The sequence below is a fragment of the Aureimonas sp. OT7 genome (assembly GCF_014844055.1).
Taxonomy (GTDB): domain Bacteria; phylum Pseudomonadota; class Alphaproteobacteria; order Rhizobiales; family Rhizobiaceae; genus Aureimonas; species Aureimonas altamirensis_A.
The window spans coordinates 2,137,543-2,194,718 of the sequence record NZ_CP062167.1; the positions used below are offsets into that span (position 1 = coordinate 2,137,543).

Sequence of the window (57,176 nt, forward strand, 5' to 3'; positions counted from 1 at the left end):
CGGAGGTCGCGGGTTCGAGCCCCGTCACTCGCGCCATTTTCTCTTCCAGAATCCTCCTTCTACTCCGTCTTCTTCACCGCGATGCGTTGCGGAACGAAGCCTCTTCTCCGGCTTCCGCGCATCGATCCAAAAGCTTGATGACTCTGTCACTTGCGTCAAGTTTAGGAAGGGTCTAATCGTCCGCCATCGCGCTGCGGTGCGGGATCGACCAGGCGGTTGAACCGGCATCGCATCCGCATATGTCAGACGTCAGCGTCGAAATGCTTGTGTCGTAATGAGCCTTGCGCTCCCTACGGTCGCGGTTCGGAAGGTTGATCCCGTTGAACGAACTTCTCGCCTCTTATCTGCCGATCGTCATCTTCGTGGGCGTGGCGCTGCTGATCGGGCTCGCCCTGCTGGTGTCGCCGTTCCTGCTGGCGTTTAAGGCGCCGGACGACGAGAAGCTGTCCGCCTACGAATGCGGTTTCAACGCTTTCGACGACTCGCGCATGAAGTTCGACGTGCGCTTCTATCTGGTCTCGATCCTGTTCATCATCTTCGACCTGGAAGTGGCTTTCCTGTTCCCGTGGGCGGCCACGTTCGGCGACCTCGGATGGGCCGGGTTCTGGTCCATGATGGTATTCCTCGGCGTGCTGACCGTCGGCTTTGTCTATGAATGGAAGAAAGGCGCCCTCGAATGGGATTGAACGACAGTTCCTCCGGCCTTCTCGAGCGGTCCAACCTGACCGTCGCCCCGGCGTCCGATCCCTTCGTGACGGACGTCAATAACGAGCTTGCGGACAAGGGCTTCCTGGTCACCTCGACCGAAGACCTGATCCAGTGGGCGCGAACCGGGTCCCTGATGTGGATGACGTTCGGCCTGGCCTGCTGCGCGGTCGAGATGATGCAGATGTCGATGCCGCGCTACGACGCCGAGCGTTTCGGCTTTGCGCCGCGCGCCAGTCCGCGCCAGTCGGACGTGATGATCGTGGCCGGCACGCTGACCAACAAGATGGCCCCGGCGCTGCGCAAGGTCTATGATCAGATGCCCGAGCCGCGCTACGTCATCTCGATGGGATCCTGCGCCAACGGCGGCGGGTACTATCACTATTCCTACTCGGTCGTCCGTGGCTGCGACCGGGTGGTGCCGGTGGATATCTACGTGCCCGGCTGCCCGCCGACGGCCGAGGCCCTTCTGTATGGCGTTTTGCTGCTGCAGAAGAAGATCCGCCGTACCGGCACGATCGAGCGCTGAGGGTCTGGACCGATGGAAGAACTGGCCCAATATCTGGCGGAATCGCAGATCGGTGACAGGATCATCGAAAGCAGGGTCGCCTTCGGAGAGCTGACGTTGCGGGTCGGCGCCGCCGACATCGTTCCCGTGCTGACCTTCCTGCGCGACGATCCGTCCTGCTTGTTCAAGAACTTCACCGATATCTGCGGCGTCGATTACCCGCAGCGCGCGGAGCGATTCGAGGTCGTCTATCACCTCCTGTCCCCGCGGCATAACCAGCGTATCCGCGTCAAGCTGCGTGTCGAGGAAGATGAATCCGTCCCCTCCGCTACCGGTGTGTTCCCCGGTGCCGACTGGTACGAGCGCGAAGCCTTCGACATGTACGGCATCCTGTTCGCGGGCCATCCGGACCTGCGCCGCCTGTTGACGGACTACGGGTTCGAGGGGCATCCGCTGCGCAAGGATTTCCCGCTGACCGGCTTCGTCGAGGTGCATTACGACGAAGAGTTGAAACGCGTGGTCTACGAGCCGGTGGAGTTGCGCCAGGAATTCCGCAATTTCGACTTCCTGTCCCCCTGGGAGGGGCCGGAATACGTGCTTCCCGGCGACGAGAAGGCGAACTGAGATGGACGAGACTGCCTCCAGCCCTGTCCAGCTGACCGGCGGCTGCCTGTGCGGCGCGGTGCGCTTTTCCGCGACGCCGCGCAAGCCCGAGATGGATGCTTGCCATTGCAGCATGTGCCGGAAGTGGACGGGCGGCATGTTCATGGCCGTTCCATGCGGCAGCAGCGTCTCGGTGGCGGACGAGTCGTCGCTCAAGGCATTCGCGTCTTCGGAGTGGGGCGAGCGCGTCTTCTGCTCGGATTGCGGCACGAGCCTGTTCTGGCGCCTGCGCGACGGGGGCGAGACGATGGTATCGATGCATGCCTTCGACGACATCACCTCGTTCCACTTCGCGGAAGAGATCTTCATCGACGAGAAGCCGGCGCTCTACGACTTCCGCAACGATACGCGCAAACTCACCGGGGCCGAAGTGATGGCCGCCTTCGCGGCGGGTCAGGGATCGTAACATGGCTGAGATCGACGTCAGAAACTTCAATATCAACTTCGGGCCGCAGCATCCCGCCGCGCACGGCGTGCTGCGCCTCGTGCTGGAGCTCGACGGTGAAGTCGTCGAGCGGGTCGATCCGCATATCGGCCTGCTGCATCGCGGCACCGAAAAGCTGATCGAAGCGAAGACATACCTGCAGGCGATCCCCTATTTCGACCGGCTCGACTATGTCGCGCCTATGAACCAGGAACATGCCTTCTGCCTCGCCGTGGAGCGGCTGGCGGGCGTCGCGGTGCCGACGCGCGGACAGTTGATCCGCGTCCTCTACAGCGAGATCGGGCGCATCCTCTCGCATCTTCTCAACGTGACCACCCAGGCCATGGACGTCGGCGCGCTGACGCCGCCGCTCTGGGGCTTCGAGGAGCGCGAGAAGCTGATGGTCTTCTATGAGAGGGCCTGCGGCGCGCGGCTCCATGCGGCCTATTTCAGGCCGGGCGGCGTCCATCAGGACATTCCGCCCGAACTGGTGGACGACATCGGCGCATGGTGCGACCCGTTCCTCAAGCGCGTCGACGACATCGACGAACTCTTGACCGGCAACCGCATCTTCAAGCAGCGCAATGTCGACATCGGCGTGGTCGATCTGGACGATGCGTGGGCGTTGGGTTTTTCGGGCGTCATGGTGCGCGGCTCGGGCGCGGCGTGGGATCTGCGCAAGAGCCAGCCCTACGAATGCTACGACGAGATGGATTTCGACATACCCATCGGCAAGAACGGTGATTGCTACGACCGCTATCTCATCCGCATGGAAGAGATGCGCCAGTCCACCTACATCATGAAGCAATGCGTCGAGCGCCTCGCCGGCCGCGACCGGGTCGGGCCGGTATCGGCGGTGGACGGCAAGCTGGTGCCACCCAAGCGCGGCGAGATGAAGCGTTCGATGGAAGCGCTCATCCATCACTTCAAGCTCTATACCGAGGGCTTCCACGTACCCGAAGGCGAGGTCTTCGCGGCCGTCGAGGCGCCCAAGGGCGAGTTCGGGGTCTATCTCGTGGCGGACGGAACCAACAAGCCCTATCGCTGCAAGATCAAGGCCCCCGGCTTCTCGCACCTTCAGGCGATGGATTTCCTGTGCCGCAAGCACATGCTGGCCGACGTGTCGGCCATTCTCGGCTCATGCGATATCGTCTTCGGCGAGGTCGATCGCTGAGAGGTTCGCCGACCGCCGCGCGGTCTGCGCGACGGCCTGTTTTCATACCCGGCCATGCGGTTGCGACCGCTGGTATTTTGCGCGTTCTATGATAGAACGCGCCGCAACATGGAACGTTGTAACCGTTCTGAAGTAGAGGTCCGATGTCCGTCAGGCGTCTCGCGGAAGATTCCGTCCAACCCCAGAGTTTCTCCTTCTCCGCCGAGAACGAGGGCTGGGCGGAAAAGACGATCCGCAAGTATCCCGAAGGCCGGCAGCAGTCGGCGGTGATCCCGCTGCTGATGCGCGCGCAGGAGCAGGAAGGCTGGGTCACCAAGGCCGCGATCGAGCATGTCGCCGGCAGGCTGTCGATGCCGTTGATCCGGGTTCTCGAGGTGGCGACCTTCTATACCCAGTTCCAGCTGGCGCCCGTCGGCACGCGGGCCCATATCCAGGTCTGTGGCACCACGCCCTGCATGCTGCGCGGGGCCGACGCACTGATGGATGTCTGCAAGCGCCGCATCCATCCCGACCAGTTCCAGGCCAACGCCGACGGCACCCTGTCCTGGGAAGAAGTCGAGTGCCTGGGCGCCTGCGTCAACGCTCCGATGGTCATGATCTTCAAGGATACCTACGAAGACCTGACGCCCGAGCGGCTGGAAGAGATCATCGACGCCTTCGCGGCCGGCGAGGGGGCTTCGGTTCCGGTCGGCCCGCAGATCGACAGGCATCTTTCTGCCCCGATCGGCGGCGCGACGACGTTGAACAGCTTCGACGACGATGCCGATATCGGCGACGCGCAGCCGTCCGGCCCGGCCTCCGGTTCGGCGGCGACGGGCGAGGGGGCAAGCGTTGCCCCGTCCGAGGCGGCGCGTGTCGACACCCATGCAGAAGAGACGGACCCGACCATCAAGGGCCCGGCGCCGGATGCGGCAAAGACCAGCCCCGCTGCCGAAGAGGCCGCGAGCGCCGATCCGGCAACCAATGGCGGGGGCGGCACGACGGGCGGCACCCGGCAGGGCGAAACCGGTGCCGCCCGCAAGGAAGCCGACGCGGGCAAGGCTGCCGTCGACGGCGGCGATGCCCCGGCGACCGTCGGTGCGGCCGAGGGGCCGGGTGCGCCGGCCGGCCTACTGGCCGACGTGCCGGTGGATGCCGACGACCTGAAGGTGTTGAATGGCGTCGGGCCGAAGATCGAGGCGGCGCTGAACGAGATCGGCGTGTATCGTCTGGGCCAGGTCGCCGGCTGGACGGAAGGCGAGCTTGCCTGGGTCGACAAACGGCTGGGGCTTGGCGGGCGTGCCGTCCGCGGCGGCTGGGTCGAGCAGGCCCGCGCGCGGCTGACCGAGAAGGGTGAGTGAGGGCTGAACGATGCTGCAGGATCAGGACCGGATCTTCACCAATATCTACGGCTTGCGCGACAAGAGCCTGAAAGGCGCCATGGCGCGCGGGCACTTCGACGGCACCAAGGACATCATCGACAAGGGTCGGGACTGGATCATCAACGAAATGAAGGCCTCCGGCCTTCGCGGCCGAGGCGGCGCCGGCTTCCCCACCGGGTTGAAATGGTCGTTCATGCCCAAAGAAGTGGGCGAGCGCCCGCATTACCTGGTCATCAATGCCGATGAGTCGGAGCCGGGAACCTGCAAGGATCGCGAGATCATGCGGAACGATCCGTTCACGCTGATCGAGGGATGCGTCATCGCCGGTTTCGCGATGGGCGCCCACAAGGCCTTCATCTATGTGCGCGGCGAATATATCCGCGAGCGCGAGGCGCTGCAGCTTGCAATCGACGAGTGCTATGATGCCGGGCTCCTGGGCCTTGGCAACAAGTGCGGCTGGGACTTCGACATCGTCGTCCATCATGGCGCCGGCGCCTATATCTGCGGCGAGGAGACCGCTCTCCTGGAGAGTCTCGAGGGCAAGAAGGGCCAGCCGCGGCTGAAGCCGCCTTTCCCCGCCAATATGGGCCTGTACGGCTGCCCGACGACCGTCAACAACGTCGAATCCGTCGCGGTCGCCCCCACGATCCTGCGGCGCGGGGGCGCCTGGTTCGCCGGCATCGGCCGTCCGAACAATGTCGGCACCAAGCTGTTCATGGTGTCGGGCCATGTCGAGCGCCCGTGCACGGTGGAAGAGGCGATGGGGATCACCTTCCGCGAGCTCATCGAAAAGCATGCGGGCGGCGTCCGCGGCGGCTGGGACAATCTTCTGGCGGTCATTCCGGGCGGTGCGTCCTGTCCGGTCGTCAAGGCCGAGGACATCATCGACTGCCCGATGGATTTCGATGGATTGCGCGGTGTCAAATCCTCGTTCGGTACGGCCGCGGTCATCGTGATGGATCGCAGCACCGATATCGTGCGGGCCATTGCGCGGCTGTCCTATTTCTTCAAGCATGAAAGCTGTGGCCAGTGCACGCCGTGCCGCGAGGGCACTGGCTGGATGTGGCGGCTGATGGAGCGGATGGTGGTGGGTAACGCGCAGAAGCGCGAGATCGACATGCTGCTCGACATCACCAAGCAGGTGGAGGGCCACACGATTTGCGCCCTCGGCGACGCGGCGGCATGGCCCATCCAGGGGCTGATCCGCAATTTCCGTCCGGAAATCGAGCGGCGTATCGACGAATTCACCCGTAATGCCGAAAGGGGTCCGAGCCCGATCCTTGAAGCGGCTGAGTAGCATGGCGTTTGGGGGCGGCGATCGCGCGGCCCCGTCGGATTGCCGGCAACGGCTCGGGACTTGAGAAGAAGCAGATGGCAAAGATCAAAGTCGACGGAACGGAAATCGAAGTACCCGACCACTATACGCTGCTGCAGGCGGCGGAAGAGGCGGGTGCGGAAATCCCGCGCTTCTGCTTCCACGAGCGGCTTTCGGTCGCCGGCAACTGTCGCATGTGCCTGGTGGAAGTGAAGGGTGGGCCGCCGAAGCCGGCCGCCTCCTGCGCCATGGGCGTACGCGATCTGCGCCCCGGTCCGAACGGCGAGACGCCGGAGATCTTCACCAACACGCCGATGGTCAAGAAGGCGCGCGAAGGGGTGATGGAGTTCCTCCTCATCAACCATCCGCTGGATTGCCCCATCTGCGACCAGGGCGGCGAATGCGACCTGCAGGACCAGGCCATGGCCTTCGGCGTCGATTCGTCGCGCTACCGCGAAAACAAGCGTGCCGTCGAAGACAAGTATATCGGCCCGCTGGTCAAGACGATCATGACGCGCTGCATCCACTGCACGCGGTGCGTCCGCTTCACGACCGAGGTCGCCGGCATCTCCGAGCTGGGGCTGATCGGCCGCGGCGAGGATGCCGAGATCACCACCTATCTCGAGCATGCGATGACATCGGAGTTGCAGGGCAACGTCATCGATCTCTGCCCGGTTGGCGCGCTCACCTCGCGCCCCTATGCCTTCCAGGCCCGTCCGTGGGAGCTTTCCAAGACCGAGTCGGTCGACGTGATGGATGCCGTCGGTTCCGCCATTCGGGTGGATACGCGCGGCCGCGAGGTGATGCGCATCCTGCCCCGCGCCAATGACGACATCAACGAGGAGTGGATCTCCGACAAGACCCGCTTCATCTGGGATGGCCTGCGCACCCAGCGCCTGGACCGGCCGTATGTGCGCCGCGATGGACGGCTGCAGGCGGTTGGCTGGGCGGAGGCCTTTGCGGCGATCCGCGAAAGGCTCGACGGCGTTCCGGGTGAGCGCATCGGCGCCATCGCGGGCGACCTCGCAGCCGTGGAAGACATGTGGGCCCTCAAGGGCCTGATGGGCGCCCTCGGCAGTGCCAATCTGGACTGCAGGCAGGACGGGGTCGCCCTGGATCCCGCCCATGGCCGCGCCTCTTACGTCTTCAACAGCGGCATCACCGGTATCGAGGAAGCCGACGCGCTCCTGTTGATCGGTACCAATCCCCGGTTCGAAGCGTCCGTCCTCAATGCGCGCATCCGCAAGCGCTGGAGGCAGGGCAATTTCCCGATCGGCATGATCGGCCAGAACGCCGATCTGCGCTACGGAGCGACTTATCTCGGCGCGGGGGTCGAGACGCTGACGGGCCTGAAATCCGACAATGGCGCCTTCTACGACGTCCTCTCCAAGGCCGAGCGGCCGATGATCATCGTCGGCTCCGGCGCGCTTTCGGGCGACAGCGGGGCGGGCGTGCTGGCGGCGGCGGCGGCCCTGGCCCGCGACATCGGCGCCACCGGTGGCGCCTGGGCCGGGTTCAACGTCCTGGCCACGGCGGCATCGCGGGTCGGCGGCCTGGATATCGGCTTCGTGCCGGGTGAAGGCGGCCGCAAGGCCGCCGAGATGGCAGCCGGCGGCGTCGACATCCTCTTCAATCTCGGCGCGGACGAAATCGACGTCGCGGCCGGCCCCTTCGTCGTCTATGTCGGTACGCATGGCGACCGTGGCGCACACCGCGCCGACGTCATTTTGCCGGCGGCCGCCTATACCGAAAAATCGGGCACCTACGTCAATCTCGAAGGGCGCGTCCAGGTGGGGCAGAGGGCGGCTTTCCCGCCCGGCGATGCGCGCGAGGACTGGGCCATCTTCCGCGCCCTGTCCGCCGTGATCGGCCGGACCCTGCCATACGACTCCCTGAATGCGCTGCGGGCCGACCTGCATGCCGCCCATCCGCATCTTTCCCGGGAAGAGAAGATCGTCGCCGACCAGTCCGTCCTGGCGAAGCTTGCCGACTCCGCACCGGCCAATCTCGGAGGGGGCGCCTTCACGGCCGCCGTTTCCGATTTCTACCTGACCAATCCGATCGCACGCGCTTCCAGGACCATGGCGGAATGCTCCCGCCTCGCCCAGGAAGCGCATGTCGAAGCGGCCGAGTAGGACGAGTTAAGTTATGGAATTCTTCGGAACCTATGTCTGGCCGGCCATCGTGATCCTGGCACAGAGCCTCCTCTTCCTGGTGGTTCTGCTTGTCCTGATCGCCTACATCCTCCTGGCCGACCGCAAGATCTGGGCTGCCGTCCAGATGCGGCGCGGGCCGAACGTCGTCGGGCCCTGGGGCCTCTTCCAGTCCTTCGCGGATCTGTTGAAGTTCGTGCTCAAGGAGCCGACGGTTCCGGCGGCATCCGACAAGATCGTCTTCCTGCTTGCGCCGCTCGTCGCGGTGACGCTGGCCCTGGCAACGTTTGCCGTCGTGCCCGTAGCGGAAGGATGGGTGATCGCCGACATCAATATCGGCATCCTCTACATCTTCGCCATCGCTTCGCTCGAGGTCTATGGCGTGATCATGGGCGGCTGGGCGTCCAACTCGAAATACGCGTTCCTGGGTGCCCTGCGCTCGGCCGCGCAGATGGTGTCCTACGAAGTCTCCATCGGCTTCGTCATCGTGACGGTGCTCCTGTGCGTCGGCTCGCTGAACCTGACCGACATCGTCCTGGCGCAGAACACCGGCCTCGGGACCATGCTGGGCCTGCCCGGCAGCTTCCTCGACTGGCATTGGCTGGCGCTGTTCCCGATGTTCGTCATCTTCTTCATCTCGGCGCTGGCCGAGACGAACCGCCCGCCCTTCGACCTTCCGGAAGCGGAATCCGAGCTGGTTGCCGGCTTCATGGTCGAGTACGGCTCCACTCCGTACATGATGTTCATGCTGGGCGAATACGCGGCCATCACCCTGATGTGCTCGCTGATGACCATCCTCTTCCTCGGCGGCTGGCTGCCTCCATTCGACTTCGCGCCCTTCACCTGGGTGCCGGGCGTCATCTGGTTCCTGCTCAAGGTCGCCTTCTGCTTCTTCCTCTTCGCGATGGTGAAGGCCTTCGTGCCGCGTTACCGCTACGACCAGTTGATGCGGCTCGGCTGGAAGGTGTTCCTGCCGATCTCGCTGGCGTCGGTCGTCGTCGTCGCCTTCGTTCTACAGGTCACGGGGTGGGCCGCGTCATGAGCGCACTCGCACACAACATCAAGTCGCTTTTCCTGATCGAGTTCGTGAAGGCTTTCGGCCTGTCGATGCGGTACTTCTTCGCGCCCAAGGCGACGCTGAACTACCCCTACGAGAAGGGCCCGGTCAGCGCGCGCTTCAGGGGCGAACACGCTTTGCGCCGCTATCCCAACGGGGAAGAGCGGTGCATCGCCTGCAAGCTGTGCGAGGCCATCTGCCCGGCACAGGCCATCACCATCGAGGCCGGCCCCCGCCGCAACGACGGCACCCGCCGCACGGTGCGCTACGACATCGACATGGTGAAGTGCATCTATTGCGGCTTCTGCCAGGAGGCGTGCCCCGTCGATGCCATCGTGGAAGGGCCGAATTTCGAGTTCTCGACCGAAACGCGGGAAGAACTCTACTACGACAAGGAAAAGCTGCTGGCGAACGGCGACCGCTGGGAGCGGGAGATCGCCCGCAACATCGCCATCGACGCGCCATACCGCTGAGCGGAGAGGGCGGCCCGCCGCCCCTTTCGCGCCCAAGATTTGAAACTCGATGCCGCGCCGCTTCGGCGTGGTTCCGCCGGACGACCAAAGGAGCCCGAGGATGCTGGGCCTTCAGGCACTCTTCTTCTACATATTCGCGCTGATCACCGTCGGCGCCGCGCTCATGGTTGTGTTTTCCCGCAACCCGGTTCACTCGGTGCTCTTCCTGATCCTCACCTTCGTGAGCGCGGCAGGGCTGTTCCTGCTGACCGGGGCGGAGTTCCTGGCGCTGATCCTCATCGTCGTCTATGTCGGCGCAGTGGCGATCCTGTTCCTGTTCGTCGTCATGATGCTCGATCTCGACATCGGGCAGGTGAAGCGTGGAGCGTTGAAATACGCGCCCATCGGCGCGCTGGTCGGCCTCATCATCCTGGCCCAGCTGGTGATCGCGGTCACGGGCAGCTACTTCAACCCCGAGCTTGCCGGCAACACGGTGATGCCGATCCCGCCGATCGATCAGGTGTCCAACATCGAGGCGCTCGGGCAGGTTCTTTACACCCGCTACATCTTCTTCTTCCAGATGGCCGGCCTGGTGCTGTTCGTCGCCATGATCGGTGCGATCGTGCTGACGCTGCGTCACAAGGAAGGCATCAAGCGGCAGTCGATCCCCGAGCAGGTGCGCCGTACTCCGGAGACATCCATCGAAATCCGCAAGGTCGAGAGCGGCAAGGGAATCTGAGGACAGTACAATGGAAGTCGGTCTCGGACATTATCTCACTGTCGGCGCCATCCTCTTCGTTATCGGGGTGTTCGGCATTTTCATGAACCGGAAGAACATCATCACGATCCTGATGTCGATCGAGTTGATCCTGCTTTCGGTCAACATCAATCTCGTGGCGTTTTCGGCGTTTCTCAACGATCTGGCCGGCCAGGTGTTCGCGCTGTTCATCCTGACGGTCGCGGCCGCGGAGGCCGCGATCGGCCTTGCGATCCTCGTCACCTTCTTCCGTAACCGCGGCTCCATCGCCGTGGACGACGTCAGCACGATGAAAGGCTGAGGCGGGCACCGCACATGTATCAGGCAATCGTCCTACTGCCGCTTCTGGGCTTTCTCATCGCCGGCCTCTTCGGCCGCGCGATCGGGGCCAAGGCATCCGAATACGTCACCAGCGGGCTGCTCATCCTGGCCGCCGTGCTGTCGTGGGTGGGTTTCATCACCTTCGGCATGGGCGACGGCGAGCCCATCCGCATCTCGATGCTGCAATGGGTGCAGTCGGGCTCGCTGAGCTTCGACTGGTCGCTGCGCATCGATCGGCTGACGCTCATCATGCTTGTGGTGATCAACACCGTTTCGGCGCTCGTGCATGTCTATTCCATCGGGTACATGCACCACGATCCGCACCGCCCGCGCTTCTTCGCCTATTTGTCGCTGTTCACCTTCGCCATGCTGATGCTGGTGACGGCCAATAACCTGGTGCAGATGTTCTTCGGCTGGGAGGGCGTCGGTCTCGCCTCGTACCTGCTGATCGGCTTCTGGTACAAGAAGCCCTCGGCCAACAAGGCGGCCATGAAGGCCTTCGTGGTCAACCGCGTCGGTGACTTCGGCTTCCTGCTCGGCATCTTCGGCCTGTTCGTCGTCTTCGGCTCGGTGCAGCTCGACACGATCTTCACCAACGCCATCGGAATGGCCGGGCAGGCCGCCGGGCATGGGGCGGAAGCCGCCGCCACTGCGACGCCGGGCGCCTCCGACATCATGTTCCATTTCGGAAGCTGGGGCTTCACCTATGGCGGGGCCATGACGGTCATCTGCCTGCTTCTGTTCATGGGAGCCATGGGCAAGTCGGCGCAGCTCGGCCTGCACACCTGGCTGCCCGACGCCATGGAAGGCCCGACCCCGGTTTCCGCGCTGATCCACGCCGCCACCATGGTGACGGCAGGCGTCTTCATGCTGGCGCGCATGTCGCCGGTGTTCGAACTGGCGCCGAGCGCGCTGACCTTCGTCACCTTCATCGGCGCGACCACGGCCTTCTTCGCGGCGACGGTCGGCATGGTGCAGAACGATATCAAGCGCGTCATCGCCTACTCCACCTGCTCGCAGCTCGGCTACATGTTCGTCGCGCTGGGTGTCGGCGCCTATGGCGCGGCGGTGTTCCACCTGTTCACGCACGCCTTCTTCAAGGCACTGCTGTTCCTGGGGGCCGGCTCGGTCATCCACGCCGTCTCCGACGAGCAGGACATGCGCCACATGGGCGGCCTGCGCAAGCACATCCCGCTGACCTACTGGATGATGGTCATCGGTACGCTGGCGCTGACGGGCTTTCCCTTCACGGCGGGCTACTATTCCAAGGACGCCATCATCGAAAGCGCCTTTGCGGGGCATAACAGCTTCGCCATGTACGGCTACATCATGCTGGTGGTGGCGGCCCTGATGACGAGCTTCTATTCCTGGCGGCTCATCTTCATGACCTTCCACGGCAAGCCGCGCGCCAGCCACGAGGTGATGCACCACGTGCACGAGTCACCCCCCATCATGACGGTTCCGCTGTTCGTGCTGGCGGCCGGGGCGCTCCTCGCGGGCATCGTGTTCTATCCCTTCTTCCTGGGCGGCAGCTACGATGCCTTCTGGCATGGCGCCATCTTCACCGGTCCGCAGAACCACATCCTGCACGAGATGCACGAGGTGCCCGGACTTGTGATCTGGTCGCCCACCATCGCGATGGTCATCGGCTTCGTGCTGGCCTGGCTGTTCTACATCCGCCAGCCGCAGCGTCCGGCGCAGATCGCGGCGCGCAATCCGGGGCTCTACAAGTTCCTTCTGAACAAGTGGTACTTCGACGAGCTCTATGACTTCCTCTTCGTACGGTCGGCCAAGGCCATCGGCCGCTTCTTCTGGAAGACGGGCGACGGCAAGATCATCGACGGCTATGGCCCCAACGGCATTTCGGCGCGCGTCGTCGATGTAACCAACCGCGTTGTCCGGCTGCAGACCGGCTACCTTTACCACTATGCGTTCATCATGCTGATCGGCGTCGCGGCGCTCGTCACCTTCATGATGTTCGGGGGAATGAACTGATGTCCGGTTGGCCGATCCTCTCGACCGTCACCTTCCTGCCGCTCGTCGGCGCCGCGCTGATCTTCTTCATCCGCGACGACAGCGAGCTGGCGCGGCGCAACATCCGCAACGTCGCGCTTCTGACGACGCTGTTCACCTTCGTCCTGTCTCTCGGCATCTGGATCGGCTTCGACGATACGCAGGCCGGGTTCCAGTTCGTCGAGCGTGCGGACTGGCTCGGCGTCGGGGGAATTTCCTATTATATGGGCGTCGACGGCATCTCGATGCTGTTCGTCATCCTGACCACGTTCCTGATGCCGATCTGCATCCTGGCGAGCTGGGAAAGCGTAACCTCGCGCGTCAAGGATTACATGATCGCCTTCCTGGTGCTGGAAACGCTGGTCATCGGCGTCTTCTGCGCACTGGATATCGTGCTGTTCTATGTCTTCTTCGAAGGCAGCCTCATCCCGATGTTCCTGATCATCGGTGTATGGGGCGGTAAGCGGCGCGTCTATGCCAGCTACAAGTTCTTCCTCTACACCTTCCTCGGCTCGGTGCTGATGTTGGTGGCGCTGATGGCCATGTACTGGACGGCGGGCAGCACGGCGATCCCGGATCTGCTGGCGCATGACTTCCCGGCCGGCATGCAGACATGGCTCTGGCTGGCCTTCTTCGCCTCCTTCGCGGTCAAGATGCCCATGTGGCCGGTGCATACGTGGCTGCCCGACGCGCACGTCGAGGCGCCCACGGCCGGCTCCGTGATCCTGGCCGGCATTCTCCTGAAACTCGGCGGCTACGGCTTCATCCGCTTCTCGCTGCCGATGTTCCCGCTGGCCTCGGCCGATTTCGCGCCGCTCGTCTACACGCTGTCGGTGATCGCCATCATCTATACGTCCCTCGTGGCGCTGATGCAGGACGACATCAAGAAGCTGATCGCCTATTCTTCGGTGGCGCACATGGGCTTCGTGACCATGGGCATCTTTGCCGGCAACGCCCAGGGCGTCGAGGGCGCGATCTTCCAGATGCTGTCGCACGGCCTGATCTCGGGCGCGCTGTTCCTGTGCGTCGGCGTCATCTACGACCGCATGCACACACGCGAGATCGCGGCCTATGGCGGTCTCGTCAACCGCATGCCGGCCTATGCGACGGTGTTCCTGATCCTGACGATGGCCAATGTCGGCCTGCCGGGCACCAGCGGCTTCGTCGGCGAGTTCCTGACGCTGATCGGCGTCTACCAGGCCAATACCTGGGTCGCGATCTTTGCGGCGACAGGCGTGATCCTGTCGGCGGCCTACGCCCTGTGGGTGTACCGCCGGGTGGTTTTCGGCACGCTCGACAAGGAAAACCTGCAGAACATCCTCGACCTCTCGCGGCGCGAAAAGGTGATGTTGTATCCGCTGGTTGCCCTGGTCATCTTCTTCGGCGTCTATCCGATGCCGGTCTTCAACGTCACGGCCGCTTCCGTGGAGCAGCTGCTGAACGGTTATCATTCCGCAATCGAGGCCGTTTCGGCGGTCGCCTCGGTGCAGTAAAGACGGACAGGCGAACATCTCATGTCGATGCACGAATTCATCGCCCAAAGTCTCCCCATCGTCGGGCCGGAGCTGATCCTGTCGGTCGGTGCCATGGTTCTGCTGATGGTCGGCACCTTCGTCGGCGAGCGCAGCGGGCGGCTTGTCATGTCTCTCGCAGTCGCCGTCATCCTCGGTGCGGCGGTCTGGCTCCTGGCCGCCACGCCCGAAGGCGTTGCCTTTGGCGGCTCGCTGATCCTCGATCCCTTCGCCCGCTTCATGAAGGTGCTGGTGCTGCTTGGGTCCGCCGCCGCGGTCCTGATGACCATGAGCTTCGCCAAGAACGAGCGCTTCGACCGTTTCGAGTTTCCGGTGCTCATCATGCTGGCCACCGTCGGCATGATGGTCATGGTGTCGGCGGGCGATCTCATCGCCCTCTATCTCGGCCTGGAACTGCAGTCGCTGGCGCTTTACGTCATTGCCGCGATCAACCGCGACAATGTCCGCTCGTCCGAGGCCGGGCTCAAATACTTCGTGCTGGGCGCCCTGTCGTCCGGCATGCTGCTGTACGGCGCGTCGCTGGTCTACGGCTTTACCGGGCAGATCGGCTTCGTGGAGATTGCCGCCGCCCTGACGGCCGAAGGCCGGTCCTTCGGGCTGCTGGTCGGCCTCGTCTTCGTCATAGCGGGTCTTGCCTTCAAGATCTCGGCAGTGCCCTTCCACATGTGGACGCCGGACGTCTATGAGGGCGCGCCGACACCGGTGACGGCCTTCTTCGCGGCGGCGCCCAAGGTGGCGGCCATGGCGCTGCTGACGCGCTTCACCGTGCAGAGCTTCCTGCCGCTCGCCGCCGACTGGCAGCAGATCCTGGTCTTCGTGTCCATCGCCTCCATGGTGCTTGGCGCCTTCGCCGCCATCGGCCAGCGCAACATCAAGCGCCTGATGGCCTATTCCTCGATCGGCCATATGGGCTACGCGCTGGTTGGGCTTGCCGCGGCCGACGAGGCGGGCGTGACCGGCGTGATGATCTACATGGCCACCTATATGGCGATGACGCTCGGCACGTTCGGCGTCATCCTCTCGATGCGCCGCAAGGACGGCATGGTGGAGAATGTCGACGATCTTGCCGGCCTGTCGCGGACGCATCCGATGATGGCGCTGGCCATGACGGTGCTGATGCTGTCGCTTGCCGGATTGCCTCCGCTCCTGGGCTTCTGGGGCAAGTACTACGTGTTCATGGCGGCGGTCGGCGCCGGCCTGATCCCGCTGGCGATCATCGGCGTCGTCGCCTCCACCGTGGGCCTGTTCTACTATCTGCGCGTCGTCAAGGTGATGTGGGTGGATGAGCCGGCGGAAGCCTTCACGCGGATGCCGACAGAGCTGCGCGTGGTCACGGGGCTTGCGACACTGTTCATCTTCCCGGCCTACATCTTTCTGGCCGCACCGCTGTTCGCGGCGGCCCAGGCCGCGGCCCGGGCCTTCTTTTGACAGCGGCCGCCTCTGCATTGCGCCGGGCGCGCCGCCTGGCGCTGGAAGAGGTGGATTCCACCAACTCCATCGCGATGGAAGCGGCGCGCGCGGGCGACCCGGGGCAGCTCTGGGTTACGGCCCTGCGCCAGACGCAGGGCCGCGGCCGTAGGGGAAGAAGCTGGGTTTCGGAGCGCGGCAACCTCTATGCCAGCCTTCTGCTGGTAGATGCGGCCCCGCTTGCCTGCCTTGGACAGCTTCCGCTGGTCATCGCGCTTGGACTTGCGAGGGCGCTTGCGACCCTGCGGGGCATCGAGCCCGACGCGGTGCGCATCAAGTGGCCGAACGACATCCTGCTGGATGGCGCCAAGTGCGTGGGCATCCTCATCGAAAGCGAGCGGCTGGCCGATGGACGGCAGGCCGTCGTCGTTGGGGCCGGCATCAACGTCGCCGCGGCGCCCGATGGCCAGCCTTATGGCGTGACGACCCTTGCAGAGCACGGCTTCAAGGGCAATCTCGAGGATGTGTTCCGCGCCATTGCCAGCGAGGTCGAGGCGGTGCTTGCGTTGTGGAAGGGCGGGCACGGCTTCGCCGACATCAGGGCCGGGTGGCTGGAGCGCGCGCGCGGGCTGGGGCAGGCGATCCGCATCAACCTTCCCGACCGCTCCATCGACGGCATTTTCCATGCGCTGGACGGCGAAGGGCGGCTGGTGCTGAAGCGCGACGGTGGTGTGCTCGAGACGCACTCGGCCGGCGATGTGTTCCTGCTGGGGGAGGACACGGCGGGCTTAATCTGCGATAAGGCGCGCTGACGAAGCTGGCGCGCGCCCCTGATGGCCGCCTGCGGGCAGCTTCTGAGAGTTTCGGTGGCCCGCCGTCCAATGGGCAGTATGGCAACGCGCGCCACGACGGCTGCGCCATGACGGAAGTGAACGACACGTGAGTCAACTTGTATTCGTGCCGCTGGGCGGCATCGGTGAGATCGGCATGAATCTCGCCCTCTACGGCTATGGACCGGAAAACAACAGGGAGTGGATCGCCGTGGATTGCGGCGTCGCCTTTGCCGGGCCGGACCAGCCGGGGGTCGACCTCATCTTCCCCGATATCCGGTTTCTGGAAAGCCAGCGCCACAACCTCAAGGCCATCATCATCACACATGCGCACGAGGATCATTTCGGCGGCCTGCTGGACCTTTGGCCGCGCCTGAAGGCGCCCGTCTACGCAACGCCCTTCACCGCGGCGTTGCTTGAGGCCAAGCGCGAGGGCGAGGCAGGGGCCGCCAAGGTTCCGGTCAACGTCTTTTCCGCCGGCGACAGGTTCAAGGTCGGTCCCTTCGAGATCGAGGCCGTCAACGTCACGCACTCCATCCCCGAGCCGGTGGCACTGGCGATCCGCACGCCGCTCGGCACCGTCGTCCATACCGGCGACTGGAAGATCGACCTGACGCCGGCCCTCGGCAAGCCGACGGACGAGGCGCGGCTGCGCGCCATCGGCGACGAGGGTGTGCTCGCTCTCATCTGCGATTCCACCAATGCCATGCGCGAAGGCGTTTCGCCGAGCGAGCAGGACGTCAACCGCAGCCTTGCGCAGATCATCAAGGCGGCCGAGGGGCGTGTCGCCCTGACGACCTTCTCGTCCAATATCGGGCGTATCCGCTCCATTGCGGAGGCTTCGGCCGAGGCGGGGCGGCAGGTGCTGCTGATGGGCCGGTCCATGAAGCGGATGGCCGATGTCGCCAGCGAGCTCGGCTACATGGACAAGTTGCCGCCGTTCCTGTCGGAGCAGGATTTCGGCTACATCCCGCGCGAGAAGGCCGTCATCGTGCTGACGGGCAGCCAGGGCGAGGCGCGGGCCGCGCTGGCCCGCCTTGCGCGCGACGAGCATCCGGCCGTTGCGCTTTCCAAGGGCGATATGGTCATCTTCTCGTCCCGCGCCATTCCCGGCAACGAGAAGGCCATCAACGAGATCAAGAACAATCTGGTCGAGCTTGGCGTGCAGGTGGTGGAAGACCACGACAAGCTGGTTCACGTTTCGGGCCATCCACGCCGCACCGAACTGCGTCAGATGTACGAGTGGATCCGACCCACGGTCGCGGTGCCCGCGCATGGCGAGGCGCAGCACCTGGAGGCGCATGCACAGTTGGCCCGCGACCTTGGCGTGCGCAATGTCGTTTCGCTTCGCAACGGGCAGATGGTCCGGCTGGCGCCCGGCTTTGCCGAAGTGATCGACGAGGTGCCCGTCGGGCGCATCTACAAGGACGGCTTCCTGGTCGGCACCCAGGACGAAATGGGGATCGGCGAGCGCCGCAAGCTGTCCTATGCCGGGCACGTCTCGGTCGTCGTCCAGTTCAACGGGCGGCTCGAATTGCGTGGCGACCCCGAATTGTCGATGATCGGCCTGCCGAAAGAGGATTTCGAGGGCGAGGACATGGAAGAGGCGCTCGTGGATGCCGCGGCAGGCGCTGTCGAAAGCATTCCCAAGGCGCGCCGCAAGGATTTCGAACTGGTGCGCGAAGCCGTGCGCCGCGCGGTCCGGGGCGAAGCCAACGACGCCTGGGGCAAGAAGCCGCTCGTGACGGTTTTCGTGATCGGGGGATAAGGTGATCGGACGCCTGAACCACGTTGCCATCGCCGTGCCCGACCTGGCCGCCGCCGTTGCGCTGTATCGCGACACGCTGGGCGGCGCCCTCTCCGCAGAGCAGGTGTTGCCGGAGCACGGCGTGCGGCTGGTTTTCGTCGATCTACCCAATACCCGCATCGAGTTGATGGAGCCGCTGGACGATACGTCGCCCATTGCCGGCTTCCTCCAGAAGAACGGTCGTGGCGGTATCCACCACATCTGCTACGAGGTCGGCGATATCGACGCGGCAGCCAGGGAATTGGTGGCCAGGGGAGCCCGGGTCCTCGGCGACGGCAAGCCACGGATCGGCGCCCATGGCAACCCTGTCGTATTTTTGCACCCTGCTGATTTTCTAGGCACACTCATCGAGCTGGAAGAGGTTCGCTGATGGGTATCCTGACGGCGGTCGCCATCTATTTCGTGATCTGGTGGACGGTGCTTTTCGCCATCCTGCCCATCGGGGTCAGGTCCCAGGAAGAGAACGAGGACATCGTGCTGGGTACGACGCATAGCGCCCCGGCCGACCCCCGGCTGGGCTTCAAGGCGATCGTCACGAGCATCGTCTCGGCTGCCATCTTCGGTGCGTTCTACCTTGTCACCGAGGTCTATGGTTTCACCTTCAACAGCCTGCCGCACATCATTCCCGGCACATGATAGGCCGAAATCCAGGGCAAAAAAAATGCGAGGCTTTCGCCTCGCATTTTAGTTGCAGGTCTGGATCTCACTCCGGGTCTTGAAACCGGGGCAGCGGCATTAGCGCGCCGGAGATCACGTCCTCCCAAGACTAGACCGCGAATGCGACACCGTCTCCGGTGCCTTGGTATTAGTGAAACCATATTACAAGAGTTTAATGTCTGTCATCAGAAATTTTGCGTTTCGTGTCACTTTTTTGAACAGATCGCCTGCGTCCTTGGCAGCGAGGTGTGCAAAGCGGGATTCGGGTGCAGCGTCATCCTGATCGCGCTTTGCAAGCCTTCGAACTGAGGATAAGAAGTCGGTTCATTTTCCGCCTGTTCACATATCTTTCGGGGCATCATGCGTCTCTCCAGCTATTTTCTTCCCATCCTCAAAGAGACGCCGAAGGAAGCCGAGATCGTTTCCCATCGGCTGATGCTTCGGGCCGGCATGATCCGCCAGCAGGCAGCGGGGCTCTATTCGTGGCTGCCGCTCGGCAAGAAGGTTCTGGACAAGGTTTGCGACATCATCCGCGAGGAGCAGAACCGCTCCGGCGCGATCGAGATCCTGATGCCGACGATCCAGTCGGCGGATCTGTGGCGCGAAAGCGGCCGCTACGACGACTACGGCAAGGAGATGCTCCGCATCACCGACCGGCACGAGCGCGATCTTCTGTTCGGCCCGACCAACGAGGAGATGGTCACCGATATCTTCCGCTCCTACGTGCGCTCCTACAAGGATTTGCCGCTTAACCTGTACCACGTGCAATGGAAGTTCCGTGACGAGGTGCGGCCCCGCTTCGGCGTCATGCGCTCGCGTGAGTTCCTGATGAAGGATGCCTACTCCTTCGACGTGGACTACGAATCGGCGAAGGTCGCCTATGACCGCATGTTCGTTGCCTATCTGCGCACCTTCGAGCGGTGCGGCCTGAAGGCCATTCCCATGCGGGCCGATACCGGCCCCATCGGTGGCGAGCTCAGCCACGAGTTCATCATCCTGGCGTCCACCGGCGAGAGCGAGGTGTTCTGCCAGCGCGACTATCTCGACATGAAGGTGCCGGCCCACGACGTCGACTTTTCCGACAAGGCGGAACTGGCCGAGATCGTCCGCGAATGGACCACGCCCTATGCCGCGACCGAGGAGATGCACGACGAAGCCGCCTGGAATGCGTTTCCGGAAGGTGAGCGGGTTGCGGCGCGCGGCATAGAGGTGGGCCACATCTTCCATTTCGGCACGAAATACTCCGAGCCCATGAAAGCCTTCGTCACCGGGCCGGACGGCAAGGATGCGCCGGTCCACATGGGGTCCTACGGCATCGGGCCGAGCCGGCTGGTGGCCGCCATCATCGAAGCCTCGCACGACGAAGCGGGCATCGTCTGGCCGAAGGGCGTTGCGCCCTTCGATGTCGGCCTTATCAACATGAAGCCGGGCGACACGGACTGCGATACGGCCTGCGAGGGCCTTTACCGCGAACTCGGCCGCGCCGGGTTCGACGTCCTCTACGACGACCAGGACACGCGGGCCGGAGCCAAGTTCGCCACGATGGACCTGATCGGCCTGCCGCTGCAGGTCATCGTCGGGCCGCGCGGCGCCAAGGCCGGCGAGGTGGAGATCAAGCATCGCGCCACCGGCGAGCGGGAAACGGTGCCGCTGGCCAACCTCGTCGCGCGGCTGTCCGCATGACCGTGCCTGCCGGCGACCTGCCGGGCGCGGCCGGCGGCACACGCCCCTTCTCGCGCTTCGAGTGGATGATCGCGGGGCGATACCTGCGGGCGCGCCGTCGGGACGCCGGCGTCTCGGTGATCGCCGGCTTCTCCTTCGTCGGCATCATGCTGGGCGTTGCCGCCCTTATCATCGTGATGTCGGTGATGAACGGCTTCCGGACCGAGCTTCTGACGCGCATCCTCGGCGTCAACGGGCACGTGATCCTGATGCCCATCGATACGCCGCTGCGCGATTTCGATACGGTGGCGCAGCGTATCGACGGCGTCTCCGGAGTCCAGTTCACCATGCCGCTGGTGCAGGGCCAGGTGCTGGCCAGTGGGGCCAACTCGGCCGGCACCGGCGCGCTGGTGAAGGGCGTGCGCGAAGCCGATCTGAAGAAGCTTGCGCCCATCGCCGACAACATACGCGGCGGCACGCTGGATGGGTTCGACGACAGCGGGGGCGTTGCCGTCGGCAGCCGCCTGGCCGCATCGCTTGGCCTCTCCCTCGGCGACATGATCACCCTCGTGTCGCCGGAAGGCGACGTCACCCCCTTCGGCAATACGCCGCGCGTCAAGGCCTACCCGGTTTCGGCGATCTTCGAGATCGGCTTGTCGGAATACGACGCCGCCTATGTCTACATGCCGTTGTCGGAGGCGCAGCTCTTCTTCAACAGTGAAGACCAGGCACAGCAGATCGAGATTTTCGTCGCCAACCCCGACGCGGTCGTTTCCCTGCAGGGGCCGATAGAGCAGGCGGCCGCGCGGCCCGGCTACACCGTGACCTGGCAGCAGCAGAACGCCAGCTTCTTCTCGGCCCTGCAGGTCGAGCGGAACGTAATGTTCATCATCCTGACGCTGATCGTGCTGGTTGCCGCGCTGAACATCATCTCCGGCCTGTTCATGCTGGTGAAGGACAAGGGCAGCGCTATTGCCATCCTGCGGACCATGGGCGCCACCAAGGGCGCGATCATGCGGATCTTCCTGATCACCGGCGCATCCATCGGCGTCGCCGGTACGCTGGCGGGGCTGATCCTGGGCGTGGTGTTCTGCCTCAACATCGAGAATCTGCGCCAGTTCTTCTCGTGGATTTCGGGCACGACGATCTTCAATCCGGAATTCTACTTCCTCAGCCGCCTGCCGGCGGAGGTCCAGGTGGGAGAGGTCGTCACGGTGGTCGCGATGGCCGTCGGCATGTCTTTCCTGGCCACCTTGCTGCCGTCCTGGCAGGCATCCAGGCTCGACCCCGTAGAGGCGCTGCGTTACGAATGACCGATACGATGCTGAGGCTCAACGCGGTCGAGCGCCGCTACACGCAGGGCGAAAACGAACTCATCATCCTGGACAAGGCGGACTTCGCCATGATGCCGGGCGAGATGGTCGCCCTGGTGGCGCCGTCGGGCGCGGGCAAGTCGACGCTCCTGCATATCGCAGGCCTGCTGGAGCGGCCGGACAGCGGAGAGGTGTATATCGGCGGACAGGCCTGCGGTGCGCTGTCCGATGCCGAGCGCACGAGCGCAAGGCGCAACGCCATAGGCTTCGTCTACCAGTTCCATCACCTGCTGCCCGAGTTCTCGGCACTCGAAAACGTCATGTTGCCGCAGATGATCGCCGGCCTGCCACGCCGCAAGGCCGCCGAGCGGGCCGAACAGCTTCTCGGCTATCTGCGCATCGGCAAGCGTGCCGAGCATCGCCCGGCGGAGTTGTCCGGCGGCGAGCAACAGCGCGTCGCCATCGCCCGGGCGGTCGCCAACAACCCGTACGTCCTGTTGGCCGACGAACCCACAGGCAACCTTGATCCGGTGACATCGCATTACGTCTTCGACGCGCTCACCGCGCTTGTGCGACAGTCCGGCGTGGCCGCGCTGATCGCTACCCATAACCACGAACTGGCAAAGCGCATGGACCGCGTGGTGACCCTGGCGGAAGGGCGGATCGTGCCCTTCGACAGCTTCGGTGTCTGAGCCTTCTTAACCTTAACCCGCATCCCGCGCGCTTTAGCCTTGACGGGAGGGATCAAAAAGAGAACAAATAGCGAACGAAAACGGAAAGGATCATGACATGACCATCGTTCGTGAAGTTCTGTCGCTGACAGCGATCTCGGGTTTCGTGCTTGGCTTTTCGCTCGTCATCCACGCGCTGTGACAAAGCCGCCTGGCAGTTTTGCCGGGGATGACCTCGGTGGGCGGGTGATCCCGGGTTTCGTGCCTGGCTTCTCGCTCGTCATCCACGCGCTGTGACAAAGCCGCCTGGCAGTTTTGCCGGGGATGACCTCGGTGGGCGGGTGATCCCGGGTTTCGTGCCTGGCTTCTCGCTCGTCATCCACGCGCCGTGACGAAGCCGCCCGGCATTTTTGCCGGGGATGACCTCGGCGGGCGGGTGATCCCGGGTTTCGGGCCTGGCTTCTCGCTCGTCATCCACGCGCCGTGACGAAGCCGCTCGGCATTTTCTGCCGGGGATGACCTCGGTGGGCGGGTGATCCCGGGTTTCGTGCCTGGCTTCTCGCTCGTTATCCACGCGCCGTGACGAAGCCGCCCGGCATTTTTTGCCGGGGATGACCTCGGCGGGCGGGTGATCCCGGGTTTCGTGCCTGGCTTCTCGCTCGTCATCCACGCGTTGTGACAAAGCCGCCTGGCAGTTTTGCCGGGGATGACCTCGGTGGGCGGGTGATCCCGGGTTTCGTGCCTGGCTTCTCGCTCGTCATCCACGCGCCGTGACGAAGCCGCTCGGCATTTTCTGCCGGGGATGACCTCGGCGGGCGGGTGATCCCGGGTTTCGTGCCTGGCTTCTCGCTCGTCATCCACGCGCCGTGACAAAGCCGCCCGGCATTCTTGCCGGAGATGACCTCGGCGGGCGGGTGATCGGGTTTCGGGCTTGGCTTCTCGCTGGTCGTCCACGCGCCGTGACAGAGCCGCCCGGCATTTTTGCCGGGGATGACTTCGGCGGGCGGGACGCCGAGGGAAGACTTGGAAACCCGTCCGGGCTAGTGTCGGGCGGTACGGCAGGCGGCTCGCCGCCGACTTCGGATTTCACCCGCAGGAGACGACGATGACCGAATCGACGGGCAACCCCGCACGACCGCTCAGGTTCATCCACCTCAGGGTGCATAGCGCCTATTCGTTGCTGGAAGGCGCGTTGCGGCTCGACCAGATCATCAAGCATGCCAAGGGCGACAATGCTCCGGCCATCGGCATCGCCGATACGAACAATTTGTTCGGCGCACTCGAATTTTCGGAAAAGGCAGCCAAGGCCGGTGTCCAACCCATCATCGGCTGCCAGCTCGACGTGGACTTCCAGGACGGGGACGCCGATTCCACCCGCGACAAGGACAATGCGACCGCACCGCTGGTGCTGATCGCAATGGACGATGCCGGCTACGAGAACCTCGTCGAGATCGTATCCATGGCCTATCTGCGGCACGAGGGGGACCAGCGTCCGCATGTGCTTGCCGACTGGCTGTCGGAGAAGGCGGCAGGGATCATCTGCCTGACGGGTGGTCCGCTCGGCCCCATCGGCACGGCGCTGGCGGCCGGCCGCGTGGCGGTGGCCCGCCAGCGGCTGGAGGTTCTGCGCGGCGCCTTCGGCGATCGCCTCTACGTGGAACTCCAGCGGCATGGAACGCGTGGCCGGCGTACGGAGCCCGCGACGCTGGATCTCGCCTACGAGATGGGGCTGCCGCTGGTGGCCACTAACGAGCCGTTCTTCTTCTGTGCCGAAGATTCCGACGCCCATGACGCTCTCATCGCCGTCGCCAGCAACCGTCTCGTGAGCCATGAAGACAGGCGGCGGCTTTCGCCCGACCATTGCCTGAAGACGCAGGACCAGATGGCGGCGCTGTTCGCCGACCTGCCGGAGGCGATCGACAATACGATCGAGATCGCCCGGCGCTGCTCGTTCCGTCCGACGACCCGAAAGCCGATCCTGCCGCGTTTCACCACCGGGGACGAGCCGGCCGAATCCGCCATAGATGCCGAGGCGGCCGAGCTGCGCCGCCAGGCGGAAGAGGGGCTCGAACGGCGATTGCAATCGCACGGGCCCGCTGCCGGCCAGAGCGAGCAGGATTACCGCGACCGGCTGGCCTTCGAGCTGTCGATCATCGAGCGGATGAAGTTTCCGGGCTACTTCCTGATCGTGGCGGACTTCATCAAGTGGGCCAAGGCCAACGGCATTCCCGTGGGGCCGGGGCGCGGCTCCGGCGCGGGTTCGCTCGTCGCCTATTCGCTCACCATCACCGACCTCGACCCCTTGCGCTTCTCTTTGCTCTTCGAGCGCTTCCTCAATCCCGACCGTGTCTCGATGCCGGATTTCGACATCGACTTCTGCCAGGACCGGCGCGAAGAGGTCATCCGCTACGTGCAGGCGAAGTACGGGCGCGATCAGGTGGCGCAGATCATCACCTTCGGTTCGATGCAGGCGCGCGCTGTCCTGCGGGACGTCGGCCGTGTCCTGGAGATGAGCTACGGCCATGTCGACAAGCTGTGCAAGCTGGTGCCGGCCAACCCCGCCAACCCGGTGACGCTGGCCCAGGCCCTTGAGGAAGAGCCGCGCCTGCAGGAGGCGCGCGAAAAGGAAGAGGTGGTCGACCGGCTGATCGCCATCGCGCTCAAGCTGGAGGGCCTTTACCGCCACGCGTCCACCCACGCCGCCGGCATCGTGATCGGCGACAGGCCATTGTCGCAACTGGTGCCGATGTACCGGGATCCGCGGTCCGACATGCCGGTCACCCAGTACAACATGAAGTGGGTGGAGCAGGCCGGGCTCGTCAAGTTCGACTTCCTGGGCCTGAAGACGCTGACGACGCTGCAGACCGCCGTCCAGTTGATCGCGCGGCAGGGTGTGCACATCGACCTCGGTTCCATCCCGCTGGACGACGCGCCCACCTACGAGATGCTGGCACGCGGTGAGACCGTCGGCGTGTTCCAGGTGGAATCGGTGGGCATGCGCAAGGCTCTCATCGGCATGCGCCCGGACTGCTTCGAGGATATCATTGCGCTGGTAGCGTTGTACCGGCCGGGCCCTATGGAGAACATCCCGGTCTACAACGCGCGCAAGCACAAGGAAGAAGAGGTGGAGATCATCCACCCCAAGATCGAGCCGATCCTGCGCGAAACCCAGGGCGTGATCGTCTACCAGGAGCAGGTGATGCAGATCGCCCAGGTTCTGGCGGGATACACGCTCGGCGAAGCCGATCTTCTGCGCCGCGCCATGGGCAAGAAGATCCGCGCCGAAATGGACAAGCAGCGCGAGCGGTTCGTCGAAGGCTGTATCGAGGGCGGCATCCCGAAGGGGCAGGCCAACACCATCTTCGACCTTCTGGCCAAGTTCGCCGATTACGGCTTCAACAAAAGTCACGCCGCCGCCTATGCCCTTGTCGCCTACCAGACGGCCTATCTGAAGGCGAACTATCCGACGGAGTTCCTGGCCGCGTCCATGACGCTGGATATGAACAACACGGACAAGCTCAACGACTTTCGCAACGACGCCAAGCGCCTTGGCATCGAGGTGGTGGCCCCATCGGTGCAGACGTCGTTCCGCCCCTTCGAAGTGGAGAAGGGGCGCATTCTCTATTCGCTGGCCGCCATCAAGGGCGCCGGCGAGCACGCGGTGGACCATATCGTAGCGGAGCGCGCCAACGGGCCCTTCCGCTCGCTCGAGGATTTCTGCGCCCGGATCGATCCGAGGATCGTGAACAAGCGGACACTGGAATGCCTCATCACCGCGGGTGCGCTGGATTGCTTCGGCCATGACCGGGCGCGGTTGTGCGGCAATATCGAGCGGCTGTCGGCCTATGCGATCATGGTCAATGACGGACGGCTGAGCGGCCAGCACGACATGTTCGGGGGCGGCGGCGAGCCGGAGCCGCTGACCTTGAAGGATGTGCCTTTATGGACGACGGCGGAGCGCCTGATGCGCGAGTTCCAGTCGATCGGGTTCTATCTTTCGGCCCACCCGCTGGACGAGTACAAGGCCGCGCTGAAGCGGTTGAACGTGCAATCCTACGCCGAATTGTCGGCATCGGTGCGCAAGGGGGCGACGGCGGGCCGCGTGGCCGGAACCGTGACCAGCCGCCAGGAGCGCAAGACGCGGACCGGCGGCAAGATCGGCATCGTGCAATTGTCGGATCCGACCGGTCAGTTCGAGATCGTATTGTTTACCGAGATGCTGGTGAACTTTCGCGACATGCTGGAGGCCGGGTCATCCGTCATCGTCTCCGTATCGGCGGAGGAGCGGCCCGAAGGCGTTTCACTGCGGGCGCAGGGCGTGGAAAGCCTGGAGGTGCAGGCAGCCCGCATGCAGAAGGCCATGAAGATATTCATGCGCGATGCGCGCCCGCTTGCCAGTTTCCGCAGCCATCTGGCGGCTGGCGGCGACAGTGAGGTTTCCCTCGTGCTGGTGCAGGACAATGGCGAGCGGGAGGTCGAGTTGCTGCTGCCGGGCCGATTCCGTGTTTCGCCGCAGATGGCCGGCGCGATCAAGGCCGCGCCCGGCGTTCTGGATGTCGAGCTCAGCTAGAGCGTTTCCCGCTCATATGGAACCGCTCTGTTTCTCCGGGTGCCGGATGGCCCCTCAGGAAGGCGGCGGAGGCTGTACCGGCGATACGGGCAAGTCCGGCTGATGCCGCGGACGTCCGCCCCCGGGAAGCCCGAAGGGTCGGGGCCATTCGAGCCGCCTTCTTCGGCGTGCATCTTGGCCATAGCGATACGGGCAAGTCCGGCTGACGCCGCGGACGTCCGCGCCCGGGAAACCCGAAGGGGCCGGGGCCATTAGAGCCGCCTTCTTCGGCGTGCATCTTGGCCATAGCGATACGGGCAAGTCCGGCTGACGCCGCGGACGTCCGCCCCCGGGAAGCCCGAAGGGCCGGGGCCATTCGAGCCGCCTTCTTCGGCGTGCATCTTGGCCATAGCGATACGGGCAAGTCCGGCTGACGCCGCGGACGTCCGCCCCCGGGAAGCCCGAAGGGGCCGGGGCCATTCGAGCCGCCTTCTTCGGCGTGCATCTTGGCCATAGCGATACGGGCAAGTCCGGCTGATGCCGCGGACGTCCGCCCCCGGGAAGCCCGAAGGGTCGGGGCCATTCGAGCCGCCTTCTTCGGCGTGCATCTTGGCCATAGCGATACGGGCAAGTCCGGCTGATGCCGCGGACGTCCGCCCCCGGGAAGCCCGAAGGGTCGGGGCCATTCGAGCCGCCTTCTTCGGCGTGCATCTTGGCCATAGCGATACGGGCAAGTCCGGCTGACGCCGCGGACGTCCGCCCCCGGGAAGCCCGAAGGGCCGGGGCCATTCGAGCCGCCTTCTTCGGCGTGCATCTTGGCCATAGCGATACGGGCAAGTCCGGCTGATGCCGCGGACGTCCGCCCCCGGGAAGCCCGAAGGGTCGGGGCCATTCGAGCCGCCTTCTTCGGCGTGCATCTTGGCCATAGCGATACGGGCAAGTCCGGCTGATGCCGCGGACGTCCGCCCCCGGGAAGCCCGAAGGCCGGGGCCATTAGAGCCGCCTTCTTCGGCGTGCATCTTGGTCATACACAGTGTGGCCTTCGACACCCACCTCGATTGCGGCCCGAAGCGCCTCCGGCAGAGCGATTCCATATGAGCGGAAAGCGCTCCAAGCGGTCAGTCGATGGCGCCCATCGCCCGCAGGATCGCATGGGCGGCCCGGATGCGGTCGGCATTCGGGTAGCTGCGATTTGCCAGGATGGCGATACCGGCCTGCCGATCCGGCAGGAACGCGGCGTAGGCCCCAAAACCGGCGGTCGAGCCCGTCTTGTTGTAGAGCGCATGGGAGAGGGTGGGCTCTGCCTCCAGCGGGCGGGCGTCCTGGGGCTTCATGGCCATGTCGGTCGAGTTGCCGGCCAGCAGCGCGTCGAGGTCGGCGGGGTCTTCGTAGATTTCCCACCCATACGCCTGCAGCATCGGCCCGATCCGGAACTGCGGCCTGTGCGTCTGCGCCAGGCCGCCGTCCAGGCTGGAGGCATCCATCTGGGCTTCAAGAAACAATGCCAGGTCGGATGCGGTCGTCTTGATGCCGTAGGCCTGCGTATCCAGCGCACCGGGATTGACGCGCACCTGCCTGCCGTTGCGGTTGAGGCCCCATGCGTAATCGTCCATGCGTTCATCCGGTACGCGGGTGAAGGTGCTTCGCAGCTCCAGCGGCAGGATGATTTCGCGCTGCATCAGCTCGGCGAAATCGCCATCCATGGCGGCGGCCACCGTTGCGCCGTAAAGGCCGATGCTGGGGTTGGAGTATTGGCGGCTGTCCCCCGGCGCGCTCGTTGGCTTCCACCCTGCAAACCAGGCGTGCATCGACGCATCGTCGGTAATGCTGTCCGGGAACTGCAGGGGCAGGCCACCGGCCGTATAGGTGGCAAGGTTCATCACCGGGGTCCGGGCGAGCGCGCCATCCCCGAGCCAGGGCAGGAAGGCGCCGGCAGGGTCGCCCGGCTTCATGAGCCCCTTGTGCATGGCGACGCCGCCGAGGGCGGCGGTGAACGTCTTGCTGACGGAGCCGACCTCGAAAATGGTATCGTCGGTGACGGGCAGGCCGGAGTCGCGCGCGGCAACGCCGTAATTGAAGACATGGCGTTCTCCGTTCCGGGTGACCGCGATGGCAAGTCCCGGCACGTCATGCCGCTGCATGATCGTGCGTGCCGCGGCATCGGCGGCCGCATTGATTTCGGCTTCGCCGGCCAGCGCGTGGGATGACAGGAAAAGGAGGGCGGACGCTGCCAAGGCAGGGGATCGCTTCATCATCGACTCACTCTCGGTTCAGCCGCCATCCTTGGCGCGGGACTGCGGCCGAAACGTGTAGCCGGTTTCGATAGAGCGGTCGCCGAAGCGTCCACGCAGCGAATCGAGCGCCGCCTCTGCTTTGGCGCGCTTCTGCAGGCCGGGATCCAGCATGTCGGGCGGATCGGCGTGCACTGCGGGTGCAAACTCGTTGCAGCCGATGCCGAGCAGCCGGAACCGCGTTCCGTCCAACTCACGCTGGAGAAGCTCGCGCCCCGTCGCGAAAAGCCGGTCGGCAAGGCGGGTCGGGTCGGCAAGCTTGCGATTGCGCGTCCGTGTGCGGAAATCCGCTGTCTTCAGCTTCAGTACGACGGTCGTGCCGGCAAGTTCGGTCTGCTTGAGCCTGTGTGCGACCCGCTCGCAGAGCGTGCGCAGGATCGGCAGCAGCTCTTCGGGGTGCGACAGATCCTTGTCGAACGTCGTCTCGGCGGAAATGCTCTTCGCCTCGCCGGTCGGGTCGACGCGCCGGTCGTCGATCCCGCGGGAAAGCCGCCACAGGCGTTGGCCCATGACGCCATAGCGACGTATGAGAGATTCCAGCTCCATCTCCTGCAACTGCCCGATCATCGTGATGCCGTCGGCCGACAGGCTGCGCGCCGTCGCCGAGCCCACGCCCCAGATCGACGTCACCTTGCGGCCGGCCAGAAGATCCGTGGTCTCCGCCTTGCCGATGACGGAGAAACCGCGCGGCTTCTGCAGGTCCGACGCCAGTTTGGCGAGGAATTTGTTGTGCGACAGGCCGATCGATACGCCGATTCCCAACTCGCGTTCCACGGCATCGGCAAGCCGCGCCAGCGAAAGGGCCGGCGTCGCCTTGTGGAGCAATTCGGTGCCACCGAGGTCCAGGAACGCTTCGTCGATGGACAGGGGTTCCACCACCGGCGTCAGGCGTCGCATCCGCTCGCGCACGGCAAGGCCGACCTCCCTGTACTTGGCCATGTCGGGTTTCAGCACCACGGCATGAGGGCAGAGCTCGAGCGCCTTGAACATCGGCATCGCCGAGCGCACGCCATAGATCCGCGCATTGTAGCAGCATGTCAGCACCACGCCGCGCCTGCGTCCGCCGATGATGACCGGCTTGTCGGCAAGGTCGGGCCGGTCGCGCTTTTCCACTGTCGCATAGAATGCGTCGCAATCGATATGGGCGATGGACAGGGCATTCAGTTCAGGATGGCGCAGGACGCGCGGGCTTCCGCAGGCGATGCAGCGCCGTGTTCCGGCCGGCTGCGCCGTCAGGCAGTCGCGGCAGAAGGCACCTCCATCGCTCAATGGATCATTCTCCCGAAAGAAGGCGGCCGATCCGGTCCTCGGCCTCCTGCCACGTCCGGGCGCTGGCGACGCCGTGCGGCAGGCTGGGAAGATACGGCCAGAACAGCCTGCTGGCCATAACATGGAGAAGCCGGGTCTGCGGCGCGCTGCGGCGGACTTTTTCCAGGTTCGAGGGCAGGTCGTCCACAAAGGCGACCGTGCCGGGCCACCGCTCCTGCAATTCGCAGATGACCGCGCCCTTGTCCCTCTCCGTGGCGATCATCGGATAGGGCAGGCCGGATGCGTCGAGATGCAGCCTGCGTGTCTGGTGCCAGCGTGGCGCCATCGCGGTCAGGAAAACGATATCGGCCCGGCCGGCAAGCCGGTCGAGAGCGTCGACGACGCCGGCGACCGGCATCTGCCGCACGGCCTGTTCCTCGTACAGGCGGTGCATGAGCCCCTGGAGCTCGTCGCCGCCCAGGGCTGCCCCGGTGGACTGCGACCGGACCTGGCCGGTCAGCCGGAAAGAATCAGGCTTCAGATGCGCGCCCACCTCGGCAAGCAGGGCGACGAACGGGTCGATGAACTGAAGCACGACCTCGTCGACGTCGAGGACGAGCAGATGATCGTGATGCCGTGCGATATCGCAGACGAGGGGGCCGGCCGTTTGCGGCTTGCGGGAGGCCATCTCAATCGGAGGTTCCAAAAACGGGGGCCAACGCGCTGCGGGCGGCCCCCACGCTGTCGGGCGAGACGCCGGCATGGGCCGCGAAGGCCAGAAGCGTCTTCTCGTTGCCGAGAATGTAATCCAGGACCCCGGCCAGGAAGGCCTTGCTTTGCGCCGCCTGCCGCAACTCGCCAACCGTCAGGCCGGACAGCGCCAGAAAACGAAGAAACTCCTCTTCGTTCTGCGCCAGGAAAGACAGTCCTTCTATGGAAAGGCTCTCGGCTGCCTCCGGGGCCATGGTGCGCGGCTTTCGGCCGTGTGAATCAAGCATGAAGAAGCGTCCGACAATTTGCGTTGTTCTCGATTCTCAATTCTTAAATGATATCGTTCTACGACTCGATGCGAGGATGCGGGAGAAGTCTGCCTGTCCGCAACATCGGCCGGACTTTGGAGTATTGCGGATGTCCAAGACAGTGATGATCGTCGAAGACAATGAGCTGAACATGAAGCTCTTCCGCGACCTGATCGAGGCCAATGGCTACCGGACGGTGCATACGCGCAGCGGGCTGGCGGCAATGGATCTGGCAAGAGAGCATCGGCCCGACCTGATCCTGATGGACATTCAACTACCTGAGATTTCCGGTCTCGACGTGACGCGCAAGCTCAAGGCCGATGATGCGTTGAAGTCGATTCCCGTGATCGCCGTGACGGCATTCGCGATGAAGGGCGACGAAGAGCGAATCCGGCAGGGCGGCTGCGAGGCCTACATTTCCAAACCCATTTCCGTCACGCACTTCATCGACACCATCAAGCAGTTTCTGGGCGACGCGGCATAAACTAAAAAGGCCCGGCAGAGCCGGGCCTTGAATGCAGCAAGGGCAGAGCCCCGGCGCGTGGAAGATTACTTGATCTTCGCTTCGCGGAACTCGACGTGCTTGCGCGCGACCGGATCATACTTGGTCTTGACCATCTTCTCGGTCATCGTGCGGCTGTTCTTCGTCGTGACATAGAAATAGCCGGTGTCAGCGGTGCTGAGCAGCTTGATCTTGATCGTGGTTGCCTTGGCCATTGCGGTCTATCCGTTTGGGAATTGGTGAACCGGCAGAACGGTGCACCCACCGCCGGCATTTGCGGCGGACACTACTCGGAAAGGCCGCGAAGTCAAGTTCTTCCGCTTGTTTTCGCCAGCCGGAAGGCCATGAAAACGAAATAGGCCGCAAACATGGATGCGATGGACCACGCGAACCCGCTGCTCCCGAACAGGTCCATCGCACCGCCGATCCATTGCGGACCGACCAGCATTCCGATGGAGTAGCAGAAAATGAAGGCTGCGTTGGCCGACGCCAGATCCGCGCCGGACAGACGCGAGCCCAGATGCGCCAGCCCGACGGTGTAGAGCCCGGCCACGACGCCGCCCCACACGAACAGCACTGCCGCCATGGCCCACCAGTTCAGTGACAGGAAGGGCAGGGCGAGGGAGCCGGCAAGCCCGACGAGGGCGAACAGAAGCAGCAAGTGCCGCCTGTCGCGCACGCGGTCGCTGACCAGGCCGATGGGAATCTGCAGGGCGACGCTGCCAAGCCCGACGGCTGTCAGCAGCTGCGCCGCCGATGCCTCGTCCAGGCCGAGCCGGCTGCCGAACACCGGGAAGAGCGCAAAGCCCCCGGCTTCGACCGCGCCGAACACCAGCACGGCCGCGGTGGCGGCCGGCACGGAAAAGATGTGGCGGCGGAAGCCGGCGTCGCGGTGGGATTTTTCGATGGGCGGCTCGCGGTGCCATGCCGCGACCAGCGGAATTGCCGCCGCGAGAATGATCCCGGCCCCCAGTGCGAAGGGCGTCAGGCCCTGCGAGCCGACCTGCGAGAAGATGAACGGGCCGCCGGCGAAGCCGAGCGCCAGGCATGTGGCGTAGATGCCCAGCACGAGACCCCGTCGCCCGGGGGGAGCGGCCGTGTTGATCCAGAATTCGGACAGCACGAACATGGTCGTGACGGCGAAATGGAATACCAGCCGCAGCGGAAACCAGGCTGCCAGCGAGGTGAAGTAGTAGAAGCCCAGTGCCGACGCCGAAGCGGCCACGATGCAGGCCATCATGGTCTGCCGCACGCCGAAGCGGCGGGCCATCGGCGTCGTCAGCGGGGTGGCGATCAAGGATGCCAGGCCCGCTACGGCGGTGTTCAGGCCGATCATCGTGGACGATACGCCGCGCCGTTCCAGGATGACGCTGAGCAGCGGCAGTCCGAGCCCAAGGGCAATTCCGACCGCCGTTATCGAGGCGATGGCTGCGGCGGCGCCGAGCCAGTCGGTAACCTCGTCCGGCCCCGATGGCCGCCCTGCATCCTGCTTCATGATGGCCCGCCGCTCAGACGAAGATGGTTTGGAAGCCGTTCGGCTGCCGGCGATGCACGACCATCGGGACCGACGAGTCGAACAGGTTGCCGTCTGCGATGCGTCGTATAAGGCCGGAAAGTATCAGTTGCGTGATTTCCGCCAGCGGTTGCCCCTTCAACTCCTCGAAGCTCATCCACGCCACGTCGTCCAACTCGTCGCTCGGCAGCGCATCGGCTTCTGTACGCCATGCGATATGACGCGCATCCACGGCAAAAAAGCGCGCGTCGAAGCGCCGCTTCTGGCCCGGCGGCGTGATGGCGCGCGCTACCGGTGTCAGGAGGTCCGGCGCGGGTTCGATCGCGCGCTCCTCGAAGGCGGCCCAGGCCGGGCAGGGTGCGCGGAACGCTCCCGGCCTGCCGATCATGATGCCGGCCTCCTCGAAGCCTTCGCGGATGGCGGCCAGTGCGATCGCGGTGGCGCGATTGGCAGTGAAACCGCGGCGCGTACCGGCCAGAAGCCGCGCGCATGCCGGCGGGGAAATCTCGTAGCGACGCGCCAGCCGGCTGTCGTCCGGATCGACCCGCCCTCCCGGAAACACCGTCTTGCCGGCCATGAAGACATGGCCCGAAGCGCGACGGCCGGCCAGTACGCGCGGTTCGCGCCCGCTTGCATCGATGACGAACAGCGATGCGGCATCATGGATGGCGGGTTTGATCCGGGCGGGCGCGTCCATGGCGATCAGTGGTCGATCGTCTCGTCTTCGCCGCCGAAGCCATGCATGCGCAGGGCCCATTGCAGGCCGATCGTGGCGCCCTTGATCGGCTGCAGCAGAGCGAGGGTGAAGACGGTTGTGAGTGGAACCCAGATCGCCAGATGCGCCCACAATGGCAGGTCCCCGATTTCCTCGACGCCCATGAACAGGGCAACCACGACATGCCCGACGATGAAGATCGTCAGATAGGGGGGCAGGTCGTCGGCGCGATGATGATGGTAGGTCTCGCCGCATTGTGCGCAGGCATCCACGCTGCGCAGAAAGCTCTTGAACAGGCGGCCCTTGCCGCAATCGGGGCAACGGCACAGGAAGCCGCGCTTCAGCGCGGTGAGAAGATCCCGCTGCCCGGCCTTGCCGCCGAGTTCGAGCCGGGTTTCCTGCCGTACCGTCATCAACCCCTCCTTCTGCGGCCACGGGGCGGGCCGCTTCTGCCGCCCGGCCGCTTCATGCGTCCGCGCGCCTTGTGGTGCGAGGCGGTCGAGCCGGGCAACTCCCTGGGCTCGCTCAGCATCTCGAAGCGCATGGACCCGGCCAGGGGGATGGCTTCCACCAGCCGGACCTCGACCGCATCGCCCAGCCTGTAACCTCGCTGGCTGCGTTGCCCGACGATCATATGGCCCGTCTCGTCGTAATGGTAGTAATCATTGCCGAGGCTGCCCATCGGCACGAAACCGTCGGCGCCGAAAGTCGGAAGTTGCACGAACAGGCCGGCCCGCGTGACGCCGGTGATGCGCCCGTCGAAACTGTCGCCCAGATGGTCGGCCAGATGATGGGCGATCAGCCTGTCGACCGTATCGCGCTCCGCCGCCATGGCGCGGCGCTCCGCTTTCGATATCTCCTCGGCCGTCGCCTCCAGCGTCTCCTCGTCCTGGCGGCTGAGGCCGCCTTGCCCGAGGCCGAGCGCGGTGACCAGCGCGCGGTGCACGATCAGGTCCGCGTAGCGGCGGATCGGCGAGGTGAAATGCGCATAGCGCATCAGATTCAGGCCGAAATGGCCGATATTCTCCGGCGTATAGGCCGCCTGGCTCTGCGAGCGCAGGACAACCTCGTTGACGAGGCTTTCATGTTCCGTGTCGCGCACCTGCGCCAGGATTTCGTTGAAGTGCGACGGGCGCAGCGCGCCGCTTTTCGCCAACGGAATCTCTAGTGTCCGCAGGAACTCGCGCAGCGATTCCAGCCGCGCCAGGGAAGGGGAATCATGGCCGCGATAGATCAATGCCTGGCGCGCACCCTCGAGCGTTTCGGCGGCGGCGACGTTGGCCTGGATCATCATCTCTTCGATCAAGCGATGCGCGTCCAGCCGCTCCGGAACGATGACGCGGTCCACCTTGCCGTCCGGACGCAATTTGAGCTTGCGCTCGGGCAGGTCCAGTTCCAGCGGCTGGCGGCGCCGGCGCGCATCGGACAGCGCCGCATAGGCGTTCCACAGCGGCCGCAGCACATTGGAAACGAGGTCCGCGGGGATGTCGCCGGGGGAGCCGTCGATAGCGGCCTGCGCATCCTCGTAGGCCAGCTTGGCGTGGCTGCGCATCATGATGCGGTGGAAGCGATGGCTGCGCTTGCCGCCATCGCTGCCGAACACGATGCGGACAGCGATCGCCGGGCGGTCCACGCCCTCGCGCAGCGAGCAGAGATCGTTGGAGATGCGCTCGGGCAGCATCGGCACGACCCTGTCGGGAAAATAGACCGAATTGCCCCGCAACCGCGCTTCCGCATCCAGCTTCGTGCCCGGCCGCACATAGAAGGACACGTCGGCGATGGCGACGGTGACCACATGCCCTCCGGGGTTGGCCGGGTCCGGGTCGGGCGCCGCGTGCACGGCGTCGTCATGATCCTTGGCATCGCGCGGGTCGATGGTTACGAGTGGCAGATCCCGCCAGTCTTCGCGATGGTCCATATCGGCGGGGCCGGCCTCTTCGGCCTCGTCCATCACCGCCTTCGGAAACACATGCGGTATGCCATGGGCATGCAGGGCGATGGTGGATATGGCCTTTTCCGTGCCGAGCGCACCCAGCACCTCGACGACGGCCGCCATCGGCAAACCGGCCTTGTGCGCCCGATGGGGCTCCACCTCGACGAGATCTCCGTCGCGTGCGCCTTTGGTCTCGTCGGCGGCCACCATGAATTCGGGCTGCTTGCGCTCTACGGGCTCGACGCGGCCGCCGCCGCCCCGGCGGCTGCGGAAAACACCGAGCGCCAGAACCTTCTTGCGGTCCAGAACGCGGATCACACGTGCCGCGGGTCCACCTTCCTCGTCGTAGTCCAAATGGGCCAGAACCCTGTCGCCGACGCCTGCCGCCGCTCCATTGCGGGGTTGACGCAGCCGGAAGCGCGGTTTCTCCCCGAACTCTTCCTCGTTCCACGAGACGGGTTCGGCGATCAGGCCGCCATCGTCGTCGCGGCCCCGCACATCGGCTACCCCGATGGCCGGCCGCACGCCCGGCGTGGAGTAGCTCTTGCGCCCGCCCTCGAGGACGCCTTCCGCCTGAAGGTCGTTCAGGATGTCCTTCAGCGCGGCGCGCATGTCGCCTTTGATACCGAAGGCTTTGGCGATGTCACGCTTGGTCGCCCGGGTGGGGTTTTCCGCGATGAAGCGCAACACTTCCTCGCGGGTAAGGTCCGGCCGGCCCTTTACCTCTTGCCGGGTTTCTCCCTTCGGGCGACGCGCCATGCTACTCCTTGTCCGCTTTCGTCCTGGCGCCGGCCTTGGCTTTCGGCCGGGCGGCAGACTTTGCCTTCGGCGCAGCAGTCTTCTCCGCTGCCGCCTTCTTTGGCGCCGCCGCTTTCTTTGCGGGAGCCTTCTTCACCTTCGTGCCGGTTTTCTCTGCCCGCTCGTTCAGGAGCTGGATCGCTTCTTCAAGGGTAACGCCGGCGGGGTCCTTGCCCTTGGGCAGTGTGGCATTCACCTTGCCTGCATTGACGTAGGGGCCGAAGCGCCCGTCACGCACGGTGATCGCCCCGCCGATGGTGGGATGCTCGCCGAGTGTCGCGATGGCGGCCGGGGTGGAGCGGCCACGGCCGCCGCGTTCCTTCTTTTCCGCCAGCACCGTCACGGCGCGGTTCAGGCCCACGGAGAACACGTCCTCGATGGATTCGAGGTTGGCGTAGCCGCCGTCATGCTGCAGGAACGGGCCGTAGCGTCCAAGGCCCGCCAGGATCGGCTTGCCGCTTTCGGGATGCGTTCCCACCTCGCGCGGGAGTTTGATGAGCTTGAGCGCCCTGTCGAAATCGATTTCGGCGGGCACCCACTCTTTCGGCAGCGACGAGCGTTTCGCCTCCTTGCCTTCCCCACGCTGCACGTAAGGACCGAAGCGCCCGTTGCGAAGGGTGATCGCTTCGCCCGTATCCGGATCGGCTCCCAGTTCCTGTGGATCGTTCGTGGTGTCCACCGCCTCGGCCGACATGTTGGTGCCCAACTGCCGCGTGAAGCCACATTCCGGGTAGTTCGAACAGCCGACGAAGGCTCCGAAACGGCCGAGCTTCAGCGACAGCTTGCCGTTGCCGCAGCGCGGGCAGATGCGCGGATCTCCGCCGTCTTCCCGCTCGGGGAACACCAGCGGGGCGAGCTCCTCGTTGAGCGCGTCCAGGACGTCGGTAACGCGCAACTCCTTCGTCTGGTCGACATGCGAGGAGAAGTCCCGCCAGAACTCGCGCAGAACATCCTTCCACGAAAGCTCGCCCGCCGAGATCCGATCGAGCTTGGCCTCCAGTTCGGCGGTAAAGTCGTACTCGACATACTTGTCGAAGAAATTGTGCAGGAAGGCCGTTACCAGCCGGCCCTTCGAATCGGGCAGCAGCTTGCGCTTGTCCTGCACGATGTATTCGCGGTCTTCCAACGTCTGCAGCGTCGCGGCGTAGGTGGACGGCCGGCCGATGCCGAGCTCTTCCATCTTCTTGATCAGCGATGCCTCCGAATAGCGCGGGGGCGGCTCGGTGAAGTGCTGGCTGGAATCGATGCCGAGGCGCTTGAGGTCTTCGCCCTCGCGCACCTCCGGAAGGCGCGCCGACTCGTCGTCGTCGTCCTGCGCCTCCGCAGCGGGGCGGCTGTCGTCCCGGTGGTCGATATAGGCGCCGATGAAGCCGTCGAACCGGATAACCGAACCGGTGGCGCGCAGATTGGCCTTGCTGCCACCGTTTTCGGCCAGGATGTCGACCGTGGTGCGCTCGATCTCGGCCGAGGCCATCTGGCTGGCGATCGCCCGCTTCCAGACCAGCTCGTAAAGCCGTGCCTGGTCCCGGTCCAGAAACCGCTCCATCTCCTTGGGATGGCGGTCGAAGCTCGTGGGGCGGATCGCCTCGTGCGCTTCCTGGGCGTTCTTTGCCTTGGTGGAGTAATAGCGCGGCTTTTCCGGCAGATAACGCTCGCCGAAGGTGGAGGCGATAGCGGTACGCGCGGCGGTGACGGCCTCCGGCGCCATCTGCACGCCATCGGTACGCATGTAGGTGATGAGACCCACCGTCTCACCGCCGATATCCATGCCCTCATAAAGTCGCTGCGCCACCTGCATCGTGCGGGATGCCGAGAAGCCGAGCTTGGCGGAGGCCGCCTGCTGCAGCGTCGAGGTGGTGAAGGGCGGGCCGGGATTGCGCTTGGTGGGCTTGGCCTCGACGCCCGTGGCGCGGAAGCTCGCCCCCTCCAGCATGGAGCGGATCCTGCCGGCCAGCTCGCCATTGTCCACGGCAAGCCTGTCCAGCTTCTTGCCCTCCAAGCCGGTCAGCCGGGCAGTGAAGCTTTCGGCACGCGGCGTTTCGAGCCGGGCGAGGATTTTCCAGTATTCTTCCGGCTTGAACCGCTCGATCTCGGATTCGCGGTCGCAGACGAGGCGCAGCGCCACCGATTGCACGCGCCCCGCCGAACGCGCGCCGGGCAATTTGCGCCACAAGACGGGCGACAGGGTAAAGCCGACGAGGTAGTCCAGGGCGCGGCGCGCCAGATAGGCGTCCACCAGCGGCGCGTCGATCTCGCGCGGGTTGGCCATAGCTTCCAGCACGGCCTGTTTGGTGATGGCGTTGAATACGACGCGGCGCACCGGCTTCTGGCCGATGACGCGCTTCTGCCGCAGGACTTCCAGCACATGCCAGGAAATGGCCTCGCCCTCGCGGTCGGGGTCGGTGGCCAGGATGAGGCCGTCCGCACCCTTGACCGCCTGGGCGATCTCGCTCAATCGCTTCTGGCTCGGCTTGCCGACCTCCCATTCCATGGAGAAGTCGTCGTCCGGGCGCACGGAGCCGTCCTTGGGCGGCAGGTCGCGCACGTGCCCGAACGAAGCGAGTACCTTGTAATCGCTTCCGAGATACTTGTTGATCGTCTTCGCTTTGGCCGGCGATTCGACGATGACGACGTCCATAGGCAATTTGTCCCGGATGTTTGTTGCGCGGCGGCCGATTCCGCCACCCCGCCCGAATCATGGTGCTGCGCTCACATGGACAGCGTGGTTGCGCCGGTCAAGTCCGACAGTGGAATCCGCCGGCCGGCGGATCAACGATAAAGGGACACCCGACCACCGGCATGACGCTGCAGGCGGCCGGCCAGATCCAGCTCCATCAACAACTGCTGGATGTGGCGTGCCGAGCTGCCCGTGTGCACCACCAACTCGTCCACGGTCACGGGTACCGTGCCCAGCGCGTCGATGACGGTACGGTCCTCCGCAGCCTCGGGGCCCTCGACGCCGATCGCGCTGGAAAGGCCGGGCAGAAGCCCTGCTTCCAATCCAAGCGCCTCGGCAAGGTCGGCCCCGTCGCGTATCAGGATCGCGCCCTGGCGGATCAGGTCGTTCGGCCCCTCTGCCCGCGCGTCGAGGGGAGAGCCGGGAACGGCCAGCACCGGCCGACCCATCGCCTGTGCCAGGCGGGCGCTGATGAGCGAGCCCGACCGCAAGGCGGCCTCAACCACCAATAATCCGTCCGCAAGTCCGGCCACCAGCCTGTTGCGACGTGGAAAATCGGCCGCGCGGGCCGTCCAGCCGAATGGCATTTCCGATATGAGGCACCCGCCGTGATCGAGGATGCGCCGCATGAGCGGCTTGTTCTCGGGCGGATACGGCCGGTCGAGCCCTCCGGCGAAGATGCCTGCCGTACCGGTGGCAAGGCTGCCTTCATGGGCTGCGGTGTCGATGCCGCGCGCCAGGCCGGACACGACCGTGAGCCCTGCGTGGCCCGCTGCCTGCGCAAGGCTGTGCGCCAGGCGGCTGCCGGCCAGGGAGGCGTTGCGCGCACCGACGATGGCAAGCGCCCGGCGTTTCGGAAGGGCTGCGTCTCCCATCACCGTCAACACCGGCGGGGGCGGCGCCAGCCGCGCCAGGGCAGGCGGATAATCAGCCTCGCCGTGGAAGACGATGCGCGCGCCGAACCGCGTGGCCTTTTCGATCTCCGTTTCGGCCTGCCCGCGCTCTGCCGGCTGGAAGCGGTGGCCGGCCTTGCCGTTGCGGTCCGCAATGGCGCGTACCGCGGTCACGGCATCGCCATGCGCGGCGATCAGCGCCTTGAAGCTGGCGGGCCCGATACCCCGTCCGCGCACGAGTTGCAGGCGAGCCACCTTCTCCTCATCCGGAAGGACCGCGTCCATGGGCACGCCTGTCAGCCCTTCGAGCCGATTTTCGTTTCCGTTCCAGTGGCAAGCCGGCGGATGTTGGCATGGTGCTTCAGATAAACCAGCACGGTCAAAAGCGCGGCAAGGCCGGCTATGGTGTCATAGCCGAGCAGCCAAAGTGCGATCGGAACGACAAGTGTCGCTGTCAGCGCCGCCAGCGAGGAATATCGAAACAACAGCGCCATCGCGAGCCAGATGGCCGCAAAGATGGCGACTCCCAGCGGAGCCAAACCCAGTAGGACGCCGATATAGGTGGCAACGCCCTTGCCGCCCTTGAAACCCAGCCAGACGGGAAAGAGGTGGCCGAGAAAGGCGAAGAGGCCGGCGATGCACGCGACTTCGACGCCCCAGCGCCAGCCGATCAGCACAGGGATAGTACCCTTAAGTATGTCGCCGGCCAAAGTGAGCGCGGCCAATGGCTTGTTGCCGGTTCTTAATGCGTTGGTGGCGCCGATATTGCCGGACCCGATCTTGCGGATATCCCCAAAGCCGAAGGCCCGTGCCAATACGAGGCCGAAGGGGATGCTGCCGCATAGATAGCCGATACAGGCTGCCAGCAGCGCCGTCTGTACGGGCAGGTCCCCCATCATCGCCATCACGCATCATCCTCCGCCAATCGATAGACGACTTTTCCGCCGACGATGGTACAGACCGCGCGCCCCTGGAAGCGCGCATTCTCGAATGCGGTGTTTTTCTGCAGGGAGCGGATATCGCCGGGGCCGAAGATGAAGGGCCGGTCGAGATCGACGAGGGTGATGTCCGCCGGCTTGCCCGGCGCCAGCGTGCCGCCATCCAGCTTCAGCATCCGGGCCGGACCGATGGTGAGGGCGGACAGCAGGCGCATCAGGGGGACCGCGCCGGAATGATAAAGCCGCAAGGCGGCGGGAAGCAGGCTTTCCAGGCCGATGGCGCCGGCCGCGGCCTCCGCGAAAGGGCGGCGCTTTACGTCGGCATCCTGCGGATCGTGCGAAGAGACGATGATGTCCAGCGTGCCGTCTGCCAGGGCGTCGACCATGGCCTGCCTGTCTTCCTCGCGGCGCAACGGCGGCGACAGGCGGAAGAAGGTGCGATACTCGCCGATATCGTTTTCGTTGAGCGTCAGGTGGTTGATGGAGACGCCGGCTGTCGCCGAGACGCCCTTGTCCTTGGCAAGGCGCATGGCATCCACGGACATGCCGCACGACAATTGCGCGGCGTGGTATCGAACGCCCGTCAGCGCCGCGAGCCGCAGGTCGCGCTCCAGCGGGATCGTTTCGGCCTCGCGCGGGATGCCCGGCAGGCCGAGCCAGGAGGCAAGAAGCCCTTCGTTCATCACGCCCGAGCCGGTCAGCGCGTCATCCTGCGTTTCGTGGCAGAACAAGGCGTCGAAATCCCGCACATAAGTCATGATGCGGCGGATCAGCGCCGGGTTGGACAGCGTCCGCCGCCCCTCGGTGAATGTATGGACCCCGGCCTCGGTGAGAATGCCGATCTCCGTCATCTCCTGGCCCAGCAGGCCGCGTGTCAGCGCCGCGGAGGGAAACACGTTGACCGCGCATGTCTCGCGCGCGGTACGCATGACGAACTGGGCCAGCGCGACCTCGTCGATCACCGGGTTGGTATCGGGCATGGTCAGGATGGAGGTGACACCGCCGCCGGCGGCCGCCTCTCCCACGGAATGGATCGTTTCGCGATGCTCGAAACCCGGCTCGCCGATGAACACGCGTGCATCCACGAGGCCCGGGATGGCGAGAAGGCCGCGTGCATCGATGACATCGGCGCCGTCGGGATGGCCGGCATTCAGCGCATCGCGCCCGCATGCGGCCACCGCGCCGTCCCGAACGATGATCGCCCCGACCTCGTCGAGATTGCGTGACGGATCGATTATCCTTGCGTTTTCAATAACGAGCGGGCGGGTTCTCATGCAATGTCTCCGTCGTTGCCGGCCAGCCATTCCATGACGGCCATGCGCACGGCGACGCCCATCTCAACCTGTTCCTCGATCACGCTTTGCGGCCCGTCGGCGATGCCGGAGGCGATTTCGACGCCGCGGTTCATCGGGCCCGGATGCATGACGAGCGCATCGGGCCGGGCCAGCGCCAGTTTCTCGGCGTCCAGCCCGAAATGCCGGAAATATTCGCGGACGGAGGGTACGAACGCGCCCTCCATGCGCTCGCGCTGAAGGCGCAGCATCATCACGACGTCGACGCCGCGCAGACCCTCGGTCATGTTGCGATGGACGCTGACGCCCATGTCCTCGATGCCGGAGGGCATCAAGGTGGACGGGCCGACCACGCGGACTTCTGCGCCCAATGCATTGAGAAGCAGGATGTTGGACCGCGCGACGCGGCTGTGCAGAACGTCGCCGCAGATGGCGACGGACAGTCCCGCGACCCGCCCTTTCCGGCGGCGGATGGTGAGCGCGTCCAGAAGCGCCTGCGTCGGATGCTCGTGCGCACCGTCGCCTGCGTTGACGACGGAGCAGTCCACCTTTTGTGCCAGCAGCGCGACGGCGCCGGCGGCGTGATGGCGCACAACGAGGATATCGGGCCGCATCGCATTCAGCGTCATCGCCGTATCGACGAGGGTTTCACCCTTCTTCACCGAGGAGTTGGCCACCGACATGTTCATGACGTCGGCGCCGAGGCGTTTGCCTGCAAGCTCGAACGAGGATTGCGTGCGGGTGGACGCTTCGAAGAAGAGGTTGATCTGCGTACGCCCTTTCAGGGCGGACTTCTTCTTGTCGCGCGAGCGGCTGACGGCGATTTCGCTTTCGGCGAGATCGAGCAGGTGATGGATGTCCGGCAGCGAAAGCTGCGCGATCCCGGTCAGGTGCCGGCGCGTCGGGGCGGGGGTGGTCTGTGCTGGGCTCATATCGAGTTCTGCTCATAGGCCAGCCCGGCCAGCCTGTCGAGCGCGCCTTGCAGGATGAAGGCGGCCGCCGCCGAATCGATCTTCGCGGCGCGCTTGCGCCGCGACAGGTCGGCCTCGATCATGCCGCGCTCGGCCGCGACAGTGGAGAGCCGCTCGTCCCAGAAGGCGATGGGCCTCTCGTCCAGCCGGCTGTAATTGCGCGCGAATGCCCGTGTCGACTGGACACGGGGCCCTTCGCTGCCATCCATGTTGAGCGGCAGCCCCAGCACGATGGCACCGCAGCGGGCTTCGTCCAGCGCCTTGCGCAGGGCCGCCGCATCCTGGGTAAACTTCACGCGGGCCAGTACGGGGCGCGGCGTAGCGAACCGCAGGCCGAGGTCCGACACGGCAAGGCCGATGGTCTTGGTGCCGAGGTCGAGCCCGGCAACCACGGTTCCGGCGGGCAGAAGGGCGGAAAGATCCGCAATTTCCACGATGGCCATCGGTTCTTGATCCCCCGGGGTATGGCGTCACATATGGCGTATCACGCACGCGGAGCGCTTCTAGCATGAGACTGACCTATTACGGCCATTCGGCCTTCCGGATCGAGGCCGGATCGAGCACGATTCTCGTCGATCCGTTCCTGACGGGGAATCGCCATTTCACCGGTGATGTCGCCGAGGTGGCGAAGGGCGTTACGCATATCGCGCTGACGCACGGTCATTCCGACCATGTGGGCGATACGCTCGATATTGCCCGCCAAACCGATGCGCGCGTGATCGGCAATTTCGAGCTGGCCAACTGGCTGGCCGCAAAGGGCGTGGCGAACGTGGAGCCCGGCAATACCGGCGGCACGCTCCGATTCGACGACTTTTCCGTCACCTTCACGCAGGCATTCCATTCATCCGGCAATGTCGAGGAAGACGGGCAGGTGACCTATCTGGGAATGCCGAACGGCCTCGTCTTCCACTTTTCCGACGGGCCCAGCATCTACCACATGGGCGATACCGATATCTTCGGCGACATGGCCCTGATCCAGGAGTTGCATCATCCGCAGATCGGCCTCGTGCCGATCGGCGACCGCTTCACCATGGGGGCGGCCGTCGCGGCGCTCGCCTGCCGCCGCTATTTCGCGTTCCAGAAGATCGTGCCGATCCATTGGGGCACGTTCCCGCCGCTCGACCAGGGCACCGAGCGTTTCGAGGAAGCCATGGACGAGGACGCATCGCGCGTCGTCAAGCCCCGGATCGGAGTGCCCTTCGAGGTTTGATGCCCTGAAGCCAAGGCGCGTTCGGGCGGCACCGTTGCCCCCGGACGCCCGGCCCGATATAGCGACGGGGCAAATCTCGTCATCCCTGTTTGGAAGGCCGTACCCGTGTCCGTCGATAAAGAAACCGTCCGTCGCGTCGCCCGCCTGGCGCGCATCGCCGTTTCCGAAGACCAGCTCGATTCGATGCAGGGCGAGCTGAATGCCATTCTCGGCTTCGTCGAGCAACTCGGCGAGGTGAATGTCGATGGCGTGGAGCCGATGACCTCAGTGACGCCCATGGCCATGAAGAAGCGGCAGGATAAGGTGACGGACGGCAACAAGGTGGCGGACATCCTCGCCAACGCGCCCGTGTCCGAAGACAATTATTTCGTCGTGCCGAAAGTGGTCGAGTAGGCCAGACAACCGCCCGTCCATGCTTTCCAGAACTGCGATATCACGATGACCGAACCGACAAGCCTGACCATTGCAGAAGCGCGTGACGCGCTCAAGGCGCGCAGCCTGTCCGCCGTCGAACTGACCGACGCCTATCTTGCCGCCATCGATGCGGCGAACCCGGCCTTCAACGCCTATGTCAGCGTCACCGCCGACAAGGCGCGCGGCATGGCGCAGGCCTCCGATGCACGGCTGGCCGCCGGCGCGGCCGGCGCTTTGGAGGGCATCCCCCTTGGCGTCAAGGATTTGTTCGCCACGGAAGGCGAGCACACCCAGGCTGCCAGCCATATCCTGGACGGTTTCCGCCCCCGCTACGAATCGACCGTGACGGCCAATCTTTGGGCCGATGGTGCGGTGATGCTGGGCAAGCTCAACATGGACGAGTTCGCCATGGGCTCGTCCAATGAGACCAGCCATTATGGCCCCGTGGTCAACCCCTGGCGCGCCGAGGGCTCCAACCGGAACCTCGTTCCCGGCGGGTCGTCCGGCGGGTCGGCCGCGGCCGTCGCCGCCCATCTGTGCGCCGGCGCGACGGCCACCGATACAGGTGGTTCGATCCGCCAGCCGGCCGCCTTCACCGGAACGGTCGGCATCAAGCCCACCTATGGCCGCTGCTCCCGCTGGGGCACGGTGGCTTTCGCCTCGTCGCTGGATCAGGCCGGCCCGATCGCGCGCGATGTCCGCGATGCCGCCATCCTGCTGAAATCGATGGCCTCGGTGGACGACAAGGACACCACCTCGGTAGACCGCCCCGTGCCGGATTACGAGGCGTCCGTCGGCCGCTCGGTGAAGGGAATGCGCATCGGCATCCCGCGCGAGTACCGGGTGGAGGGCATGCCGGAGGAGATCGAAGCCCTGTGGCAGCAGGGGATCGCCTGGCTGCGCGATGCCGGCGCGGACATCGTCGACGTGACGCTGCCCCATACGAAATACGCCCTGCCGGCCTATTATATCGTGGCCCCGGCGGAGGCATCGTCCAATTTGGCGCGTTATGACGGCGTGCGCTACGGCCTGCGCGTGCCCGGCAAGGACATCGCCTCGCTGTACGAGAACACGCGGGCGGCCGGCTTCGGTGCAGAGGTCAAGCGCCGCATTCTGATCGGCACCTATGTGCTGTCGGCTGGCTACTACGACGCCTATTACCTGAAGGCGCAGAAAATCCGCACGCTGATCAAGCGGGATTTCGAGACCGTCTTCGCCGATGGCGTGGATGCGCTGCTGACGCCGGCGACGCCCAGCGCGGCCTTCGCCATCGGCGACGAGGAGATGAACTCCGATCCGGTCAAGATGTACCTTAACGACGTGTTCACCGTCACGGTCAACATGGCGGGCCTGCCGGGCATCGCCGTGCCGGCGGGGCTGTCGGGGCAGGGCACGCCGCTGGCGCTGCAGTTGATCGGCCGTCCGTTCGACGAAGAGACGCTGTTTGCGACGGCTTCGGTGATCGAGCAGGCGGCGGGACGTTTCACACCCGCCAGATGGTGGTAGACGAACCTTTCCGGCAAGACAGGATGCGCCGTCATACGGCTGCGTCGAACGATACGAGATAGTTGAATGACCATCGTCGATACGCGCATACCCGATCCGAAGAAATTCATTTCCGGCGCCACCGGGGATTGGGAAATCATCGTCGGGATGGAAGTCCACGCCCAGGTCCTGTCCGAGGCGAAGCTGTTTTCGGGTGCCTCCACCACCTTCGGCGCCGGGCCGAACGAGAATGTCAGCCTGGTCGACGCGGCGATGCCCGGCATGCTGCCCGTCATCAACGAGGAGTGCGTCCGGCAGGCCGTGCGCACCGGCATCGGCCTGAAGGCGAAGATCAACAACCGTTCCGTCTTCGACCGGAAGAACTATTTCTACCCTGATCTGCCGCAGGGCTATCAGATATCGCAGTTCCAGCAGCCCATCGTCGGCGAGGGCATCGTCAAGGTTTCCGTAGGGCCGGATTCGAAAGGCGAGTTCGAGGAGATCGAGGTGGGCATCGAGCGCCTGCACTTGGAACAGGATGCCGGCAAGTCGATGCACGACCAGCATCCCACGATGTCCTATGTCGACCTGAACCGTTCGGGCGTCGCCCTGATGGAGATCGTCTCCAAGCCGGACATCCGGTCGGCGGAGGAGGCGAGGGCCTACCTAACCAAGCTTCGCACGCTTCTGCGCTATCTCGGCACCTGCGACGGCAACATGGACCAGGGTTCCATGCGCGCCGACGTCAACGTGTCGGTGCGCCGCCCCGGTGGCGACTTCGGGACGCGCTGCGAAATCAAGAACGTCAATTCCATCCGCTTCGTGGGACAGGCCGTCGAAGCCGAGGCCCGCCGGCAGATCGCCCTGATCGAGGATGGCGGGACGGTGGAGCAGGAAACGCGCCTCTTCGACCCGGCCAAGGGCGAGACGCGATCCATGCGCACCAAGGAGGACGCGCACGACTACCGCTACTTCCCGGACCCGGACCTTCTGCCGCTGGAATTCGACGACGCGTTCGTGGCTGCACTTGGGGAGAAGCTGCCGGAACTGCCGGACGACAAGCGCGCGCGCCTGATCGCGGGGGGGCTCTCGGCCTATGACGCCTCCATCCTTGTATCGGAAAAGGCGATTGCCGACTTTTTCGAGCAGGTTGCCGAAGGACGCGATGCCAAGCAGGCGGCGAACTGGGTCATCAACGATCTTCTCGGCGCACTCAACAAGAACGGGCTGTCCATCGACCAGACACCGGTGACCGCCGCGCAGATGGGCGCCGTGCTGGACCTGATCCGCGAGGGCGTCATCTCTGGCAAGATCGCCAAGGATCTCTTCGAGATCGTCTGGACCGAGGGCGGCGACCCGCGCGAGCTCGTGGAAAGCCGGGGCCTGAAGCAGGTGACGGATACGGGCGCCATCGAGAAAGCCGTGGACGAGGTGATCGCGGCCAATCCCGACAAGGTCGAGCAGGCCAGGGCCAAGCCGACACTGGCCGGCTGGTTTGTCGGACAGGTCATGAGGGCGACAGGCGGCAAGGCCAATCCCCAGGCCGTGAACGACCTCGTCAAGGCGCGGCTGGGGCTGGAGTGATTGGACATTTGCGCCGTCTCGGCGCATATGCAGATCAGGCAAGGCCGGGCATGTCCGGCAAACCGGGAATGACGCGATGAAGTTGAAAGACTGGCTGCTGGAAATCTTCACCTGGTGGCACGGCCAGACCATCGGAACCCGCTTCTACACCTGGCGCTTCGGCAAGCGCGTGGGCGAGGATGAGCGCGGCAACGTCTATTACCAGAACGCCGATGGTTCGCGTCGGTGGGTCGTCTTCAATGGCCCCGTCGAGGCGACAGCCATCGGAACGGGCTGGCACGGCTGGATGCATTTCCGTGTGGATACGCCGCCATCGCAGGAAGACTACCAGCCGCGCGCCTGGCAGAAACCGCATCAGCAGAACCTGACGGGCACTGCGCTGGCCTATCGCCCCAAGGGCTCGCTCCTCAATACGGCGGAGCGTCCGCGCGTGACCGGCGATTACGACGCCTGGCAGCCGTGAGCCTGTCCACCCTCTGCAAGCGGACGGCATTGGCTGCCGTGGCTGTCGTCGTGGCTGCGATACCGGCTGACGCAGCACGGCTGGAAAATCGTGTCGCCGTGTTTTCCGGGCTCGACAAGATCACCGGCCGGATCACCAGTTTCGACGCCTATGTGAACGAGACGGTCCAGTTCGGCACTCTGCAGGTGACGCCGCGCGTCTGCTACAGCCGCTCGCCGGACGAAGCGCCGAAGACCGACAGCTTCGTAGAGGTGGACGAGATCACCCTGGAGCGTGAGATCCGGCGTATCTTTACCGGGTGGATGTTTGCAGATTCGCCGGGCCTGAATGCCGTGGAGCATCCGGTCTACGATGTCTGGCTGAAAGATTGCCGCGACGATTCCAGCGTGCCGCCGCCGCAGGGCTGACGGCCTTCCGGCACCGCTCGTTTCGGACCACTCGCTTTGGGCGAGGGGGCGGAAGCGCGGACGAAACCGCCCACCGCCAACCTCTAATAGTAGTTCACTTCCCAATCCGCGAGGGCGTGCTGGATGCACTCCCTTGCGAGCTCGAGCCGCATCCGGTTGAGTTGCGACTGGCGGAGCTGCCAACGGCGCTCACTTGCGGTTTTCACCAGCTTGCGTGCGACGGTCAGCAGGTCTTCGGGAACGATTCTATGGGCGATGCCCGTGAATGCATCCACCGGCAGGAGATAGCCGTCTTCGGTCTCGACGAGACGTCCGGGGATATGCCTCCATTCGCCGGTCTTGAACCGGACGTGCATCAGTCTTCCGCAGGCGGAAGGAATGATGCAGACGGTGGAGGAAATATGTTAGAGGCTGGATTAGCCATGATGCTCCTGTTCCTTAGCTGTGAGCGTTATGGTTAGGCCCGGTGTGGGAGCGGTAACTCCCCATCGGGCCGATTAGATTTATAGGAATAAAGTTGCAGGATGGCAATCGACCTCCTGTATTTTGCCTGCTACGAGCGTGGCATTGGGGCGAAGCAGAAAAGCGTTGCGCAGGCCCGACGCTGCCTTGGACGGTGAGCCTCCAAGGCTGAGGCAACAGGCCTGTCCTCGATCAGGAGTGAGAGCGATGGTTCTACCAATCGTGATCACGCTACACATCAGAAAAGCCCGGAGCGGCTGGCAGGCCAAGCTCCGGATCATTTTCTTAACAAAGTAGTGCAAGGTTCCTGGCTGTTAACGCACCCAGGGACACTCCCGACGATAATCGGCTTCCAATCCCCGATCAAGTCGATCAGTCGTCCGGCTGATATCAGATATAGGAATCGATGCGTCTTTTCGCTAAAGGCGATTGCGTCGGCGCGTCCTATGGGCGTCCGGCATCGAGGCGAAGCAGTACAGCGTTGCGCCAGCCCGACGCTGCCTTGGACGATGAGCCTCCAAGGCTGAGGCAACAGGCTTGTCCTCGATCAGGAGTGAGAGCGATGGATCTACCGATCGTAATCACGCTGCACATCAGAAAAACCCGGAGCGGCTGGCGGGCCAAGCTCCGGATTCAATTTCTGACTATGTAGTGAACGGCCCTCGGGTGTTAACGCACCCGGGGGCCACTTCTGAAGATAGCGGCGCAGCGAGCCTCGATCAAGTGGCCCAAGATAATCATTCTGTTATTCGATATAGGATCGATGCACCGTTTCGCTAAAGGCGATTGCGTCGGTTCGTTCAATGGGCGGCTGGCATCGGGGCAAAGCAGTAAAGCGTTGCGCCAGCCCAACGCTGCCTTGGACGATGAGCCTCCAAGGCTGAGGCAACAGGCTTGTCGTCGATCAGGAGTGGGAGCGATGGTTCTACCGTTCGTGATCACGCTACACATCAGAAAAACCCGGAGCGGCTGGCAGGCCAAGCTCCGGGTGATTATTCTGGTCAAGTAGTGAAAAGCCCTCGGGTGTAATAGCACCCGGGGGCACTTCTGACGATAAGCGAAACGGCTCCGTCCATCAAGCCAGTGTTGCCCCACGTTCGGTCACGCCATAGGCTTCAATTCCTCGAACGCCGGATAGGACTTTGCGAACTCCTCCAGCCAGCGGACCAGATTCGGGTTCTCGCCTTCCCACTCACCGCCGAAACGGAGGGACAACCATCCGAGATCTGCGGCCAGCGCGAAATGAGCAATATTCGGCTGATCGGGCAGGGCGGCAACTTCGCCATCCAGAACCTTCAAGGCACGCATCGCACGGCCCCACTGCTTGTCCATCATCGGCTGGTAGCGCATTTCCTCCGGCCGGTAACGGACTTCGTACAGCCGAAGCTGCGCGCATTCCGTCGCGCCGTCGATCAGCGATTCCGTCCGCTTAGCCTGTAGCCACGCGTCCATCGTTTGGGGAATCAGGAGATTTCCGCTGAGCCGGTCGAAATATTCGCAGATGACCTTGCTGTCGTGCACGGACGAGCCGTCATCGAGAAGGAGAACCGGAATCTTGCCGAGCGGGTTGGCCGCAATCAGCTCTGCCGGCGCGGAGCCGGTATCGGTGGAGACGAGTTCCAGTTTCAGGTCGCAATGGTGCGCGGCCAGACGGACCTTCGATGCATAGGGCGAAGGCTTGGAATACAAAAGACGCATGATGCTTCCCGATTGAAAGCCGCGTCAGAAGCGACGCAGCGATTGGCAGTTGGCGCCGTAGACGCGCCAGGCATCATAACCCAGGAAACAGCCCTCCGCACGCCAGCCGACGCCCGCAAAGCCCATGGGATATTCGATGACGTAGTAGACGTTGTTGGCCGTGGTGCCGCCCTTGTAGTCGCCGCCGGTCACCAGGGCTTGCCCCTGGCAGTAACGGCGCTCGACGGTGCGCAAGCCGATGGCGGGGAAGTATGCCTTCTCGTGGAGCCCGGCAAATTCCATCACGGCCAGCGGACGGCCCTGGACGTTGGGCGCCCCATATTCGAACTGGTCCTCGATCTTCGCAAGGACGCGAGGGTCGTTGCACGCCGGCACATTGCTGCGTACCACGACGGCCGTCTGTGCCTCCGGCACGGCGCGAAAATAATCGGCGGCCTGAGCGGCCCCCGCCGCAAGGCTGGCCATCACGCTTGTCGCGGCCAGAATACCGAGCTTCATGACTGTTTCGTCCCCTCAGGCGGTATGAGATATGCAACCTCTGGTAACATAGCTCATATGCGCTCCGCCGCCAGCACATTGATGCCACAATGCGCCGTGGACGAACGGGAGAGGACGGGGAGCAACACTTCCATGATGGTTCGGGCTTCCCCTGCGAAGCCGTAGGGCGGGTTTATGACGACCAGCCCGGAGCCGACGAGCCTGTCTTCCGCACCGAAATCCTCGCGCAGGAAGTCGAGCGCCAGGATATCGGGTATGAGGCTGGCCGACAGCGCCTCGTGGAATTGGCCGACATCCGATTTTCGCTTGATCGGATACCAGACCGCGAACGTCCCCCCCGCCCAGCGGCGCACGGCCTTCTGCAGATGATCCACGATGCGTTGGAACTCGCCCGCCTCCTCGAAGGGAGGGTCGATCAGCACCATTCCGCGCTTTTCCTTTGGCGGCAGATGGGCACCGAGCGCAAGCCAGCCATCCAGGTGAATGGCTTTCACCTGCACGTCGCCGGCAAATGTATCGGCCAGCGCCCTGGCGTCCTCCGGATGCAGTTCGTAGGCCGACAGCCTGTCCTGAGGGCGCAGCAGGCGACGGATCAGCATCGGCGAGCCTGGATAGGCCCTGTGCCCGGCCTCGCTGTCGACCGTTTCGACAGCACCGGCATAGGCGGCGAGGAGCGGGTGCGAACGCGCGCTGCTCGCCATGAACAGGTCGATGCCGGCTTTCGCCTCGCCGGTGCGCAACGCCGCTTCGGACGCAAGGTCGTACACACCGATGCCGGCATGGGTATCGTAGACGCGGAACGCCTTGTCCTTGCGCTTGAAGCTTTCCACAAGCCGAGCCAGAAGCGCGTGCTTGTGCACGTCGGCGAAATTTCCCGCATGGAATGCGTGTCGATAATTCAAGTGCTTGCCGCCTTGTTCCGCGATCTCGAACGCTCCGTTCACGGTTTTGCGTACGCGCGGAGAGTTCGCCGTAGCCATATCGGGGAACTCCGTCCGCCGGAAGCGTGTTCGTTCCGGACCAATGAAGAGGGGTATTTCCCGTGAGCCAGCATAAGATTTTCGAGCCGGTCGATCTCGGTCCAGTGCGCCTGCGGAACCGTGTCGCCATGGCGCCGCTGACGCGTTCCCGGGCAACGCCGGACGGCGTGCCGAAGGAGATGCACGTCGAATATTACCGCCAGCGCGCCGATGCGGGCCTGATCATCGCAGAGGCCACGAATATTTCCCCCGAGGGCCGTGGCTACGCCTGGACGCCGGGCATCTGGACCGATTCCCAGGTTGTCGGGTGGCGCAAGGTGACGGACGCCGTCCATGAGGCCGGCGGCCACATCTACCTTCAGCTCTGGCATGTCGGACGCGTGTCGCACCCCGACCTGCAGCCAGGCGGTGCCCTGCCGGTGGCGCCGTCCGCGGTGAAGGCGAACGGGCAGAGCTTCACCGAAGCCGGTATGCAGGACATGGTGACGCCGCGCGCGCTGGATATTTCGGAATTGCCACGCGTGGTGGACGATTACAGGCATGCCGCCAGGCAGGCCAAGACTGCCGGCTTCGATGGCGTCGAGATTCATTCGGCCAATGGCTACCTTCTCGACCAGTTTCTGCGTGACGGCGCCAACAAGCGCACCGACGCCTATGGCGGCTCGGTGGAAAACCGCCTGCGTTTCCCGCTCGAAGTGGTGGACGCCGTCACGGAGATCTGGGGCGCCGAACGCACCGGCATCCGGATATCGCCGGTCAGCCCGGCCAACGATCTGCTCGATAGCGACCCGGCAGAGGTGTTCGTGCCCTATGTGGAAGAGTTGTCGCGCCGCAAGCTGGTCTATCTTCACGTCATCGAAGGCGCCACGCGGGGCGAGCGCGACGTAAACCGCTTCAAGCCCTGGAGCCTCAGGGATCATTTCTCCGGCCTCTACATGGCCAACAACGGCTACACGCGCGACCTGGCCCTGGAGCGTGTCGATTCCGGCGAGATCGACATGGCCTGCTTTGGCCGGCCCTTCATCTCCAATCCGGATCTCGTCCGGCGCCTCGAACTGGGCGCGCCGCTGGCCAAATGGGACGAAAGCACCTTCTATGGCGGCGACGAGCGTGGCTATACGGATTATCCGGCACTGACGCCCGAAGAGATCGCCCGGTACGGAAGGGCCGTCTGAGCATCACGGCGACACATGAACGATCCGGATGCCTCGGATCGTCAAATTGAATGAGGAAAGCGGCTGTGTGCTTTGATATAAGGGGCGCATGAACAAGCCGCTTCCCATCGCCAAGGGCCATACGGCCTGCCCGCACGATTGCCCGTCCACCTGCGCGCTCGAGGTGGACCTGATCGACAATCGCACCATAGGACGCGTTCGCGGGTCGGATGCCAACAGCTATACGGCCGGCGTCATCTGCGCCAAAGTCGCCCGCTACGCGGAACGGGTCCACAACCCCGATCGTCTGATGCTGCCCATGCAGCGCGTGGGCGGCAAGGGCGCGGGCGGGTGGCGCCCCGTCGCCTGGAGCGACGCGCTCGACATCGTCGCCGACGCCTTCGTGAAGGCGGAAGCAAGATACGGCTCCGAGGCGGTCTGGCCGTTCTATTATGCGGGCACCATGGGGCTTGTGCAGCGCGACGGCATCAACCGGCTGCGGCACGCCAAACGCTACTCGGGCGAATTCGGCTCCATATGCGTCAACACGGCCTGGACGGGCTGGTACGCGGGCACCGGGGCGCTGTCCGGAGTGGATCCTCGCGAGATGGCCAAGTCCGATTGCATCGTCATCTGGGGCACCAATGCGGTGGCAACGCAGGTCAACGTGATGACGCATGCCGTGCGCGGCCGAAAGGAGCGCGGCGCGAAGATCGTTGTGGTCGACATCTACGACAACGCCACGATGAAGCAGGCGGACATGGCGTTGAAGCTGCGGCCCGGCACCGACGCGGCGCTGGCCTGTGCGCTTATGCATATCGGGTTCCGGGACGGTACGGCCGACCGCGCCTACCTGGACCGCATGACCGACGATCCGGCAGGGTTGGAGGCGCATCTGCGGTCGCGTACGCCCGAATGGGCAGCCGGCATCACCGGTTTGAGCGTCGAGGAGATCGAGGCGCTTGGCGCGCTGGTCGGCCATACGCCACGGACCTATTTCCGGCTGGGCTACGGTTTCACACGCCAGCGCAATGGAGCGGTGGCGATGCATGCGGCCTCCTGCGTGCCCACCGTGTTCGGCCACTGGCAGCATGAGGGCGGCGGGGCCTTCCATACCAATGGCGGCATATTCGGGCTCGACAAGAGTTTCGTGGAGGGCGGTTCCTACGAGGATCCGTCGATCCGTCATCTCGACCAGACCCAGTTCGGTCGTGTGCTGACGGGCGATGCGGCGGCCCTGCAGGGTGGTCCGCCCGTTACGGCCATGCTGGTGCAGAACACCAACCCCGCCAATGTCTGCCCGGAGCAGCGGCTGGTGCATCAGGGCCTGATGCGCGACGATCTCTTCGTCGCCGTGCACGAACAGTTCATGACCGATACCGCGAAGCTGGCCGACCTTGTCCTGCCGGCCACGATGTTTCTGGAGCATGACGACATCTATCGCGGCGGCGGCCAAAGCCACATCCTGCTGGGGCCCAAGCTGATCGACGGTCCCGATACGGTCCGCAGCAACCACTTCGTGGTCGAGGAACTGGCGAAGCGGCTGGGTGTCGCCGACCGACCGGGTTTCGGCCTGACCGAGCGCGAGCATATCGACCGGATGCTCAAGACGAGCGGCTATTGCGGCGGCCTGGCGGAGCTTGAAGAAAAGCAGTGGCTGGATGTGCAGCCGTCATTCGAGAAGGCGCATTTCGTGGATGGCTTCGGTTGGGCGGACGGAAAGTTCCGCTTCAGGCCCGACTGGACGGGCATGCGCCCCGGAACCCGGCCGAACGATCGCATGGGCCTGCTTGGCGATTATCACAGGCTTCCGGACTTCCCCGACCATGTGACGCTGATCGAGGAAGCGGACGAGGAGCATCCGTTCCGCCTGGCGACGTCGCCGGCCCGGCAGTTCCTGAATTCGACCTTCGCGGAGACGAAAGGTTCGCAGCAGCGGGAAGGACGTCCCGAACTGATGATGCATCCCGACGATCTGGATCGTCTCGGCCTTGCCGACGGGCAGCGCGTCGTGGTGGGCAACGAACGTGGCGACGTGACCCTGCCGATCAAGGCCAGCGATACGGTGCGGCCCGGCGTGCTGGTGCATGAAGGGCTTTGGCCAAACAGCGCATTCGAGCGGGGCGAAGGCATCAACGTGCTGACGGGCGCCGATGCCCCGCCGCCTTTCGGCGGCGCCGCATTCCACGATACGCGGGTATGGGTGCGCGTGGCCTGAGCCGCTTTGGTCAGGCCGGGCTGAGGAGCATCTCTTCGGCGGCGGCGATCATGCCGAAGCGAAGCTCGGCCCTGCCGACGGGCAGCGCGTCGTGGTGGGTAACGAACGTGGCGACGTGACCCTGCCGATCAAGGCCAGCGATACGGTGCGGCCCGGCGTGCTGGTGCATGAAGGGCTTTGGCCAAACAGCGCATTCGAGCGGGGCGAAGGCATCAACGTGCTGACGGGCGCCGATGCCCCGCCGCCTTTCGGCGGCGCCGCATTCCACGATACGCGGGTATGGGTGCGCGTGGCCTGAGCCGCTTTGGTCAGGCCGGGCTGAGAAGCATCTCTTCGGTGGGGGCGATCATGCCGGAGCGAAGCTCGGCCCTGCCGTCGCGATAGGCGACATCGCCCCGCAACAACATGGCAAGCGCGTGCGGATACAGGCGATGCTCGGCGCGAAGCAGGCGGGACGACAACGCGTCGGCGTCGTCGCCGGG

Annotated in this window: 52 protein-coding genes, 1 tRNA gene and 1 pseudogene (2 of these 54 only partly in view); 34 read left to right on the forward strand and 20 right to left on the reverse strand. The window is 64.7% G+C overall.

Annotated elements, in window-relative coordinates:
- The 24 genes from IGS74_RS10290 to dnaE all read left to right on the forward strand — a co-directional run.
- Positions 1-36: transfer RNA gene (locus tag IGS74_RS10290), tRNA-Asp, on the forward strand (it extends 41 nt beyond the left edge of the window).
- 284 nt (positions 37-320) lie between these two features.
- Positions 321-686 carry an NADH-quinone oxidoreductase subunit A gene (locus IGS74_RS10295; protein ID WP_039190101.1) on the forward strand — a complete coding sequence of 122 codons (366 nt, stop codon included), beginning with the start codon at positions 321-323 and terminating at the stop codon, positions 684-686.
- The gene (locus IGS74_RS10300; RefSeq protein WP_156122249.1) at positions 656-1,234 is read left to right on the forward strand and encodes an NADH-quinone oxidoreductase subunit B; all 579 of its coding nucleotides are present in this window, start codon (positions 656-658) and stop codon (positions 1,232-1,234) included. The genes IGS74_RS10295 and IGS74_RS10300 overlap by 31 nt, the downstream gene beginning before the upstream one ends.
- A 12-nt stretch (positions 1,235-1,246) precedes the next feature.
- Positions 1,247-1,837: an NADH-quinone oxidoreductase subunit C gene (locus IGS74_RS10305; protein ID WP_039190109.1), complete on the forward strand. Its 591-nt coding sequence runs from the start codon at positions 1,247-1,249 to the stop codon at positions 1,835-1,837.
- A gap of 1 nt (position 1,838) precedes the next feature.
- A complete protein-coding gene (locus IGS74_RS10310; protein WP_192386062.1) occupies positions 1,839-2,282 on the forward strand; it encodes a GFA family protein in 444 nt (147 codons plus the stop codon).
- Between the two features lies 1 nt (position 2,283).
- Positions 2,284-3,474 (forward strand): NADH-quinone oxidoreductase subunit D, encoded by a 1,191-nt coding sequence (locus tag IGS74_RS10315; RefSeq protein ID WP_192386063.1) that lies wholly within the window; start codon positions 2,284-2,286, stop codon positions 3,472-3,474.
- A gap of 143 nt (positions 3,475-3,617) precedes the next feature.
- A complete protein-coding gene (gene nuoE, locus IGS74_RS10320) occupies positions 3,618-4,814 on the forward strand; it encodes an NADH-quinone oxidoreductase subunit NuoE (protein WP_192386064.1) in 1,197 nt (398 codons plus the stop codon).
- A gap of 10 nt (positions 4,815-4,824) precedes the next feature.
- Positions 4,825-6,132, forward strand: coding sequence for an NADH-quinone oxidoreductase subunit NuoF (nuoF, locus tag IGS74_RS10325; RefSeq protein ID WP_039190117.1), 1,308 nt, complete (start codon positions 4,825-4,827; stop codon positions 6,130-6,132).
- Positions 6,133-6,206: 74 nt separating this feature from the next.
- Positions 6,207-8,285: an NADH-quinone oxidoreductase subunit NuoG gene (gene nuoG / locus IGS74_RS10330; protein ID WP_192386065.1), complete on the forward strand. Its 2,079-nt coding sequence runs from the start codon at positions 6,207-6,209 to the stop codon at positions 8,283-8,285.
- Positions 8,286-8,298: 13 nt separating this feature from the next.
- The gene (gene nuoH / locus IGS74_RS10335; protein ID WP_039190118.1) at positions 8,299-9,345 is read left to right on the forward strand and encodes an NADH-quinone oxidoreductase subunit NuoH; all 1,047 of its coding nucleotides are present in this window, start codon (positions 8,299-8,301) and stop codon (positions 9,343-9,345) included.
- Positions 9,342-9,833, forward strand: a complete 492-nt coding sequence (nuoI, locus tag IGS74_RS10340) for an NADH-quinone oxidoreductase subunit NuoI (protein WP_039190120.1) — start codon at positions 9,342-9,344, stop codon at positions 9,831-9,833. The genes nuoH and nuoI overlap by 4 nt, the downstream gene beginning before the upstream one ends.
- Before the next feature lie 103 nt (positions 9,834-9,936).
- Positions 9,937-10,551 carry an NADH-quinone oxidoreductase subunit J gene (locus tag IGS74_RS10345; protein ID WP_039191124.1) on the forward strand — a complete coding sequence of 205 codons (615 nt, stop codon included), beginning with the start codon at positions 9,937-9,939 and terminating at the stop codon, positions 10,549-10,551.
- A gap of 10 nt (positions 10,552-10,561) precedes the next feature.
- Positions 10,562-10,870 (forward strand): NADH-quinone oxidoreductase subunit NuoK, encoded by a 309-nt coding sequence (gene nuoK, locus IGS74_RS10350; protein WP_039190122.1) that lies wholly within the window; start codon positions 10,562-10,564, stop codon positions 10,868-10,870.
- A 14-nt stretch (positions 10,871-10,884) separates the two neighbouring features.
- Entirely contained in the window at positions 10,885-12,885 is a 2,001-nt protein-coding gene (nuoL, locus tag IGS74_RS10355) for an NADH-quinone oxidoreductase subunit L (protein WP_192386066.1), read from the forward strand.
- Positions 12,885-14,396 carry an NADH-quinone oxidoreductase subunit M gene (locus IGS74_RS10360; RefSeq protein ID WP_039190127.1) on the forward strand — a complete coding sequence of 504 codons (1,512 nt, stop codon included), beginning with the start codon at positions 12,885-12,887 and terminating at the stop codon, positions 14,394-14,396. The genes nuoL and IGS74_RS10360 overlap by 1 nt, the downstream gene beginning before the upstream one ends.
- A 21-nt stretch (positions 14,397-14,417) precedes the next feature.
- Positions 14,418-15,863 (forward strand): NADH-quinone oxidoreductase subunit NuoN, encoded by a 1,446-nt coding sequence (nuoN, locus tag IGS74_RS10365; RefSeq protein ID WP_192386067.1) that lies wholly within the window; start codon positions 14,418-14,420, stop codon positions 15,861-15,863.
- A complete protein-coding gene (locus IGS74_RS10370) occupies positions 15,860-16,654 on the forward strand; it encodes a biotin--[acetyl-CoA-carboxylase] ligase (protein WP_192386068.1) in 795 nt (264 codons plus the stop codon). The genes nuoN and IGS74_RS10370 overlap by 4 nt, the downstream gene beginning before the upstream one ends.
- A gap of 175 nt (positions 16,655-16,829) precedes the next feature.
- Complete coding sequence (locus tag IGS74_RS10375) at positions 16,830-18,440, forward strand: ribonuclease J (RefSeq protein ID WP_192391727.1); 1,611 nt, start codon at positions 16,830-16,832, stop codon at positions 18,438-18,440.
- A gap of 1 nt (position 18,441) precedes the next feature.
- The gene (gene mce, locus IGS74_RS10380) at positions 18,442-18,849 is read left to right on the forward strand and encodes a methylmalonyl-CoA epimerase (RefSeq protein WP_192386069.1); all 408 of its coding nucleotides are present in this window, start codon (positions 18,442-18,444) and stop codon (positions 18,847-18,849) included.
- On the forward strand, positions 18,849-19,115 hold the full coding sequence (locus tag IGS74_RS10385; RefSeq protein ID WP_039190136.1) for a DUF1467 family protein: 267 nt from the start codon (positions 18,849-18,851) through the stop codon (positions 19,113-19,115). The genes mce and IGS74_RS10385 overlap by 1 nt, the downstream gene beginning before the upstream one ends.
- Positions 19,116-19,496: 381 nt before the next feature.
- Positions 19,497-20,819 (forward strand): proline--tRNA ligase, encoded by a 1,323-nt coding sequence (proS, locus tag IGS74_RS10390; RefSeq protein ID WP_192386070.1) that lies wholly within the window; start codon positions 19,497-19,499, stop codon positions 20,817-20,819.
- Complete coding sequence (locus IGS74_RS10395; protein WP_192386071.1) at positions 20,816-22,111, forward strand: lipoprotein-releasing ABC transporter permease subunit; 1,296 nt, start codon at positions 20,816-20,818, stop codon at positions 22,109-22,111. The genes proS and IGS74_RS10395 overlap by 4 nt, the downstream gene beginning before the upstream one ends.
- Complete coding sequence (locus IGS74_RS10400) at positions 22,108-22,803, forward strand: ABC transporter ATP-binding protein (RefSeq protein ID WP_039190144.1); 696 nt, start codon at positions 22,108-22,110, stop codon at positions 22,801-22,803. Before IGS74_RS10395 ends, IGS74_RS10400 begins: the two co-directional genes overlap by 4 nt.
- 1,084 nt (positions 22,804-23,887) lie before the next feature.
- Positions 23,888-27,352, forward strand: coding sequence for a DNA polymerase III subunit alpha (gene dnaE / locus IGS74_RS10405; RefSeq protein ID WP_192386072.1), 3,465 nt, complete (start codon positions 23,888-23,890; stop codon positions 27,350-27,352).
- A gap of 1,097 nt (positions 27,353-28,449) precedes the next feature.
- On the opposite strand, the gene ampC is transcribed toward dnaE, so the two are convergent.
- Genes ampC through IGS74_RS10425 form a run of 4 tightly spaced genes read right to left on the reverse strand, consistent with a single transcriptional unit; the run spans position 28,450 to position 31,868 of the window.
- A complete protein-coding gene (gene ampC, locus IGS74_RS10410; RefSeq protein ID WP_192386073.1) occupies positions 28,450-29,586 on the reverse strand; it encodes a class C beta-lactamase in 1,137 nt (378 codons plus the stop codon).
- A 15-nt stretch (positions 29,587-29,601) separates the two neighbouring features.
- Positions 29,602-30,891: a DNA polymerase IV gene (locus tag IGS74_RS10415; RefSeq protein WP_246722524.1), complete on the reverse strand. Its 1,290-nt coding sequence runs from the start codon at positions 30,889-30,891 to the stop codon at positions 29,602-29,604.
- 4 nt (positions 30,892-30,895) lie between these two features.
- Positions 30,896-31,558: a hypothetical protein gene (locus tag IGS74_RS10420; protein ID WP_192386075.1), complete on the reverse strand. Its 663-nt coding sequence runs from the start codon at positions 31,556-31,558 to the stop codon at positions 30,896-30,898.
- Between the two features lies 1 nt (position 31,559).
- Positions 31,560-31,868 carry a DUF3572 domain-containing protein gene (locus IGS74_RS10425; protein ID WP_246722525.1) on the reverse strand — a complete coding sequence of 103 codons (309 nt, stop codon included), beginning with the start codon at positions 31,866-31,868 and terminating at the stop codon, positions 31,560-31,562.
- 130 nt (positions 31,869-31,998) lie between these two features.
- Between IGS74_RS10425 and IGS74_RS10430 the strand changes: the two genes are divergently transcribed.
- Entirely contained in the window at positions 31,999-32,373 is a 375-nt protein-coding gene (locus tag IGS74_RS10430) for a response regulator (RefSeq protein WP_039190161.1), read from the forward strand.
- A 65-nt stretch (positions 32,374-32,438) separates the two neighbouring features.
- On the opposite strand, the gene rpmG is transcribed toward IGS74_RS10430, so the two are convergent.
- The 11 genes from rpmG to ruvX all read right to left on the reverse strand — a co-directional run bounded on the left by rpmG (position 32,439) and on the right by ruvX (position 44,564).
- Complete coding sequence (rpmG, locus tag IGS74_RS10435; protein WP_039190164.1) at positions 32,439-32,606, reverse strand: 50S ribosomal protein L33; 168 nt, start codon at positions 32,604-32,606, stop codon at positions 32,439-32,441.
- Positions 32,607-32,698: 92 nt separating this feature from the next.
- Entirely contained in the window at positions 32,699-33,886 is a 1,188-nt protein-coding gene (locus IGS74_RS10440; RefSeq protein WP_192386076.1) for an MFS transporter, read from the reverse strand.
- A gap of 13 nt (positions 33,887-33,899) precedes the next feature.
- Positions 33,900-34,601, reverse strand: a complete 702-nt coding sequence (locus tag IGS74_RS10445) for an NUDIX hydrolase (RefSeq protein WP_192386077.1) — start codon at positions 34,599-34,601, stop codon at positions 33,900-33,902.
- 5 nt (positions 34,602-34,606) lie between these two features.
- Positions 34,607-35,032: a DUF983 domain-containing protein gene (locus tag IGS74_RS10450; protein WP_192386078.1), complete on the reverse strand. Its 426-nt coding sequence runs from the start codon at positions 35,030-35,032 to the stop codon at positions 34,607-34,609.
- Positions 35,032-37,311 (reverse strand): ribonuclease R, encoded by a 2,280-nt coding sequence (rnr, locus tag IGS74_RS10455; RefSeq protein WP_192386079.1) that lies wholly within the window; start codon positions 37,309-37,311, stop codon positions 35,032-35,034. Before rnr ends, IGS74_RS10450 begins: the two co-directional genes overlap by 1 nt.
- Position 37,312: 1 nt before the next feature.
- Entirely contained in the window at positions 37,313-39,988 is a 2,676-nt protein-coding gene (topA, locus tag IGS74_RS10460; RefSeq protein ID WP_192386080.1) for a type I DNA topoisomerase, read from the reverse strand.
- 131 nt (positions 39,989-40,119) lie between these two features.
- A complete protein-coding gene (gene dprA, locus IGS74_RS10465) occupies positions 40,120-41,205 on the reverse strand; it encodes a DNA-processing protein DprA (protein WP_192386081.1) in 1,086 nt (361 codons plus the stop codon).
- An 11-nt stretch (positions 41,206-41,216) separates the two neighbouring features.
- Positions 41,217-41,825: a glycerol-3-phosphate 1-O-acyltransferase PlsY gene (gene plsY / locus IGS74_RS10470; RefSeq protein ID WP_192386082.1), complete on the reverse strand. Its 609-nt coding sequence runs from the start codon at positions 41,823-41,825 to the stop codon at positions 41,217-41,219.
- Positions 41,825-43,132 (reverse strand): dihydroorotase, encoded by a 1,308-nt coding sequence (locus IGS74_RS10475; RefSeq protein WP_192386083.1) that lies wholly within the window; start codon positions 43,130-43,132, stop codon positions 41,825-41,827. Before IGS74_RS10475 ends, plsY begins: the two co-directional genes overlap by 1 nt.
- Positions 43,129-44,082, reverse strand: coding sequence for an aspartate carbamoyltransferase catalytic subunit (locus tag IGS74_RS10480; RefSeq protein ID WP_192386084.1), 954 nt, complete (start codon positions 44,080-44,082; stop codon positions 43,129-43,131). The genes IGS74_RS10475 and IGS74_RS10480 overlap by 4 nt, the downstream gene beginning before the upstream one ends.
- Positions 44,079-44,564: a Holliday junction resolvase RuvX gene (ruvX, locus tag IGS74_RS10485; RefSeq protein WP_192386085.1), complete on the reverse strand. Its 486-nt coding sequence runs from the start codon at positions 44,562-44,564 to the stop codon at positions 44,079-44,081. Before ruvX ends, IGS74_RS10480 begins: the two co-directional genes overlap by 4 nt.
- A gap of 65 nt (positions 44,565-44,629) precedes the next feature.
- Here ruvX and IGS74_RS10490 point away from each other — a divergent pair, with 65 nt between their 5' ends.
- From IGS74_RS10490 to IGS74_RS10515, 6 genes are all read left to right on the forward strand, one after another.
- Positions 44,630-45,331 (forward strand): metal-dependent hydrolase, encoded by a 702-nt coding sequence (locus IGS74_RS10490; RefSeq protein WP_192386086.1) that lies wholly within the window; start codon positions 44,630-44,632, stop codon positions 45,329-45,331.
- A 105-nt stretch (positions 45,332-45,436) separates the two neighbouring features.
- Positions 45,437-45,724: an Asp-tRNA(Asn)/Glu-tRNA(Gln) amidotransferase subunit GatC gene (gene gatC / locus IGS74_RS10495; RefSeq protein WP_192386087.1), complete on the forward strand. Its 288-nt coding sequence runs from the start codon at positions 45,437-45,439 to the stop codon at positions 45,722-45,724.
- A 45-nt stretch (positions 45,725-45,769) separates the two neighbouring features.
- Complete coding sequence (gene gatA, locus IGS74_RS10500) at positions 45,770-47,251, forward strand: Asp-tRNA(Asn)/Glu-tRNA(Gln) amidotransferase subunit GatA (protein WP_192386088.1); 1,482 nt, start codon at positions 45,770-45,772, stop codon at positions 47,249-47,251.
- A gap of 66 nt (positions 47,252-47,317) precedes the next feature.
- Positions 47,318-48,814: an Asp-tRNA(Asn)/Glu-tRNA(Gln) amidotransferase subunit GatB gene (gene gatB / locus IGS74_RS10505; RefSeq protein WP_039190203.1), complete on the forward strand. Its 1,497-nt coding sequence runs from the start codon at positions 47,318-47,320 to the stop codon at positions 48,812-48,814.
- A gap of 82 nt (positions 48,815-48,896) precedes the next feature.
- The gene (locus IGS74_RS10510) at positions 48,897-49,277 is read left to right on the forward strand and encodes an NADH:ubiquinone oxidoreductase subunit NDUFA12 (protein ID WP_192391731.1); all 381 of its coding nucleotides are present in this window, start codon (positions 48,897-48,899) and stop codon (positions 49,275-49,277) included.
- A gap of 2 nt (positions 49,278-49,279) precedes the next feature.
- Positions 49,280-49,684, forward strand: a complete 405-nt coding sequence (locus IGS74_RS10515; protein WP_039191138.1) for a DUF2155 domain-containing protein — start codon at positions 49,280-49,282, stop codon at positions 49,682-49,684.
- Positions 49,685-49,767: 83 nt separating this feature from the next.
- On the opposite strand, the gene IGS74_RS10520 is transcribed toward IGS74_RS10515, so the two are convergent.
- From IGS74_RS10520 to rlmJ, 4 genes are all read right to left on the reverse strand, one after another.
- Positions 49,768-50,040, reverse strand: coding sequence for a hypothetical protein (locus IGS74_RS10520; RefSeq protein WP_039188680.1), 273 nt, complete (start codon positions 50,038-50,040; stop codon positions 49,768-49,770).
- 1,207 nt (positions 50,041-51,247) lie between these two features.
- A complete protein-coding gene (locus tag IGS74_RS10525; RefSeq protein WP_052194660.1) occupies positions 51,248-51,844 on the reverse strand; it encodes a glutathione S-transferase in 597 nt (198 codons plus the stop codon).
- A gap of 24 nt (positions 51,845-51,868) precedes the next feature.
- Entirely contained in the window at positions 51,869-52,342 is a 474-nt protein-coding gene (locus IGS74_RS10530; RefSeq protein WP_039190209.1) for a hypothetical protein, read from the reverse strand.
- A 53-nt stretch (positions 52,343-52,395) separates the two neighbouring features.
- On the reverse strand, positions 52,396-53,202 hold the full coding sequence (gene rlmJ / locus IGS74_RS10535) for a 23S rRNA (adenine(2030)-N(6))-methyltransferase RlmJ (RefSeq protein ID WP_348641864.1): 807 nt from the start codon (positions 53,200-53,202) through the stop codon (positions 52,396-52,398).
- Positions 53,203-53,384: 182 nt separating this feature from the next.
- Here rlmJ and IGS74_RS10540 point away from each other — a divergent pair, with 182 nt between their 5' ends.
- From IGS74_RS10540 to IGS74_RS10550, 3 genes and pseudogenes are all read left to right on the forward strand, one after another.
- On the forward strand, positions 53,385-54,497 hold the full coding sequence (locus tag IGS74_RS10540; RefSeq protein ID WP_192386090.1) for an alkene reductase: 1,113 nt from the start codon (positions 53,385-53,387) through the stop codon (positions 54,495-54,497).
- An 88-nt stretch (positions 54,498-54,585) separates the two neighbouring features.
- Positions 54,586-56,694: a molybdopterin oxidoreductase family protein gene (locus IGS74_RS10545; RefSeq protein ID WP_192386091.1), complete on the forward strand. Its 2,109-nt coding sequence runs from the start codon at positions 54,586-54,588 to the stop codon at positions 56,692-56,694.
- 46 nt (positions 56,695-56,740) lie between these two features.
- Positions 56,741-56,992, forward strand: a pseudogene (locus tag IGS74_RS10550) (molybdopterin dinucleotide binding domain-containing protein); the annotation flags it as partial.
- Positions 56,993-57,002: 10 nt separating this feature from the next.
- On the opposite strand, the gene purN reads toward IGS74_RS10550, so the two are convergent.
- Positions 57,003-57,176, reverse strand: the 3' portion of a protein-coding gene (gene purN / locus IGS74_RS10555) for a phosphoribosylglycinamide formyltransferase (RefSeq protein ID WP_192386093.1). 489 nt of this gene lie beyond the right edge of the window; 174 of the gene's 663 nt are visible here — the last part of the coding sequence; the start codon falls outside the window, past its right edge; its stop codon occupies positions 57,003-57,005.

Excerpts from the sequence above, each read along its gene's own strand:
- dnaE (WP_192386072.1), top strand. The coding sequence starts at position 23,888 with ATGACCGAATCGACGGGCAACCCCGCACGACCGCTCAGGTTCATCCAC.
- IGS74_RS10480 (WP_192386084.1), bottom strand. The coding sequence starts at position 44,082 with ATGAGCCCAGCACAGACCACCCCCGCCCCGACGCGCCGGCACCTGACC.
- IGS74_RS10315 (WP_192386063.1), top strand. The coding sequence starts at position 2,284 with ATGGCTGAGATCGACGTCAGAAACTTCAATATCAACTTCGGGCCGCAG.
- plsY (WP_192386082.1), bottom strand. The coding sequence starts at position 41,825 with ATGGCGATGATGGGGGACCTGCCCGTACAGACGGCGCTGCTGGCAGCC.
- IGS74_RS10400 (WP_039190144.1), top strand. The coding sequence starts at position 22,108 with ATGACCGATACGATGCTGAGGCTCAACGCGGTCGAGCGCCGCTACACG.
- gatA (WP_192386088.1), top strand. The coding sequence starts at position 45,770 with ATGACCGAACCGACAAGCCTGACCATTGCAGAAGCGCGTGACGCGCTC.
- IGS74_RS10375 (WP_192391727.1), top strand. The coding sequence starts at position 16,830 with ATGAATCTCGCCCTCTACGGCTATGGACCGGAAAACAACAGGGAGTGG.
- IGS74_RS10305 (WP_039190109.1), top strand. The coding sequence starts at position 1,247 with ATGGAAGAACTGGCCCAATATCTGGCGGAATCGCAGATCGGTGACAGG.
- IGS74_RS10385 (WP_039190136.1), top strand. The coding sequence starts at position 18,849 with ATGGGTATCCTGACGGCGGTCGCCATCTATTTCGTGATCTGGTGGACG.
- IGS74_RS10440 (WP_192386076.1), bottom strand. The coding sequence starts at position 33,886 with ATGAAGCAGGATGCAGGGCGGCCATCGGGGCCGGACGAGGTTACCGAC.
- rpmG (WP_039190164.1), bottom strand. The coding sequence starts at position 32,606 with ATGGCCAAGGCAACCACGATCAAGATCAAGCTGCTCAGCACCGCTGAC.
- nuoH (WP_039190118.1), top strand. The coding sequence starts at position 8,299 with ATGGAATTCTTCGGAACCTATGTCTGGCCGGCCATCGTGATCCTGGCA.
- IGS74_RS10530 (WP_039190209.1), bottom strand. The coding sequence starts at position 52,342 with ATGAAGCTCGGTATTCTGGCCGCGACAAGCGTGATGGCCAGCCTTGCG.
- nuoE (WP_192386064.1), top strand. The coding sequence starts at position 3,618 with ATGTCCGTCAGGCGTCTCGCGGAAGATTCCGTCCAACCCCAGAGTTTC.
- nuoF (WP_039190117.1), top strand. The coding sequence starts at position 4,825 with ATGCTGCAGGATCAGGACCGGATCTTCACCAATATCTACGGCTTGCGC.
- gatB (WP_039190203.1), top strand. The coding sequence starts at position 47,318 with ATGACCATCGTCGATACGCGCATACCCGATCCGAAGAAATTCATTTCC.
- topA (WP_192386080.1), bottom strand. The coding sequence starts at position 39,988 with ATGGACGTCGTCATCGTCGAATCGCCGGCCAAAGCGAAGACGATCAAC.
- nuoL (WP_192386066.1), top strand. The coding sequence starts at position 10,885 with ATGTATCAGGCAATCGTCCTACTGCCGCTTCTGGGCTTTCTCATCGCC.
- IGS74_RS10310 (WP_192386062.1), top strand. The coding sequence starts at position 1,839 with ATGGACGAGACTGCCTCCAGCCCTGTCCAGCTGACCGGCGGCTGCCTG.
- IGS74_RS10395 (WP_192386071.1), top strand. The coding sequence starts at position 20,816 with ATGACCGTGCCTGCCGGCGACCTGCCGGGCGCGGCCGGCGGCACACGC.
- IGS74_RS10430 (WP_039190161.1), top strand. The coding sequence starts at position 31,999 with ATGTCCAAGACAGTGATGATCGTCGAAGACAATGAGCTGAACATGAAG.
- nuoN (WP_192386067.1), top strand. The coding sequence starts at position 14,418 with ATGTCGATGCACGAATTCATCGCCCAAAGTCTCCCCATCGTCGGGCCG.
- nuoK (WP_039190122.1), top strand. The coding sequence starts at position 10,562 with ATGGAAGTCGGTCTCGGACATTATCTCACTGTCGGCGCCATCCTCTTC.
- IGS74_RS10445 (WP_192386077.1), bottom strand. The coding sequence starts at position 34,601 with ATGGACGCGCCCGCCCGGATCAAACCCGCCATCCATGATGCCGCATCG.
- IGS74_RS10545 (WP_192386091.1), top strand. The coding sequence starts at position 54,586 with ATGAACAAGCCGCTTCCCATCGCCAAGGGCCATACGGCCTGCCCGCAC.
- proS (WP_192386070.1), top strand. The coding sequence starts at position 19,497 with ATGCGTCTCTCCAGCTATTTTCTTCCCATCCTCAAAGAGACGCCGAAG.
- IGS74_RS10520 (WP_039188680.1), bottom strand. The coding sequence starts at position 50,040 with ATGCACGTCCGGTTCAAGACCGGCGAATGGAGGCATATCCCCGGACGT.
- nuoI (WP_039190120.1), top strand. The coding sequence starts at position 9,342 with ATGAGCGCACTCGCACACAACATCAAGTCGCTTTTCCTGATCGAGTTC.
- IGS74_RS10420 (WP_192386075.1), bottom strand. The coding sequence starts at position 31,558 with ATGGCCTCCCGCAAGCCGCAAACGGCCGGCCCCCTCGTCTGCGATATC.
- IGS74_RS10490 (WP_192386086.1), top strand. The coding sequence starts at position 44,630 with ATGAGACTGACCTATTACGGCCATTCGGCCTTCCGGATCGAGGCCGGA.
- nuoG (WP_192386065.1), top strand. The coding sequence starts at position 6,207 with ATGGCAAAGATCAAAGTCGACGGAACGGAAATCGAAGTACCCGACCAC.
- IGS74_RS10525 (WP_052194660.1), bottom strand. The coding sequence starts at position 51,844 with ATGCGTCTTTTGTATTCCAAGCCTTCGCCCTATGCATCGAAGGTCCGT.
- ampC (WP_192386073.1), bottom strand. The coding sequence starts at position 29,586 with ATGATGAAGCGATCCCCTGCCTTGGCAGCGTCCGCCCTCCTTTTCCTG.
- IGS74_RS10360 (WP_039190127.1), top strand. The coding sequence starts at position 12,885 with ATGTCCGGTTGGCCGATCCTCTCGACCGTCACCTTCCTGCCGCTCGTC.
- ruvX (WP_192386085.1), bottom strand. The coding sequence starts at position 44,564 with ATGGCCATCGTGGAAATTGCGGATCTTTCCGCCCTTCTGCCCGCCGGA.
- rnr (WP_192386079.1), bottom strand. The coding sequence starts at position 37,311 with ATGGCGCGTCGCCCGAAGGGAGAAACCCGGCAAGAGGTAAAGGGCCGG.
- IGS74_RS10300 (WP_156122249.1), top strand. The coding sequence starts at position 656 with ATGGAAGAAAGGCGCCCTCGAATGGGATTGAACGACAGTTCCTCCGGC.
- IGS74_RS10475 (WP_192386083.1), bottom strand. The coding sequence starts at position 43,132 with ATGAGAACCCGCCCGCTCGTTATTGAAAACGCAAGGATAATCGATCCG.
- dprA (WP_192386081.1), bottom strand. The coding sequence starts at position 41,205 with ATGGACGCGGTCCTTCCGGATGAGGAGAAGGTGGCTCGCCTGCAACTC.
- IGS74_RS10450 (WP_192386078.1), bottom strand. The coding sequence starts at position 35,032 with ATGACGGTACGGCAGGAAACCCGGCTCGAACTCGGCGGCAAGGCCGGG.
- IGS74_RS10425 (WP_246722525.1), bottom strand. The coding sequence starts at position 31,868 with ATGCTTGATTCACACGGCCGAAAGCCGCGCACCATGGCCCCGGAGGCA.